We start from the raw sequence: 57,671 nt of genomic DNA, 5'->3' as shown, positions 1-57,671 counted from the left end.
GATTCGCGCTGCTACAGGCTTCGCAACAACAAGCTCGAGCAGCTCACGCGCGACCATTCGCTGCGCCAGCAGCAACTCGACGCGGGCGCAATCACCGCCGAGGAGGCGCTGCATTCGCCGCACCGCAACCTCGTGACCCGGGCCGTGGGTGTAGAGGCGCAGGTGGTGCTCGAAATGCATGAGCACACCGCAAGGCCCGACGACCTGTATATGCTGTGCTCCGACGGACTCAGCGAGATGATTTCGGATGCGCAGCTTTTCACGCTTTTGAACCACGATGTCGGACTTCAGCAGAAAGCATCACTTTTGGTTGCAATTGCAAACGACAATGGCGGACGGGATAACATTTCCGTTGTCCTGGCAAAAGCGCGCGTCGGCGATGCGCCTGCTGCCGCCTAGCCCCAGGCCCGAGCGACCGCCCGTTGTTCCGCCTGCCACCAACCAATTTCTGTAAATCGGGGAGTCGGCAATGCCGAAAATGATCATTTCGATCGATGGCGTTGTCATCGAACAAGTGGCGCTCGCCAAGGACCGCACCACGCTGGGACGGCGCGCCTACAACGACATCGTCATCGACAACCTGGCGGTGAGCGGCGAGCATGCCGTGCTGCACATGCGCGGCGGCGAAGTCGAAATTGAAGACCTCAACAGCACCAACGGCACCTACGTCAATGCGCTCGTCGTCCAGAAGCAGGTGCTCAAGGACAACGACGTCATCGAGCTCGGCGGCTGCCGCATTCACTTTCGCGCCCGCAACAACCTGGAGCCCGGCGCGGGCTCGGTGCACAACGTGTCGGACGATTTTTCGTCCCCCATTCCCCTCTCGTCCGCACCGACCGAAGCCGGCGCGCTGGTCGAACTGGGCGTTCCGGTGCTGCGTGAACTCTCGGACACCGGCGGCGGCCAGGACCTGCCGCTGCAGAAGGTCGTCACCACCATCGGCAAGCCCGGCGTGGCCGTGGCAGTTGTCACGCGCCGGCGCCAAGGCTATGTGGCGGCCAGCGTCATGGGCGAGGTCAGGCTCAACGGCAATCCCCTTGGTACCGACGCCGTCGGCTTGCAGGAACGCGACGTGCTGGAACTCGGCGGCGCCACGCGCATGCAGTTCGTGCGGGTCTGAGCTCAGGGCCCGCGTAGCGCCGACGCCATGAATGCGCTCCGGCGGCATTGGCCACGCATCGTCATTACCCTGCTGCCGGTTTTGCTGGCCTTGGCGCATGCCACCGGCGCCTGGCGCCTGAGCGTGCTCGACCACCTCGACCACCTGATCTACGACACCCGCCTGCGCGCCACCATGCCGGGCACGCTCGACCCCCGCATCGTGATCGTGGACGTCGACGACGCCAGCCTGGCGCGGCAAGGGCAATGGCCCTGGGCGCGCGACAAGCTGGCCCGGCTGACCAGGGAACTCACGGGGCGCCAGCAAGTGGCGGTGCTGGGCTTCGACGTGATGTTCGTCGAGCCGGACCGAAGCTCCGGCCTCGACAAGCTGCGGCAGATTGCGCGCGGCCCGCTTCGCGACATGCCGGGGCTTGCCGGTGAAATCGAACGCGTGGCGCCATCGCTCGACAACGACGCCATCTTTGCCAGGGCACTGGACGGCCAGCGCGTGGCCCTGGGCTATTACTTCACGCGGACCGAAAAGCCCGGCGCCAAGGGGCAGCTGCCGGCAACGCCGCTGTTGCTGCCCGAAGCCTTTCCGGCGGGCCATGGTTACGCCACCGAGTGGAACGGCTTCGGCGCCAACCTTCCGGTGCTGGCGGCCGCCGCGCCCGCATCGGGTTTTCTCAACACGCTGGTTACCTCGAGCGACGAGGGCATCATTCGCACCGTGCCGCTCATTGCCCGCTATGAGGGCGACAGCGGCCGGCCGGGGTATTACGAATCGCTGGGCCTGGCCGTCTACCGGCTCGCCAATGGCATGCCCCCCGTGCTGCCGGCCTTTGCATCGGGCGGTGCCGTGCCCCGGCTGCAATCGCTCATCGTGGGCGGTCTGCGCGTGCCGGTCGACGCCACGGCCAGCATGCAGGTGCCGTTTCGCGGCCTGGGTGGGGCGAACGGCGGCTCGTTCCGCTACGTGCCGGCCAGCGACGTGCTCGAGGGCCGCCTCGCGCCGGGCGAACTGAAGGGCCGCATCGTGCTTGTGGGCGCCACCGCGCCGGGCCTGCAAGACCTGCGCGCGACGCCCGTGGGTGCCGCTTTCCCTGGGGTCGAGGTGCATGCCAACGTGGTGTCGGCCATGCTCGACCGCCGCCTGCTCGCGGTGCCCGACTACGCGCCCGGCTACGAGGTGCTGAACGTGCTGGCCGCGGGCCTCGTGCTGGCGCTGGGCCTCACGCTGCTGCCGGCGCCGCGGGCCGTCGTGCTGGGCATCGTCACAGCTGCCGTGCTGGTCGGCGTGAACGCCTGGCTCTACCAGAACCACAGCCTCGTGCTTCCACTGGCGTCGGCGATGGCCATGGCGGCGCTGGCTTTCGTTTTCAACATGGGTTGGGGCTACTTCATCGAGGCCCGCGCGCGCCGCGGGCTGGCGCGGCTTTTCGGCACCTACGTGCCGCCCGAACTCGTCGACGAAATGCTCGTGACCCCCGGCCGCTACAGCATGCGCGCCGAGAGCAAGAACATGACCGTCATGTTCTGCGACATGCGCGAGTTCACCCGCCTTTCGGAGCAGATGACCCCGGCCGAGCTGCAGGCCTTTCTCAACACCCTGTTCAACCGGCTCACCAGCGTGATCAGCGCGCACCGCGGCACCGTCGACAAATACATGGGCGACTGCGTCATGGCCTTCTGGGGCGCGCCCATCGACACCCCCGACCACGCCACCCTTGCCGTGCGCGCCGCGCTCGAAATGGCCGAAGCCGTGCGCGACATCAACAAGCTTCACGTTGCCGACGGGCGCCCGCAGATCAGCGTGGGCATCGGCATCAACAGCGGCGTAATGAGCGTCGGCGACATGGGCTCCGCGGCGCGGCGCAGCTACACCGTCGTGGGCGATGCGGTCAACCTCGCGTCCCGGCTCGAGGGCCTCAGCGCGCACTACGGCGTGGAGATCGTCGCCAGCGGCGCCACCCGCGAACTCGCGCCCGGCTTTCTCTGGCAGGAGCTCGACAGCGTACTTGTCAAAGGCAAGGCCCAGGCCATTACCGTGTTCACTCCTCTCGCGCCCGACGCCGCGCCCCAAACCGCCGCCGCACAACAGCAAGCCGAGCAACTGCACCGCTGGGCCGGCGTTCTGGACGCCTACCGCCGCCAGGACTGGGCTGCCGGCCGAAACTTGCTGGACCCGCTGCTCGCCGCGGATGCCAAAAAAGTCCTTTACCAGCTCTACGCGCAGCGATTAGCCTCCATGGCATTGCGGCCTTACGACCCTGAATGGGACGGCGCAACCCGGTTCGAAACCAAATGACGACAGGCACAAGCAGGGGGTCTTTCACAATGCAGGTTCGCGTGCTGGGTTGCTCGGGCGCCATCGCCAAGGACTGCCGGACCACATCGTTCCTGGTCGACACCGACCTGCTCGTCGATGCCGGCACCGGCGTGGGCGACCTCACGCTCGACGAAATGGCAGGCATCGACGACGTAGTGCTTACTCACTGCCATCTCGACCACATCGCGGCGCTCCCCCTCATGCTCGACGCCGTCGGCGCCCGCCGTACCCGCCCCGTGCGCGTACACGCCCTGCGCTCCACCATCGAAGCGCTGCGCGCCCATGTGTTCAACAACGTCATCTGGCCCGACTTTGAAACCATTCCAAGCCCGCAGGCGCCCTTCGTAAGCTTTCACGACATAACAGTCGGCCAAGTCCTGCAGCTTGGCAGCGCAAGCCCCAAGCGCATCGAGGTTCTCCCCGCCGTTCACACCGTGCCCGCCTGCGGCTTTGCCGTGTGCCGCGCCGAGGGCGGCGCCAACTGGGTTTTTACCGGCGACACCGAACGCAACGCTCCCTTCTGGGACCGCGTCAACGCGCTGGACGTGGCGATGCTGGTCATCGAAACGGCCTTCAGCAATCGCGAGCAGGCGCTGGCGGAACGCAGCCTGCACCTGTCGCCCCGCGTGCTGGCCGACGAGCTGGCGCTTATCGACCCCGGCAAGCACTACCCGATCTACATCACCCATACCAAGCCGGCTGAAACTGAAGAAATCATGAGCCAGATCCAGCTGCTGGCCGGGCATCAGGTGCCGGGGTTGGCGCAGCGGGATATCCGGTGGTTGAAGGCGAATGGGGTGCTGACTTTTTGAGCCCTAGGCAGGCTGGCATGACAAATTTGTCACGTTTTGGGGCGTTTGCAAACGGTTTGTGTCACTCGATGTAACTTGTGTACGTATGAAGTGACCGGTTTCGTCGGCCAAACGCTCGAAACGGGGTGGCACAGATGCTGCGGTAGGTACTGCGCTCCGGGCTTGGTTCCCGGGCTGTACAAACCAACCTGGAGTTTTTCAAATGAACCGTCGTTCCATCGCACGCAACGTGCAAAAGGGTTTCACCCTTATCGAATTGATGATCGTTGTGGCGATCATTGGTATCTTGGCTGCTGTGGCTCTGCCGGCGTATCAGGACTACACCATTCGCAGCCGTGTGGCAGAAGGTCTGTCGCTGGCTTCGGAAGCGAAGGTCACGGTGGCCGACAACGCCGCGAATGGCTCGCCCGACGCAAATGGCGGTTTGGCTGCAGGAATGCGTACGGGCGCTGCAACGACTTGCGTCGCAGCGGGTACTTGCGTCAACCCAATCGGCTCCACGAACGTGACCAGCGTTACGGTCACCACGGCGACTGGCCAGATTGACGTCCTTTACACTGCGCGCGTTGCGCCTGCTGCGACCGCAACCATTTCGCTCGTTCCCCAATCGGGTGCCGCCGCAATTGCCGCGGGCACGCCGCCCACCGCTCCAATCACTTGGACCTGCTTTGCTGCAGGCAAGACGGGCGCACCGGCTGCTGCGACTCTCCTCGGCAAGTACGCTCCTGCAGAATGCCGTGCATAAGCACGATGCTGCTGAACTAGTCAGTTTCTGACTCTTTCAAAAAAACGACGTGCTTGCACGTCGTTTTTTTTTGACAATTGGTTTCCCGGAGAGAGCGGCAAGGATTTGCCGGCTACGTTGGGTTCTATTTAGTAATTTTTGAGCGAAGTTGAAGTTCGTCTCATATATCATGATTTCCAAGTTGCGTGCATCTTTGGTCCATCTTTGTGGATCGATCTTATTGGCACTTTTCGCGGTTGGATTGGTCTACCTGCTTTGGTATCCTCCTCCCATGGCTTCGGCTTTGGGGGTGAGCGGTATTTTTTTAATTGTGCTGGCCGTTGATGTCATAGTAGGTCCCATCCTGACTTTTATTGTCTATAAAGTTGGGAAAAAAACACTGCGACTTGATTTGACTGTCATCATTGCTTTGCAGTTGAGCGCGTTTTGCTATGGATTGGGGACAATCGCTATTGCCCGACCAGCATGGCTGGTATTCAATGTTGATCGATTCGACGTCGCTCAAGCGCATGAGCTCGATACTCGTTTCGCAGTTGAGACTCGCCCTGAATTCCGCCAGCCGCCCTGGACAGGTCCCCGGTGGGTGGCGTCCCGTAGGCCCAGTGATCCAAAGAGACATAACCAGCTTGTGATGGAGTCGGCCATTGGGGGACCCGATCTACCTCAACGCCCGGACTTATACCTGCCACTCGTGGACGAAGTCGGCAGCATTAAAAACAAAGCCCACCCGTTGAACGAGCTGGCTCAGTTCAATCATAAGATAGAAATAGATACTATTCTTGCGAAATGGCCCGAGGCAAACGCTTGGCTTCCCATGATGGCTAAAGCTAGGCCAATGACAGTTTTGCTGAATAAAAATAGTGGAAAAATTGTCGCAGTTGTTGATCTCCGGCCATGGAACTGAGCCGAGTTCCTAGAGCTAACCTTCGAGTCGCTCTGCCGAGGTGCTAGCTATCGCGGAATGAAGCGCCGATTGGCGTCTTTGGTTCAAGGCTTCAATAGGTGTTGGTCAAGAATTTCTAGATCGGGCCACACTGCAGCTACCTTCGGGCGGACGAGAGGGTGAACTGCAAGAAGTGCTAGATCGATCTTTCCATCAAGTCGAGCAACTGCGCAGTCGCGCATGAATCCGGCTACACCGTTGGCGCTACCAGCGTGGCTCCAGTTTGATTGCGCACGAACGGAATACGCGTGCGTGGTCATTTGGCGGCTACTTGCGCGCCGCCCCCGGACTGCGCGCCGTTGAACTGCGTCTCCTACCGTTCGTTCTCTCGCGCGACGCATGCGAAGCACCTGCCATCAAAAGCACACACGTTTGACAGCCAAGAGCCTGCAATTCCGGACAAACGGTCATTCCGACGCGGCGAGCGGTCCGATGTTCAGGTAACAATTCGACGGACAAACGTTACCATCAGAAACGTTATCAATCCACCTTTGACACCTAGGTCAACGACCGGGCGCGCAATGAAAAACTCAACTTTGTCACCGCAGGCGCAAAAGGGCTTCACCTTGATAGAGGTGATGACTGTCGTCGCAGTGGTGGCTATTTTGGCGGCGATAGCGGCACCGTCGTTCACGACGATGATCGCGAATCAAAGGGTGACATCCGCAGCCCAGGAACTCCAGACCCTCTTCGAGTTCGCCCGCGCCGAGAGCGTTTACAAGCGCACTGAAAGCACCGTTACCGCGATGGGCCAGAAGTGGCAGGTCAAGGTAGGGAATCAAGTGCTGCGCGAGGCCACACTGTCTGATGTGGTCAGCGTCGAGCCCGACTCCGCTGGGGGGGTGGCCTTCGAGGTCTCGGGCCAGGCCCGACCTGCTTCCGGTAGTGCTCCGTACACGCTGTCCTTTTCCACGACCAATGCAACGCGCGTGCAGTGTCTCAGCGTAACCGGCCCGGGCTTGGTGCGCGTGCAACGCTTGGCAGCCGGCGAGGCTTGCCCATGAGGCCCGGAGGTCTTGTCAGAGTTTCTTCCATGAAATTCTCTCGTTCTTTTTCTTCGCCATCCCGGCAGGCGGGCCTGAGCCTCATCGAGGTTCTCATGGCTGTTCTGCTGGTGAGCATCGGCCTGCTCGGCGCCGCGGGCATGCATGTGCGCGCCATCGGATTCACCACCGACACCGAGCGGCGCCAGATGGCCTCCATGGTGGCCTCCGAACTGATGGAGACGATGCGCGGCGACACGCTCACCGCTCTGGATGCGAACGGCGCGCCCAAGGTGGATCTGGGCGGCTATGCGAAAGCGGCGGGCGCAGAACTGGCGACTGTTGCTGCGAACGATTGCAAGCCGTTGGCCGCCGAGCCGGCCAAGCGGCTGGGTTGCTGGGGCGCACGGGCCAAACAGCTCATGCCTGAACTGCCGGATGCTCTTCTCACGAGCAACTTCATCGTCGGCCTCGATGCAGGCACCGGCGTCATCTCGGTCACCGTCGCCTGGCCGGTCAAGAAGGGCCAATGTCTGGATGGATCAGAGAATGATTTTTGCTCTTACACGTTGCGATCGAGGCTCTGAGTCCATGCAGCGTACATATCAGCAGTTGACGCACGGTTGCAGCATCGAGCGCTTTCGCGCGGCCGAGCGAGGTATTTCGCTGGTGGAACTCATGGTGGCGGTGGCCGTAGGCCTCTTCGTCATCCTGATCGCCACCACGATATACATGGAAGGATTGCGCAACTTCGGTTTTCGCACCAGCCAAAGCGAGAACCTCGGCAACAGCCGTTACGCTTTGGGAGCCCTGGACAACGAGTTCACGAAGGCCGGTTACCGGCGCGACCCGACGCAGGCGATGGACCAGGCATTTCCAGCGGACGAAGCTGCGCATCCCAATGGTTGCAAGTTCGCGGTGGGCCAGGCGATGTACGCGGTCAACGCCAGCACTTTGTGCATCCGCTACCAGGCGCGCGACAACGACGAGAAAGACTGTGCGGGATCGGCGGCGGGCATCGCCGGGCTGAAGGCGTATGAAGCACCACCCGCGCCGGCCCTGGGCGCCGGCATGTTCGTCGAAAAGTATTTCCTCAGTGGGGAATCGCTGGCCTGCCAAGCCGGCAGCCAGGCCGACCCCAACAAGCAGGAAGTGGCTGCCGGCGTTCGCGGCGTGCATTTCGAATTTGGCGTCGGCAAAGGCAGCGACTCGTTCGCCGAGCGTCGCGTCGAGCAATTCAAGACGGCCACTCCTACGGGCGACGACGTCATCCGTTCGTTGCGTTATGCCGTGCTGCTGGCGAGTACGACCGAGAGAGTCACTGGAGGCATCGACTCGTCGGTGTGCGCCCGATGGGCAGGCGCAGGCGGCGCCGCTGCCAGTTGCGACACCAGTAAAGGCCAGCTCTACCAGCTTGCCAGCGGCTCCCTCACGTTAAGAAACCTGATGCCATGAGCGCGCCACACCACTCCTTGTCTACTTCCCCGCGCGCACGACAGCGCGGAGCCGCGTTGTTCGTCGCGATGATCATGATGCTGCTGGTACTGGTACTGGCGGTGGTTGGAATGCGCAGCGTCACGCTGGAGGCGCGCATCGCGGGCAACATGCTCGAAAGCCAGAAACTTCAAGAGACGGCGGACGGCGCGCTGCGCGAAGGCGAACGCACTATCCAGAAGTACGGCATATCGCTTGCCAAGTGTGCGGATGGTGCGACCAGCCCCTTTGACGGCGTCAAGCCCTGCTACGTTTCCGAAGCCCGTACTGATGTCCTCGGACTGAACACGTCGTTTACCGCTCATGCCGCTGCCGCGGGGTTTGCGGCGCCCTACGCCTCCTGGTATCCGCGCTACATCTCCACCGTCTGTCCCAAGGGGTCGAGCGCCACATCGGCGCTCGAGGCCGCAAATGCCGGCTGCATGGAGTTCTACGAGCTCAACGCCCAGGCCACTGCCGACGACGACGTCCAAACCTGCGGACCTCAGGCGTTTTGCCTGCGCTCCACGGTCAATCTGTTCATCAAATAATCGAGGAGGGCTGAAATGGCTCGTTCCACCGGTTCAAACCGCTCACCCTTTCGCATCTTTCATACGGTAGGCCTGCTCGCAGCCGCAGCGGCTTTGCTGTTCGGCCAGCACCTGGCTACCGCACAGGACAGCGGAGACACGGGCCTGGCACAGACGCCGCTGTTTGTGAGCGAAAGCAACCCGCCGCTGAACATGCTGGTGATGGGGCGCGACCACAAGCTCTACTACGAGGCCTACAACGATGCCTCCGATCTGAACGGTGACGGCGTGATCGACGTGGGCTACAAGCCCGACCAGATCGACTACTACGGCTACTTCAACAACAACGCCTGCTACGAATACAGCAACGACAAGTTCACGCCGGTCGCTGCTGCAACGGGTGCCAAGAAGAAGATATGTGCCGGTGGAACTCGTTGGAGCGGCGACTTCCTGAACTATCTGTCCACATCGCGCATGGATGCCATCCGCCGGGTTCTCTACGGCGGAACGCGTGTGACCGACACCACCACCAGCACCGTTCTGCAGGCCGCCTATCTGCCTCGTGACGCGCATTCCTGGGGCAAGGCCTACGACCCGGCCCGCGACGGCACCGTCTACAACATCAGCGACTACGCGCCGCTGACCCAGCCGGTGAGCGGCACCCGCCATCTCTTTGCCGTGACCACACTGGGTGAAAGCGGCGACAACGCGATCCCTCGCCTGCGGGTGCTCAACGACTCCAAGTTCCAGATCTGGGACTGGGTATCCAAAGAAGGAACTGCGGGGCAAGAGCTTTGCCTGGGCGGGGTGGCATGCGCAACCAACGGCACTTCGGCATTCGAGATATTGCCGAGCAGCGCGTATCGCAATCTGACCATCATGACGTGGAAGAAGACCAACACTTCGGCGACACCGACGAGCGCGTCGCAAATGAAGAAGTTCTTCTCCGACAACGGTATCAACGCCAACAGGTGTGGTACGGGCCCGATCGGTCTGATTGATACCTCCGGCGGAGAGAACAACCCGTTCAGCGGCACCAATGGCTGCACCCACGACAACTATCTGACCCAGATCGAAGGCGAGATCTACATTCCCACGGCTGGAGCCTACACCTTCGCAGTTGATGGAGACGACGCCGTAGAGGCCACCATCGACGGCACCGACTGGGGCTGGTACGGCGGCCACGGCGGAGACCGCAGCCAAACCGGCTTAGAAAGTCATTCGAGGAACTTCAACTTCACCACGGCAGGCTGGAAAAAGGTGATCTTTCGCCATGTCGAAGGAGGGGGCGGCGACAACTGGGGGCTGGCGATGAAGATCACGCGGGCCGCCAGCGTCATCACGACTCACAAGATTCGGGTGGAAACCTGCTCCAGCAACGACTCGGCCTTACGTGAAGCCAGCTGCAAGTCCTATCCGAACAGCGGCGGCACGCCCGTCCACAAGCCAACAGGCTTGCTGCACGATTTCGGTGAAAACAACAAGATGTACTTCGGCCTACTTTCTGGCTCATACCAGAAGAACATCGCGGGGGGCATCCTGCGGCGCAACATCAGCAGCTTTGCCGACGAAGTCAACCCGCAAACGGGCGTATTCCAGACCGGCGTTGCCGGCGTGGTTGCCAACATGGACCGCCTTCGCCTGATCGGCTTCAACGGCAGCCAGTACAACGATTGCGGCTGGATCGCCGACGGTCCCATCAGCGGCAAGACCGATCCGTCGATATGTTCGATGTGGGGCAATCCCGTCGGCGAGATGATGTTCGAGACGCTGCGCTATTTTGGTGGCGCCACCGGTCCGCACAGTCAGTACGACTATGGCAGCGGGGCGAAGGACAGCGTAGATCCTCTGAATCTTTCCAAGCCTGACTGGGTGTCGCCTTACGCGGCAAAACCGAACGGCGGCGGCTATCAGCATTGCGCGCGTCCGGTAATGACGGTGGTCAGCGACATCAATCCCTCGTATGACACGAAGATGCCGGGTAGCCGCTTCCAGTCCATCGCGCTCAATGCGGACGCGCTGACTGGCTTCAACGTAGCCAACGAGGTCCAGGCCATTGGTACGGCCGAGGGCATCAATGGCAAGAACTTCTTCATCGGCCAGTCGACGTCGACCAATGCGAACGGCGCACCGTCTGTGAAGACGGTCGACGATCTCTCATGGGTGCGCGGACTCTCGCCCCAAGAGCCCAGTAAGGAAGGCAGCTATTACTCCGCGGGGGTCTCGCGTTTTGGTGCCAACAACGCTGTTTTTGGCAATGCCCGGGGCAAGAACCGGCTGATGACTTATTCGGTAGCCATTGCTTCCCCGTTGCCCGAGATACGGTTTCCGGTAGGCAATAGCCGATTCGTGACGATCTCCCCTTTTGCCAAGTCTGTTACCGGCTACAACATCGATCCCACGCGTTTCGCGCCGACCAACCAGATCGTGGATTACTACGTCGACCGCATCGCCAACACCGGCGCAGCCGACCAGAATGCCAACATCAACGGTGGGCGGCCCTATGCAGAGTTCCGTATCAACTACGAGGACGTGGAGCAGGGCGCCGACCACGACATGGACGCCATCTCGCGTTACACCGTTGCGCTGCAGGCAGATGGCAGCGTGAAGGTCGACATGCTGTCCGAGTACGCTGCGGGCGGCATCGGGCAGCACATGGGTTATGTGATTTCCGGTACCAATCAGGACGGCATGTACCTGGAGGTGCGGGACAAGGACACCGGCTCGGTGTACTACGCACTGAACACGCCTCCCAACCGTGCGCCCGGTTATTGCGTGGGGAAATCCAACGATTCGGAGTGTGCCAACCTGCCGCTCACGGCCAGTCGGACCTTCACCCCGAGCACCACGGGCTCTTCGGGTAGCTTCCTCAAAGGCCCTCTGTGGTATGCCGCCAAATACGGCATGCCAGGGCGTGATCCCGCCTCGGTCGCGGGCGACCCGGACAACTATTTCCTGGTCACCAACGCCACCACGCTGAAGGCGCAGATGACCAAGGCGTTCAACGACATTTTGCAGAACACCAACTCCGTGACGGCGGTGTCGGTGGACGTGCCCGGCGGCACGATCGCTTCGGGCGCGGATATCTACCGCACCCGCTTCGAGGCCGAAGGCTGGGTCGGTGACGTAATCCGCGACAGGCTCACGGAAAACGCCACCACCGGCTTGAACTACGTGCGTCAGTGGAGCGCAGCAGAGCAGCTGGCCGCGCGCACAACGCCCCGGAATATTCTTTATGCAGGTGCAGGCGCCACCACGCCCACCTTGCGACCCTTCACCTTTGCGGGCATTGGTGGGCAGACGGCCGATGCGGCCTGGCTCACTGCGCTCAACAGGAACCCTGCCACCAACCAGGCAGATGCCAGGGCCGAACAGCGCATCAGCTTCCTGCGCGGCGAAAACGAAACGTTCCGCGCCCGCAAGGCCCTGCCCAGCGGCAAGCCCAATCTGCTCGGTGATATCGTCAATTCGTCGCCGCTGCGCGTAAAGGGCGCGCTCTACCGGACAACAGCTGCAGATGCATTGGAAGGCACCGGCAGCAACTACGCCGACTTTGTCACCGGTCAGGCAAGCAAGCCGGAGATGATCTATGTGGGCGCCAACGACGGCATGCTCCACGCCTTCCGTGCCGAGAACGGCGTGGAGGAGTTCGCATTTATCCCCACCGCATTGCGCAACAGCTTGAACACGCTCACCGCGCCCGACTACGGCAAGAAAGACGGTACATCGCACCGCTACTACGTCGACGGCTCACCGGTTGCCTCGGACGTGTATTTCGGCGGAGCGTGGCACAAGGTGATGATCGGCAGCCTGGGCGCGGGTGGCAGGCAAGTGTTTGCGCTGGACATAACCGACCCCACATCGCCCCAACTGCTGTGGGAGTTTGGGTCCGATCAGAACGCCAACATGGGCAACTCCCTGCCGCAGCCGACCATCGCACGACTCAATGATCCGGCGACCGGCAAAGGCAAGTGGGTTGCCCTGGTACCCGGCGGTTATCAAGGAGGCAACAGCACGGCGGGTGGCGGCGGTGCCAGCCTGTTCGTCCTGGATATTTCCAATGGCGCGGTGCTCCGGCAATTCAATCTGGATGGTGGCATGTCGGCTGCCGAGCTGACGGCTTCGCTGCCCCTGGGCAACGGACTCTCGCGTGCAACCGCCGTGGACAACACCCGCGATGGCAAGGTGGACCTGGCCTACGCGGGCGACTTGGCGGGCAACGTGTGGCGCTTCGACATGAGCAGCGGCGACGTCTCGGCCTGGACGGTGCAGAAGTTCTTCACCGCCAAGGACGCAGACGGCAAGCGCCAGGCGATCACGGCGGCTCCTTATGTGGTGCCGCACCCCACAGGCAAGGGCGACCTGGTGATCATTGGCACCGGCCGCCTGCTGACCGCCAGCGACAAGAGCAGCACGCAGAGGCAGACCGTGTATGGCGTTTGGGAGCGTTACAACGAAAAGGGTGTGGCGGCGCCCACACCATTGCCGACGGTGGCCAAAGGACGCGCCGACATGCAGAGCCAGTCGTTCGCGGAACTGGACACCGGCTCAGGCAACTTCTCGCTCACGAACAACACAGTGCAGTGGTACAAGACCGGCACGACCGCCAAGCGGGATATCGATGTCGAAAAGTGGGGCTGGGTCGTGGACCTGCCACGCAACGGCGAGAAGGTGGTCTATGACATGACGCTGTACGGCAGGGGACTGTTCCTCTCGTCGGTGCGGACTTCAGACGACCCTTGTGCGGCGGGCATGAGCGGCACGATCTACGGCATCGATCCGAACGGCGGTGGCCGAACAGAGTACGTCGTGTTCGACATGAACGGCGATGGATTTTTCAACGGCGCAGATGCAATGGCCGGCGGTCAGGTCACCGGTACTGGAACAGGTGCGGGCAGGCAGACCATTCGCGGAGAGCGGGTGTTCGACCCCGAGGCAAATGCCGAACGACGCGTCAATCACGGCTTGCAGTTTGGCCGCCAAAGCTGGCGCAAGCAGCCGCCGAATCCGAGCTGATGTTTTTTGAAGGAGAAACCAGTGCGCAATGCTGAAAAGGGCTTCACCCTGATCGAGCTGATGATCACAGTGGCCATCGTCGGCATTCTTGCGGCGATCGCTTACCCGTCATACACGGAGTACGTGATGCGGTCCCGGCGCGTGGAAGGGCAGAACCTGCTCAATGACGCGGCCGCCCGGCAAGAGCGATACAGGGCGCAGAACGGCGTGTACGCCGGCGCCGGCGAGTTAGACAAACTGAAGCTGCCAACAGGCGTCGCATCGCAAAACGGTTACTACACATTGACCCTGAGTGTGGTCGCCGACGACGGTGGCTTCACATTGAAGGCGACCCGCGCCGGGGCGCAGGTTGCGGATGGCAAGTGTGGCGACTTCACTTTGAATGCCAAGGGAACCAAGGGAATGGCAGCCGATAGTCCGGGAACAGCGGCGACTTGCTGGCGCTAGGAGGGAGCCCCCTTCACACCGAACGTGTAGAAGACGGGGACGAAAGCGGTTGGCACAATCGAGCAGATGACGCTTCGAGCTGTGCCCTTCGAGGCACCCGCACCCGCCTCCGCTGCAAAAATCGGCCACGTTGTGCGTGCGGGGCTGATCGCGTTCCCCTTCCTCTGCCCACTCGTCGGTGGGCCATCGGTCAATGTCTGGCAACTGATGGCAACTTGGGCGTGCGTTGCGGGACTACTTGCGTTCGGACCAGCCGTACGCCCTAAACGCGAAATAGGGATATGGCTGGCGCTGGGCGCCATTGCCGTGGTGCTGTCAGCGCGTGAGGAGCCGATTTCTTATTGGTTGCCGGTTTGCGCAACCCTGGCCGGTATGGCCGCCGCGGCCTGTGTGGGCGCTGGAATCACCCGGGGCGGCCCCTCCGCCGCCGGGGTACTGGCGACCGGCATCCTCGCGGCCGGCCTCGTCAGCGCCGTCCTCGGCCTGCTCCAGTACTACGGGCTGGCCGAACCGCTGGTGCCCTGGACCACTACGCCCGCGCTCGGCCAGGCATACGGCAACCTGCGCCAGCGCAATCAGTTCGCCACGCTGGTCAGCATGGCGCTGGTGGCGGCGCTCTGGAGCCACGCCGCGCAGCCGTCGGTGCAGGTCAGGCGTTGGCTGGTGGCGGCTGCTTTGCTGCTGTTGGTGGCCGCGGCAGCGTCAACGTCGCGCACCGGACTGCTTCAGCTACTGTCGATCGTCGGCATCGCAACGCTGATCGCGTGGCGCGAGCGCCGCACTGCGCCTGAAAGCGACAGGAAGCATTTCAGCCTGCCGCCGCCACTCATGCTGCTCGCGATGGTCCCGATCTATTTCGCCATCGCATGGGTGCTGCCCCAACTCACCGCCAGCGAGGTCGAAGGCATGATGCGCCGCCTGCAGGAAGGCGCCCCAGGCGACCACACGCGGATGATTCTCTGGCGCAATGTGCTCACGCTGATCGCCGAGCATCCCTGGACGGGGTGGGGCTGGGGCGAACTGGCCTTTGCGCACTACAGCACGCTGTATGAGGGGTCGCGGTTCCCGGAGATCCTGGACAACGCGCACAACCTGCCGCTGCATCTGGCCGTGGAGCTGGGCATTCCGGCATCGGCGCTCATCTGCGGCGGTTTCATCTGGATGGTGCTGGCGGCGCGGCCCTGGCGCGAGCGCGATCCGGCGCGGCTCATGGCGTGGGGCATGCTGGGTGCGATCGTGCTGCACAGCCTGCTGGAATATCCGCTCTGGTATGGGCCGTTCCAGCTGGTGTTCGGGCTGTGCCTGGGAATGCTGTGGCCGGCGCGAGTTGCTTCGTCGCGGCAACGGCTCAAAGCCAGGTGGCTGAACACGGCCGTGTTGCCCGCCGCGGCGGCCAGCGCGCTGGCGGCGGTGGTCGGCTACGCCACCTGGGACTACATCCGCATCAGCCAGATCTACCTGCCGCGCGACGAGCGTCTGCCGGCCTATGAAGACGACACATTGGCCAAGGCAAAGAAGTCCTGGCTCTTTGCACGGCAGGTGGATTTTGCCGAGCTGACGCTCACGCGGGTGACCGCCGCCAACGCCGCCCAGATGCATTCACTGGCCGCGCGCACCCTGCATTTCTCGCCCGAGCCCCGCGTGATCGTCAAGCTGATCGAAAGCGCTGAACTGACGGGGCGAGATCAGGAGGCGTGGCAACAGGCGGAGCGATTCCGCATCGCCTTTCCTGTGGAATACGAGCGGTGGCTGAGGGGCCAGCCAGTCGACGCTCGGTCGCCCTAGATGTACCTGGCCGGCGAGCTAGCCGGCGACGTAGCTCCCCGACTTTCCGCCGTGCTTTTCCAGCACATGCACGTCGGTGATCCGCATGCCGCGGTCCACCGCCTTGCACATGTCGTAGATCGTGAGCAACGCCACCTGCACGGCGGTCAGCGCTTCCATTTCGACGCCTGTCGGCCCCACGGTTTCGACGGTTGCCGTGCACACCACCTGCGGCGCGTTGCCTTCTTCGGCCAACGCAAACGCCAGCGCCACGCGCGTGAGCGCCAGCGGGTGGCACAGCGGAATGAGGTCGCTGGTTTTCTTGGCGGCCTGGATGCCGGCAATGCGGGCGATGCCGAGCACGTCGCCCTTCTTCGCGGTGCCCGATTCGATCAGCTTCAGCGTCGCGGGCTGCATCTCGATGCGGCCAGTGGCCACGGCTACGCGGTGCGTGGCAGGCTTGGCCGCGACGTCGACCATGTGGGCTTGGCCCTGGGCGTCGAAATGGGTGAGGGAGCTCATGTGTGAACGTTCGGTGTGGAGGTGCATCATACGAGCCCGAGCCATGGACGAGGAATGCCGCGCTTGACTCCTTTTGCCAAGAAAAAAAGTTCTGCCGCACCCGCTTTGCGGTCGTTGTGCGCTACCGTTTTAATAGCTTGCCAGGTATTGTTGCTGGTGCCTGCCCGAGCGCAGCTGCAGGTGCTGCCGGGGCTGGGCGACGGCGGCGAAATGACGGCCAGCGCCGAGCGCCAGCTGGGCGACCAGATCGCGCGCGAGCTCTACCGTGACACCGACTACATCGACGACCCGGTGGTCGGCGCCCATGTGCAGGAAATCTGGCAGCGCCTGATGACTGCCGCACGCGAGCGCGGCGAGCTCACGCCCGAGCTCGACGAGCGCTTTGCCTGGGTCGTTCTGCTGGGCCGCGACCGCAACATCAACGCCTTTGCGCTGCCGGGCGGCTACCTGGGGCTGAACATGGGCTTGATTGCCACCGTGGGCAGCCGCGACGAGCTGGCAACGGTGCTCGGGCATGAGCTCTCGCACGTCACGCAACGCCACATCTCGCGCATCATGAGCCGGCAGGGCAAGCAGATGCCGCTGATGCTGGCGGGTTTGATCCTCGGCATGATCGCGGCCAGCAAGAGCCGCAACGCCGATGCGGGCCAGGCCGTGATCATGGGCAGCCAGGCGCTCTTCATGCAGAACCAGCTGAGCTTCTCGCGCGACATGGAGCGCGAGGCCGACCGTGTCGGTTTTGGCGTGATGACCCAGGCGGGCTTTGCACCGCAGGGCGCGGCGACGATGTTCGAGAAGCTGCAGTACGCCGCGCGCCTCAACGACAACGGCTCGTACCCCTATCTGCGCAGCCACCCGCTCACGTCGGAGCGCATCTCCGACATGCAGGGGCGCTTCCAGTTCCGCATGGACACGGCCCCGGCCATGCCGCTGGTGATGGACCACGCGATGATCGCGGCGCGCGCGCGGGTGCTCACGCGGCCGGGTGTCGATGTGCTGCGGCTTTGGGTCGACGCCGCCTCGAGCGGCGAGTTCGCCAGGAGCAGCCCGGCCCAGCAGGCCGGCACGCTCTACGCGGCGGCGCTGTCAGCCAAGGAGCTGCGCGATTTCAGATCGGCGCGCGCGCTGGCCGAGCGATTGACCGCGCGCACCGCCGAAGACGCATCCGCCGCCAAGCTGGCGCGATGGCTCAACGCCGAGATCGAACTCGCCGGCGGCGGCGCTTCCAAGGCCGCCACTTTGCTCGATGTGAAATCCAAAGAGCGGCCGGAGATGCTGCTCGCGGCCGAGGCCGCCGTGGCCACCCGCCAGCCCGCGCCCATGGTGCCTGTGCTGCGCGACTGGGTGGCCACGCATCCGCGCGACGCCACCGCCTGGCGCGCGCTGGCCAATCTTTACGGCGCGCAGAACGACACCCTGCGCGCCGTGCGCGCCGATGCCGAAGCCAACGTCGCCATCCTCGACTACCCCGCTGCGCGTGACCGCTTCAAGGCCGCGCAGGAGCTGGTGCGCAAGCCCGGTGCGCCCATCGACCACTACGAGGCGTCGATCATCGACACCCGTGCGCGGGCCGTGGAAGCGATGGTGAAACGGCAGGCTGAAGAGCCGCCGCTGCGCTGAGCCGGGTCGGGTGACGCGAGCGGGAGCTCTCGCTCAGCGCTTGGAAAGAAGCCCGCCCAGCGCGGCTTCGATCACCAGCCCCAGCAGCGAATAGATCAGCGAGCCGATCAGCGCCGCCACGAAGCCGCTGACCTGAAAGCCGCCCAGCAGGCCCGATGCGGCCCAGAACAGCAGCGCATTGATCACGAACAAAAACAGCCCCAGCGTGACGATGGTGACCGGCAGCGTCAGCACCACCAGCACCGGCCGGACGATCATGTTGAGCAGGCCGATAACCGCGGCGGCAATCAATGCGGAGCCGAAGCTGTTGACCTGGACGCCGCTGTAGAGATAGGCCACCGCCAGCAGCGCGACGGCGCTGAGCAGCCATTTGATGATGATTCGCATGCGCCGCAGGATACCCCAGCGGCTCCAAAACAACGAGCCCCGGGCGTTGCCGCACCGGGGCTCGTCAGGGGACGTTTCGCAGCGTTGAACCGGCGGCTTATTCGGCCAGTTCGTTCGCAAGCACCAGCAGCGCACCCATGCCCATCACGGCACCGGGAAACGCCCAGCCCGACTGGCGCGGCGGCGTCTGCTCGTGCGTGACCGGCTCCAGGTCGACACCGATCTTGGGGCGGCGCGCATCGACCACGTGCGTGGCCGCATGTTCGCGCTTGAGCTGCTGCGTCAGTTCGGTCAGCGGGCCCTTGGCAAGCACCGCCGTCACCTGCCCGCCATTGCGCTCCAGCATGGGCAACAGCTGCGCCTGCACCTTGCTGAACCACTTGGCGCGCCAGTTTTCGCGCGCGCTGTGGCTCACCCACTTGCTGATGCGGTGCGTCATGCGCGGAGCGCAGGCCACCAGTACCCAATGGCGCGCCACGACGCTGCCGGCGTCCGGTGCGAGTTCTGCGAACTGCTCGGCGGCATAGCCAGCGTCGTCGACATAGAGAATGATCTTTTCCATGAGGCGCTCCTTCAAGTAGTTAGAGTGGCAGAGACTGTTCCATAGAGGAAGAGCATTTTCTCCGATGGCGGCTGCGGGCGATCAGCTCGTGGTCGCGGCTTCTTCGGCGTGCTTCGGGCGGCGCATGGCCACCAGCTTGCCGATGACCAGCACCAGCAGCGCACCGGCAACACCGGCGGCGTACCTGACCGTATCGCTCTGCGGCACCTTCGGCACCCAGGTCCAGGCCGCGGTGTTCGACAGCGCGGGATCGGACACCGCCATGGTGCCGGCAATCCAGCCCAGCAGCATGCCGCCGATCGTGATGATGATCGGGAAGCGGTCCATCAGCTTGATGACCAGCTGGCTGCCCCAGACGATGATCGGAATGCTCACCAGCAGGCCGAAGATCACGAGCGGCATCTGGTGGCCTTGGCCGGCACCTTGAGCGGCGCCGGCAATGGCGATCACGTTGTCCACGCTCATGACCAGGTCGGCCACGATGACGGTCTTCACGGCGGCCCACAGCTTGTCGCTGCCCTGGATGTTGCCGTGCGCATCGTCATGGTCGGGGGCCAGCAGCTTGACGCCGATCCACACCAGCAGCGCGGCGCCGACCAGCTTGAGGAACGGAATCGCCAGCAGCGTGAGCGCGAAGAAGATCAATATCACGCGCAGCACGATGGCACCGGCGGTGCCCCAGAGAATGCCCTTGGTGCGCTGCGCAGGCGGAAGCTTGCGGCAAGCCAGGGCGATGACGACGGCGTTGTCGCCACCGAGAAGAATGTCGATCATGATGATCTGACCGACCGCGACCCAGAATTCCGGGGCCATGAACTGTTCCATAGGTTCCTCTTGTCTTCGCGCGCCATTCGGCCATCCATCCTAAGAGGAATGGCGGCAGTTTGGCGCATTCGTTCGTTTCGATTCATCCCGTGCGGGCTGTTCGAAGCATGACGAAGACCGGTGGTGGAACCGGGAATTCAGGAACGCTTCGATCAAACCTGCACAGGTTCAAATCGAAGGTCTTGCTCGACAGCGCATACCGGCAGGCACGCGTTGCCCGACAGGCCGGAAGTGTTGTGCTTCGTATTGACGACCTGGCGTTTTCCGCCGTCGTGGACGGCAGTCGGGAGCTACTCCCCTTCGTGGGGGGATTAGATCATCGAGCCCCCCGCCCTGGCAACCAAAAGTTTTCTGCGCGTTGGGGATGACGCGCCAAAACGCGCGCGAACAGGGGCGCCGGCGCTCCATTTTTGGTAGCGCACATAACCTTCGGCGGCTGCGGGGCATTGCCGGACTATGATCGCCGCTCGCTGTTTTTTCTCTCCCATGGCCGCCATTCACATCACAGACATCGAGGCCGCCATCAACCATTGGCGCGAGAAGAGTCCCTCGCCCGACGGCATCACGCTGGCGCCCGAATTGCGCGCGCTCGCGGAGGTTTATGCGCTCATGGTGTTCCACCATGAAGACGAGGTCGACGAGCAGGGCTTCCCTGAAAAAGCCTGGGCCGCCTGGCTCGACTGGTACCACAGCACGCCCGACACGCCGTGCATTGCCATCTGCTCCACGAGCCAGGGCGACGACCAATGCAAGGGCTGCGGCCGCAGCTTCGACGAGGTGCAGCACTGGCCGGCCATGTCGCCGGCCGAAAAGCGCGTCACGTGGCGCCGCATCACCATGGAAGACACGGCCTGGCGCTTCAACAAATACGCCGAGCGGGCGCGCGAAGCCGAGCCGCCGCAATGGCCGGACGAAGATCCCGCCGAGCCCCTCGGCCCCGACGACACGCCCTAAAAGAGGCCCACGCATGCGCCGCCTCGCCCAAGCGCCGAACCTCGCAATCGCGACCTTGTGGGTGCATGCGCTGCGCGAGGAGGGCGTCGAGGCAACCGTTCAGCGTGAATTTCTCGGCGCGGTGATGGGCCAACTGCCGCCCGACCAGTGCCTGCCGGAAATCTGGATCGACGACGAAACCCAGTTCGAGCGCGCGCAGCAGGTGCTGCATGCGGCGCAGCACCGGCCGCAGCGCAAGTGGCAGTGCGCCTGCGGCGAGCGGATCGAAGGCGGCTTTGAGCAGTGCTGGCACTGCGGCGCGATGATGCCGGCGGCCTAGCGCCTGTTGAATGCTTACTTCCAGCGCAGCAGTTCGACGTCGATGCTGTGGGTGCCGTCGCCCAGCGTCAGCGTGTTTTCCTGGATGGTCGCCTGCAGCTGCATGCTGCGTTGCGCCAGCGCGGCCAGCGCCTGCGAGGCCTCCGTCGGCACCCGGTAGACGGACAGGTTCTGCGGCCGCGTGAGCTTGTTCTCGATGCCGCGCCACCAGATCTCGGCGGCATGGTTGAAGCAATAGACGATCACTTCGTCCGACTTGCCGCAGGCCTTGATGATGGGCTTGTCCTCGGGCTGGCCGACCTCGATCCACAGCTTGGTCTCGCCCGTGAAATCGCGCAGCCACACATCGGGCTCGTCCACGTTCGACAAGCCCGCGCCAGAGGCCAGCGTGCCGTCGCCCTGGCACACGTCCTGCAGCTTGTAGGCATTGAGCGCCAGCGCGACGAGCCGGATCATCATCCGCTCGTCGGTCTCGCTCGGGTGGCGAGCCAGGGTCAGCGCATGGTCGGCGTAGTAGCCGTGGTCGATGTCGGCCACCGCGAGGGCGGCCTTGAAGATGGTGGATTTGAGGGCCATGGGTGCGCGAGTGTATGCGCCCCCACGGGCGCCGTCAGAACGCCACCGAGGCCTGCAGGTACAGCGTGCGCGGCTGGCCCACGTACTTGCCGCCGTTGTTGTCGACCGAGCGGTTGTAGTAGCGGCGGTCGAACAGGTTCTTGACGCCCACGGCCAGCTTCAGGTTGCTCATCGAGGGGCCGAAGTCGTAGCCCGCGCGCAGGTTCATGGTGGCGTAGCCTGGAATGTTGCCGAGCCGGCCTGTCGAATCTTCCTCCGTGATGTACCGCGCACCGTCGTCGGGCGATCCCGGCGAACGCTGCTTCGATTGCGCGTACACGTCGGCGTTGAAGGTCCACGGCCCGCGCTCGTAGCGTGCGCCGAGCGTTGCCACCTGGCGCGAGTAGAACGGCAGGTCGCGGCCCGCAAAGGCGCCCGCCTTGGAGGTGGCCTGCGTGTACGTGTAGGTGGCCGACAGCGACAGGCCCTTGAGCGAATCGCTCAGGCTGCCCATGTCGTAGCGCAGCGCCGACTCCAGGCCGCGGTGCCGAGTGGCGCCCAGGTCGGTCCACTGCCCGACGTCGCCGGTGATGGAGCGGGCCAGCTGCAGTTCCTTGTCGAAATTGATGTTGAACAGCGTCAGCTCGCCGCTCCAGGTCTCGCCCTTGTAGTGCGTGCCGACTTCGTAGGTCTTGGCTTTTTCGGGATGCAGGCCGGTGGTGGACTGCGCAAGCTGGGCGTACTGCTGCGGGCCGAACGACACGCCGGCGTTCGCAAACACCGACCAGCGCTCGCTCATGCGGTAGAGCACCGACAGCGTCGGCAGCACTTCGTTGGAATCGATCTTCGGATAGATCGCGCCGGTCACGCGGTTGTTTGCCACGGTGAAGACATCGTTGTGCGAGCGGATCGATTCGTAGCGCACGCCGGGCGTGATCGTCCAGTTGCCGAAATCGATGCGGTCGTCGATGTAGAAGGCATGCGCGGTCGTGCCGCCCTTGCTCGTCTGGTATGCCGGCTGGGCGCGCGTGTAGGCGTTGTAGCCGGGCGTGGGCGTGTAGTAGCTGCTGCGTGTTGCCACCTCGGAGGCTTCTTCCTTCAGGTAGCGCACGCCCACGCTCACTTCCTGCACCACGCTGCCCGAATCGATCAGGCGCGAGTAGCGGGGCTCGATGGCAAAGGTCTTGTAGTCGCGCGGAGCCGTGGTGAGCCGGCGCCGGCCGGTGTTGGCGCCGGTGCCTTCCTGCTCGAGGTAGCTGCTGCGGTACGAGTCCGTGTAGTAGGTCAGCATCTCGAACTTGTTCACGCCGTCGTTGTGCGTGTACTTGATCGAGCCGTCGGTGCGGCGTCCGGAAAATTCGTCGAAAGGGCGGTCCGACTGGAACGGGTTGACGGCAAATTGCGCCGTCGTCAGGCCGCCGGGCATGCGGCCCTTGCCTTCGAAATGGTGCACCGAGACGGCAATGTCGTCGGTCTTCGAGATGCGATACGCGCCCTTCAGCATCAGGTCGTTGATGCTGGTGTGGTCGTTGCTCTGCCGAAAGCCGTCGCCGTGCGTGCCCGAATACAGCAGCGCAAGACCCAGGCCGTTCTCGTTGGTGCCGCCCATGAACAGCGTGGGCGTGGTCTTGACGCCGCCCCCATGGCTGGCGCTTTCGACACCCACGCCGATTTCGCCTGCAAACTGCTTCGGAATCGCCCGCGTCACGAAGTTGATGATGCCGCCCACGTTCTGGGGGCCGTAGCGCACCGAGCCCGCGCCGCGCACCACGTCGACCGCCTCCAGGCTGCCAAGGGAAAGGGGTGCCAGCGACAACTGCGGCTGGCCGTAAGGCGCATAGGCCAGCGGTACGCCATCCAGCAGGATGGTCGAGCGCGGCGACAGCCGCGAGGTGAGCCCGCGCACGCCTACGTTGAGCGAAATGTCGCTGCCGCCCGTGCCGTTGCTCTCCTGCACCTGCACGCCGGGCACCCTGGCGCAGCACGTCGCGCACGCTGCTCGATCCGCTTTCCTGGATCTGCTTGCGCTCGATGATGCTGCGTGCGCCCGGATGCTCGAGCACCTTCGTCTCACTGGGCGAGCCGAGCCAGTCGCCCGTAACGGTCACCGCCTCCAGCGATTTAGCGCCCGATGCGGCATCAGCAGGCTCCGCGTCGGCCGCAAAACTCTGGAAGCTGATGGGAAACAGCGCCATGACCAGCGCGGCGCACTTTTTCTGCTTGAACAAGGTTTCTCCTCGGATATCTCAATAAATCGAAAGCTGCTGCGGCGTCCCGCTCAAGACGTGGTGCGGGTGCTGCCGGAAAGTGCCCGGTCGCGGGCCGCCGCCGCGGCGACGGCGCGGCGCCGCCACCAGAGCCAGACGCCGCTCACGCCCAGGCCGCAAAGGGCAAGGCCGAGCAGCACGGTGACCGCCTGGTGCGCCAGCCCGCCCAACTCGCCGGTGTGCAGCGGGTAAATCACCACCACCGCGCCGTTGCCCACGTCAAGGTCCTGCCAGCGGCGCACCGCCAGCACCTCGCCCGTCAGCGGATGCAGCCAGGCCGAACCGATGCCGTTCGGATGCGGGTCGTCGGGCAGCCGGAAGCGCACGCGCAGCGACCGGTCGGGCTTGGCCGGCACCTGGACGTAGCCGATCGGCTGGCCCGGAAACACCTGCTGGGCGCGGGCGACGAGCTCGTCGAGCGAAAGCCGGGGGCCTGACGCGGGGCCCTTGGGCACCACGGGCGGCTTGACCTGCTGCTGCCCGACCGCGGCTGAAATGAAGTTGCCGAGCGGGCGCCAGGCCATGTAGGCGCCTGTGAAGATCGACACCGCGATCAGCAGCCCGAGCACCGCGCCGCCGGTGCGGTGCAAATCGAACAAGCCGCGCAACAGCCCGCGGTTCAGCACGATGCGCAGCGAGGGCGGCCAGCGCGTGGGCCACCAGAGCACCACGCCCGTGACCAGCAGGAAGAGGTAGGCCAGCGCCACAAAAGCCAGGATGCCCTTGCCCGTGTCTTCCAGCAGCAGGCTGCTGTGCAGCTCGAACATCAGGTTGTAGGCGCCTTCGTGCGACCCGCGTCGGCCTTGCTCAGCGCCGGTTGCCGGGTCGAGGTAAAGGGTGCCCTCCCACGGCCCACGCACATACACCCAGAGCGTTTCGCCGGGCTTGCGCGGCGGCCGCAGCGTGAAGTTGGTGGTGGGGCCGAACTCGGCCAGGATGCGCTGGCGCAGCGGCTCGAGCTGCAATGCGGACGCGGCGGCCGTTCCTGTTCCCGCATCAGCCGCGCTTCGTGCGACGAAGAACGCGGGGTGCGCGTAGCGATCGATCGGCAAGGCCACCACCAGCACGGCGCCAAGCAGCGCCGTGAGGGCGAGTACCGGTCCGAGCGAAAGGCCGATCCAGCGGTGAATCTTGAGCCAGAGGCGTCTCAGGGGGGCGCGCATGAACAACGGGGACTTCGAGGCGCCCGTCACGGTTGTTGGCTGGCGCGCCGGTCACGGCGCGTTGGCTGGAAATTTCGGCAAAAGGCGAAAGCGCCAAGCGAACAGCCGCCCTCGGGCGGCTGGTGCATCGGTGCGGGAAGCCTCAGATTCTACTGGCGAGCTCCGCGGCCTTGCCCACGTAGCTGGCCGGCGTCATGGCCAGGAGCCGCTCTTTTTCGGATTCCGGAATCTCGAGCGAGCGGATCAGGCCGTGCAGCGCCTCGGCCGTGACCGTCTTGCCGCGCGTCACTTCCTTCAGCTGCTCGTAGGCGCCCTGTACCCCGTAGCGGCGCATCACCGTCTGGATGGGCTCGGCCAGCACTTCCCACGAGGCGTCGAGGTCTTCGGCCAGCGCTTCCTCGTTGAGCTCCAGCTTGCCGAGGCCCGTGGCCAGGCTCGCATAGGCCAGCGTGGCGTAGCCGAAGGCCACGCCGATGTTGCGCAGCACCGTGCTGTCGGTCAGGTCGCGCTGCCAGCGGCTGATCGGCAGCTTCTCGCTCAGGTGGCGCAGCACCGCATTGGCCAGGCCCAGGTTGCCCTCGGCGTTTTCAAAGTCGATCGGGTTGACCTTGTGCGGCATCGTCGAAGAGCCGATTTCGCCTTTCTTGAGCCGCTGCTTGAAGTAGCCCAGGCTCACATAGCCCCAGATGTCGCGCGAGAAGTCGATCAGGATGGTGTTGGCGCGCGCCACCGCGTCGAACAGCTCGGCCATGTAGTCGTGCGGCTCGATCTGGATGCTGTACGGCTGGAAGCTCAGGCCCAGGCCTAGCGGTGCCGGCGTTTCGATCACCTTGCGGCTGAACGCCTCCCAGTCGAAGTCTGGCCAGGCGGCGAGGTGGGCGTTGTAGTTGCCCACCGCGCCGTTCATCTTGCCGAGCAGCTGCACCGCCGCAATCTGCGCGCGGGCCTTCGAGAGGCGCACCGCGACGTTCGCAATTTCCTTGCCCACGGTGGTGGGGCTCGCGGTCTGGCCGTGCGTGCGCGACAGCATCGAGACGCCGGCGAACTGGTGCGCCATTTCGCGCAGCTTGGCAATCAGCCCGTCGATGGCCGGCAGCACCACTTTCTCGCGGGCGGCCTGGATCTGCAGCGCATGGCTGGTGTTGTTGATGTCTTCGCTGGTGCAGGCAAAGTGCACGAACTCGGCGGCGGCCAGCAGTTCCGGCCGGGCTTCGAACTTGGACTTGATCCAGTACTCGACCGCCTTCACGTCGTGGTTGGTGGTCTTTTCGATTTCCTTGATGGCCAGCGCGTCGGCCTCCGAGAAATGGGCGACCAGGCCCAACAGGTACTTGCGGGCGCCGCCCGTGAGTGGCTTGAATTCAGCGAAGCCGCAGTCGGACAGCGCAATGAACCACGCCACCTCGACCTGCACGCGCCGGTGCATGTAGCCCTGTTCGCTCATCAGCGGGCGCAATGCCGCGAGTTTGGCCGCATAGCGGCCGTCCAGTGGGGAGAGGGCGGAAACGGTGGAGAAGCTCATGCCCGAATTTTAGGCGGCCCGCGCCGAGGCCCGTTTGCGACAGTTCGAAGCTGCCTTTTTCAGCGTTCCCCTAAAATAGCCACGAACAATCGTTATCAAAGCAAAGGGAGAGAGCCTTCATGAAACTGATCGGATCGGCCGCCAGCCCTTATGTGCGCAAGGTGCGCGTGGTGCTGGCCGAGAAACGGCTCGACTACCAGTTCGTGATCGAAGATGTCTGGTCCGCCGACACCACCATCGCCCACTCCAACCCGCTCGGGAAGGTGCCTTGCCTCATCATGGAAGGCGGCGAGGCGATGTTCGACTCGCGCGTGATCGTCGAATACCTGGACACGCTGTCCCCCGTGGGCAAGCTCATTCCGCAGCAGGGCCGCGAGCGTGCCGAGGTCAAGACCTGGGAAGCGCTGGCCGATGGCGTCATGGACGCCGGCGTGCTCTGGCGCCTGGAAGCCACCTGGAGCGGCCGCGGCGACGGCGAGCGCAGCGCCACCTGGATCGAGCGCCAGCGCGCCAAGGTCGAGGGCGGCATTGCCGCCATGGCCAAGGGCCTGGGCGACAAGCCTTTTTGCAGCGGCATTCACCTGAGCCTGTCGGACATCGCGGTCGGCTGCGCGCTGGGCTGGGTGGGGTTTCGCTTTCCCGAGATCGACTGGCGCGGCGAGCACCCGAACCTCGGAAAGTTGTACGACAAGCTGATGCTGCGGCCCAGCTTCATCGACACGCAACCATGACATGAAAAAGGCGCCCCGGGCGCCTTTTTCAATTCCGGGGCACCGTGTGCGGCGCCCCCTTTCGTGGGAATACAAAAATGCTGCGAGGCGCCCCGACGCGAAGGAGGGAGGGAGGGAGGAGGAGAAGAATCACCTCGGGATTTCGACCAGACGAGAAACGCCTGGAAGACCTCGCAACATGAAAACCGGAGGACATTTGCTGTCCACGTCTTTTATGAGGACAGTGTGCCAGCGCGGTTCCCGGTTCAGTGGTAAACGTTTGTGACGATCAGTTCACGCGTACTACAAGACTCCGATGCGAGAAGGAGCAGGTCGGGGCTCTCGGTCAATTGGCGGCGAGCTGGCTCTCCACCACCTTCACGAAAGCGGCCTCGTCGGGCGCGGTCATGCTCGACCACGCCTGAACCACCTTGCCGTCGCGCCCGATCAGGTATTTGTAGAAGTTCCACTTCGGGGTGGTGCCGGAGGCCAGCGCCAGCTGCTTGAACAGCGGGTTGGCATTCGGGCCGCGGACCGAGGATTTCGCAAACATCGGAAACTTCACGCCGAAAGTGCTTTCACAAAAATCGGCAATTTCCTTGTTGGAGCCCGACTCCTGGGAGAAATCGTTCGACGGAAAGCCCAGCACCACCAGACCGCGCGAGCGATATTTGCTGTCCAGCGCCTCCAACCCCTTGTATTGCGGGGTAAAGCCGCAGAAGCTCGCGGTGTTGACCACCAGCACCACTTTGCCGGAGTACTGGCACAAAGATTGGGGTTTTTCGTCCTGCAGCCTCGGGAAGGTGTGTTGCAGAGTGGCCGGGCAGGCCGCGTCGGCGGGTGCGGTGGCCGGAGCCGTAGATGGCCCGGCAGAGGGGGCCTGGGCACCCGCCGTACCGGCGGCAAGCAGGCAAGCCGCGAGCGCGGCGGCCTGTGCAAGGCGCATCGGCACGGGCGATCGGGTGGGGGTTGGCATAGGGGCTCCTGGTACAAAAATGGGGGTATGCATCCATGCCGTCAGGGGGCGCATGGCCGCATCATCGCGCGTCTGTCACGAGCGCGCCAAGCAGGCCGACTAAAATCGGCGGCCTTAGAAAGATTTTGATGCTTTATCCGGAACTCTTCAGACAACTCGAATCTGTCCGCTGGGACATGGACAAGGACATTCCCTGGCAGTCGTTCGATGCTTCGCTGCTGTCCGAAGAACAGGCGCAAACCATCAAGATGAACGCCATTACCGAGTGGGCGGCGCTGCCGGCCACCGAAATGTTCTTGCGCGACAACCGCCACGATAGCGATTTTTCCGCTTTCATGTCGATCTGGTTCTTCGAGGAGCAGAAGCACTCGCTGGTGCTCATGGAGTACCTCAAGCGCTTCAGCCCCCAGCATGCGCCCACCGAGCAGGAGCTGCACGAAGTGCGCTTCGACTTCGACCCAGCGCCTCCGCTCGAGACCCTCATGCTGCACTTCTGCGGCGAGATCCGCCTCAACCACTGGTACCGCCGCGCGGCCCAGTGGCACACCGAGCCGGTCATCAAGCACATCTACACCACGCTGAGCCAGGACGAAGCCCGCCACGGCGGCGCCTACCTGCGCTACATGAAGCGCGCGCTCGAAAAGTTCGGCGACGAAGCCCGCGCCGCCTTCACCAAGGTTGGCGTGCTGATGGCCAGCGCGCGCCGCACCGCGCAGGCGCTGCACCCCACCAACCTGCACGTCAACAAGGCGCTGTTCCCCAACGACACCATCCAGAGCCGCATGCCCGACCCGGATTGGCTCGAGCACTGGCTGGACAAGCAGATCAAGTTCGATGCCGTCTGGGAGGGCAAGGTCGGCGAGCGCATCCTGCACAACCTGAGCCTGCTCATGAACCGCAGCTTCAAGACCGTGCAGGAGCTCAACCGCTACCGCAGGGAAGTCTCCGCCAACCTCGGGCCGAAGGCCGAGTACCAGGGCGCTTGAAGGAATAAAGGGGCGCGTCCCGCGAAATGGCCTGTCACAAACCAGGCCGCTCGCCCGTCTTGTGACCATGGACGACGCCACCCTTACCTTCGACAGCCACCGCCGCCGCCTTCAGGGCATTGCCTACCGCATGCTCGGCACCGTTGCCGAGGCCGAAGAGGTGGTGCAAGACGCCTGGCTGCGCTGGCACGAGGCCGACAAGACCGGTTTCGACAGCGCCGAGGCCTGGCTGGTCACCGTCGTCACACGGCTTTCCATCGACCGGCTGCGCGCCGCCAAGGTCCAGCGCGAGCATTACATCGGCGCCTGGATGCCCGAGCCCACGCTCACCGATGCCCCCGCCACGCCGGAGCAGCTGCTCGAGCGCGCCGACAACGTGTCGGTGGCTTTCCTTGCCGTGCTGGAGCGCCTGGCGCCCGAGGCGCGCGCCGCCTTCCTGCTGCGCGAAGTGTTCGACGCCGACTACGAAGAAGTCGCCCGCACCCTCGGCAAGAGCGAGGCCGCCTGCCGCCAGCTGGTGCACCGCGCCAAGGCGCAGGTGCAGGAGGCGCGCCCGCGATTCCAGGTTTCGCGTGAAACCCACCAGCGCCTGCTTCAGGCCTTTGCCGATGCGGCCGCGCGCGGCAGCCTGCACGACCTGAAGGCACTGATGGCGGAAGACGTTGAGCTCATCGGCGACGGCGGCGGCAAGGTGCAGACCTTCAGCAAGGTCCTGCGCGGCAGCCAGCGGCTGGCGCAGCTTTACTTTGCGCTCTGGCGCCGCATGGGCCCCGCGGTGCGCATGGAACTGGTGGACATCAACGGCGAGCCGGGGCTGCTGCGGTTTCTAGACGGGCAGCTCGAATCGGCGCAGACCTTCGAGATTGAAGGCGAGCGCATCGTGCGTATCCGCGCCCAGCGCAATCCCGACAAGCTGACGCGCATCGCCCGGCTTTTTTCTTCGAAATAGTTCGTCTGGCGTGTCACAGGGCCGGAAGCGAGCCCGTCTTCAGTGGGTAGGAAGCAGATCTTTCAAACCCAAACCACTGGAGCATTTTCATGAACACGACCCCGCGCCTGAACTGGTTCAAGACTATCCCCAAGACCTTCGAAGCCATCCTGGCGGTCAGTGCCAGCATCGATTCGAGCACCGTCGGCAAGACGGTGCTCGATCTGGTGTTCGCGCGCGTCTCGCAGATCAATGGCTGCGCCTACTGCCTCGACATGCACGTGCGCGACCTGCGCAAGCAGGGCGAGGGATGGCAGCGCATCAACAGCCTGGCGACCTGGCGCGAAGTGAGCTTTTTCAACGATCGCGAACGCGCGGCGCTGGCGTGGGCCGAATCGCTCACGCGTTTGGCCGATCATCACGACGAGCGCGAAGCCGAGTTCGCAGCCTTGAAGGCGCAGTTCAGCGATGTCGAGATTGCCGAGCTCACCGTGGCTGTCGCGCAGATCAACACCTGGAACCGCATCAACGTGGGCATGCGCATGCCCGTCGCCGCCAAGGCGCTGGACTGAGCTTCTTTCTTCAGCGGCGCTCGACGACCATCGGCGCAATGCGCAGGCTGTCGCGCAACTGCGTGACAGCCTCGCCGGCTTCATTGCGCGACGCAAAGGGTCCGGCCTGCAGCCGATGCGTGCCGGCCTCGCTGAAAACGCGCAGTTGCGGCGCCAGTGAAGGCAGGCCGCGCGCCGCCTGGCTGCGCAGGCTTTCCGCGCCATCGCGCTCTCGGAAGGCGCCGAGCTGCACCCAGAAGCCCGCGACCGCGGCGGATGATGGTGCGGCGGCCGGCGCGGCCGCTGCCGGTGCCGTTGGCGCAGACAGGGGGGCCATTGGCGCAAGGTCGGTGACTACCATCGGCTGGCGCGGCGGCGGCGCGGCATCGGCCTCGAGCGTTGCCGGTGCCGCTTGCGCGATAGTTTCTGTCTGCGGCATCGGGGCCATTGGTACCACCGGCGTTTGCGGCACGACCGGCATCGTCGAGGCCTCCGGCGCATTCATCGCCACCGGCGCCACCCAGGCCGAAGGCACGGCCACCGACGCAGCCGCCGCGCGCCGCGATGGTGCTGACGCAGGGGCCGCGGCATACGCGGTTCCCGAGTCCCGCCGCCAGGCGCCGGTGCGGATGTCTTCGTTCGTGATGCGCTCGATCTCCACCGGCGCCACGCCGCGCAGCAGGTCGAGCTTGAGCGCCGCCGTGTAGCTCAGGTCGATGATCCGGCCGTCGACGAAGGGGCCGCGGTCGTTCACCCGCACGATCACCTCGCGCCCGTTGGCCGGGTTGCGCACCCGCACGTAGCTCGGCAGCGGCAGGGTCTTGTGCGCGGCCGTCATGGCGTACATGTCGTAGGGCTCGCCGCTCGCGGTCGACGCGCTGTGGAACTTGCGGCCGTACCACGAGGCGATGCCCGATTCGCGGAACGGCCGGTCGTCGGTGATCGGCTGGTACGCCCGGCCCAGCACCGTATAGGGCTTGCTGGTGCCGCCGCTGCTGCGGATGGCTTCGATGCGGGGCTCTGCATCGGGCACCCGGTCGAGGTCCGACGGAATGTTCGTGCCCGGGCCGTCGCGGCCGCTCAGCGCGCCGCCGCCGCTGCGGGTGCCGCTCGCGCAACCCGCAAGAAGAACAGCGACGGCCACCGCGCACGCAGCCAGCGCGGTGGGGGCGGGAGAAACAGCTCGCTCAGCCAAATACAGCCTTCCACAAGGCCAGCATGGCATCGCGCTCGGCGGCCAGTGCAGGCGGGGTGACCTGGGTCGGTTCTTCATTGAGGCGTGCGCGATGCTGCACACGGCGCAGTTCGCGGTACGCCGCCGCAGCCTTGCGGCCGACGCCGGCGGGCAGCAAGCCGGCTTCTTCGGCGCGCACCAGCAGCGCGATGTTGCCGACATTGGGAATCAGCTCCGGGTGCTCGCCCGAGGCCGACAGCACCAGAAACTGCACCGCAAACTCGGCGTCCACCATGCCGCCGGGGCTGTGCTTCACGTCGAAGCGGTCGGCCTTCACCGGCCGTGCGCCGCGCACCTTGTCGCGCATGGCAATGATCTCGGCCTTCAGCGCCTCGCGATTGCGCGGCGACACGATCACGGCCTGGCGCACGTCGTCGAAGCGCGCGCCCAGTTCGGCGCTGCCCAGCACAAAACGCGCGCGCGTCATGGCCTGGTGCTCCCAGGTCCATGCCGTATTGCTGCCGCGGCCAAGCTGGTACTTCTCGTAGGCTTCGAAGCTGGTCGTCAGCAGGCCCGAATTACCGTTCGGCCGAAGGGCGGTGTCGATCTCGAACAGGTCGCCCTCGCGCGTCTTCACCGTGAGCCAGTTGATCAGCTTGCGCACATAGGCCGCATACACCTCGCCGGCGCGCTCGTCGTCATCGTCATAGACGAAAACGATGTCCAGGTCGCTGCCGTAGCCCAGTTCTTTTCCGCCCAGCTTGCCGTAGCCGATGATGGCGAACTGCGGCGCTTCGCGGTGGCGGTTGCGCACGTGCGGCCAGCACCAGCGGGCGGTCACGCGCAGCGTGGTGTCGGCCAAGGCACTCAGGTCGTCGGCCACCTGCTCCACGGTAATGCGGCCGTCCACGTCGCGTGCCAGCGTGCGGAACACCTCGGCGTGGTGGGCGTGGCGCAGCAGGTTCAGCAGCCGCTCTTCGTCCGCTTCGCCGGTGCGGCTGAGCGAGGCGTGGCGTGCTTCCAGTTCGCGTTCGAACTCGGCCGCCACGAAGCGGCCCGAGAGCATTTCGTCGCTCGCGAGTTCGTCGATCACGCCCGGGTGCTGCATCAGGTAGCGCGCCGGCCACTTCGCGGCGCCCAGCAGCCGCAGCAGCCGCTCCTGCACCGCGGGGCGCTCGACCAGCAGCGCCAGGTAGCTCTCGCGCCGAAGCAGCGGTTCGATCCAGTCGGCCCAGCGCAATGCGGCGTCCGCATGGCGCGGCGTCTGCCCCGGGCCGTCGCCGTCGGGCTCTTTCAGCCACTGTCCGGTGCGCTGCACCAGCTGGCGCAGCCGGGCCCGGGTCTCTTCGCGCAGGGCAAGCACGCGGGACTGTTCGCACCAGTTGCGGATGCGCTCGGCAAACGCCGGCGGCAAGTCGTCGAGCAGATCGGCCAGGTCGGCAGGCGCGGCGGCCTTCTTGCCGCTGCACTTGCCGTTGCAGGGCTTCTCACCGCCCAGCAGCTTGTCGAACTCCTGCGCCACCAGTTCGCGGTGCGTGTCGAGCTGCTCGAGAAACGGGCAGCAGTTGGCATAGCCCATGGTCTGGGCAATCCAGCGCAGGTCGTCGTCGCCCACCGGCAGCATGTGGGTCTGCTGGTCGTCCAGGTACTGGATGCGGTGCTCCACGCGGCGCAGGAATTCGTAGGCCGAGGCCAGCGCATCGGCGGTTTCCTGCGGCATCAACCCGGCGCGCGCCAGGCGCTGCAAGGCATCGAGCGTGGGCCGGGTGCGCAGCTCGGGAAACTGCCCGCCCCGCACCACCTGCAGCAGCTGCACGGTGAATTCGATCTCGCGGATGCCCCCGCGCGACAGCTTCACATCGTTCGCGCGTTCGGGCCGTCCCGCGCTGCGCCGTGCCGATTGTTCGCGAATCTGCCGATGCAGCGTGCGCAGCGAATCGAACACGCTGTAGTCCAGGTAACGGCGGAACACGAAGGGCAGCACCGTGGCGCGCAGGCCTTGCGCATGGCCTTCGGACACGATGTCGCGTGGCGCCACCACCCGGCTCTTCATCCAGGCAAAGCGCTCCCACTCGCGGCCCTGCACCTGAAAATATTCTTCCAGGGCGTCGAGCGAGACCACGCTCGGCCCGGAATTGCCATTGGGCCGCAGCGCCAGGTCGACGCGAAACACGAAGCCGTGCTCGGTGGTGTCGCCCACCAGCGCGTAGATGCGCTTCACGGCGCGCGAAAAATACTCCTGGTTCGACAGCCGGCCGCGGCCGTCGGCGTCGCCGCGGGTTTCGCCGTCCAGGTCGTACAGGTAGATCAGGTCGATGTCGCTCGACACGTTGAGCTCGCGCGCGCCGAGCTTGCCCATGCCCACCACCCAGAGCTGCGCGCGCTGGCCTTCGGGGCCGAGCGGCGCGCCATGCAGCGCGTCGAGTTCGTGGCAGGCGTCGCGGCAGGCGATGTCGAGCGCGAATTCCGCGAGCTCGGTCACGGCGGTGGTCACCACGGCCAGCGGCGCCTGGGCATCGCAATCGAGCGTTACAAGCCGTTCCATCACGAGCTGCCGCACAATGCGCAGCGCATCGCCGACGCTGTCGCCGCGTGCGCGCAATGCCTCATAGGCCGTGGATATCGACTCGCGCAGCGGCGCGCCGGGAGGAAGCAATGCAAGTTCGGCCGCGTACCTGCGGCGCAGGCGCTGCACGAAGCGCGAATAGGAAGAAAACGCGAGCTCGATCGCGATAGGTGGCGTGGGCGTGGTTGGCAACTGGTTCACACTGATATTGGTTTCCGTGGAACCCCTCTGATGGCTGGCGGTCATAATTCCCGACACAGCGCGATCCTCAATGAACGACACGGCGTCTCCCCCTTCACGTCTGCTCAAGATCACCGCTGCGACGGCGCGCTGGCTGCTGGGTTTACTGATCGCTGCATGGCTTCTGCTTGCACTGTCAGTGGTTGTCCTACACGCGTGGATTGTGCCGCGAATCGGCGATTACCGTGGTGCCCTGGAGGCACAAGCCAGCAAGGCCATCGGGGTACCTGTGCGCATCGGGTCGATCACCGCCCGTTCGGATAGTCTGTTTCCTGCCTTCGAGCTGCGCGACGTGGTGCTGCATGATGCCAGCCAACGCGAAGCCCTGCGCCTTGTGCGGGTGGTGGCGAGCGTGTCGCCGCGCTCCTTGTGGCGCCTCAATTTCGAGCAGCTCTACGTCGAGGGGCCGCAAGTCGACGTGCGCCGCGACGTGCTGGGCAAGCTGCACGTGGCCGGCCTGCACATGTCCAACGACACCACCGGAGAGACCCGCGCCGCCGACTGGTTTTTCGCCCAGCGCGAACTGGTGGTCGAAGGCGGCACCGTCCGCTGGACCGACGAGCAGCGCCAGGCCGAGCCCCTGTTGCTGACCGATGTGCGTTTTGTGGCCCGTAACGGTGGCCGCCGCCACGGGCTGCGGCTCGACGCCACCCCTCCGGCCGGCTGGGGCGAGCGCTTCACCCTGCGCGGCCAGTTCCGCCAGCCCCTGTTGTCGGTGCGCTCCGGCCGCTGGCAGACCTGGGACGGCCAGCTTTACGCCGACCTGCCTTATATGGACGTGACCCGCCTCGGCCGCTACGTCTCCATCGACGCGCGCATCCGCGAAGGCAGCGGCGCGCTGCGCGTCTGGGCCGACGTGAAGGACGGGCAGATCGTGGGCGGCGCCGCCGACCTGGGGCTCAACCGCGTCGATGCCTCGCTGGGACGGGGATTGCAGCCGCTGGTGCTGCTCTCGGTCACCGGCCGGCTTGCCGGTCAACTCAATGAAGAGAACTTCGAATTCTCGACCGCCGCGCTGCAGTTCGACACCGCCGACGGCATGCGCTGGCCCGGCGGCAACCTGTGGATGCAGCACTCGCCCGCGCGCGGCCGCACGCCGGAGCACGGCGCCTTGCGCGCCGACCGGCTCGACCTGGCGGCGCTGGCCCTCATTGCCGACCGCCTGCCGCTGGGCGAGGCCACGCACCGTGCGCTCGATGCCTATGCGCCGCGTGGGCTGGTCGAGCGCATCGACCTGAACTGGCAGGGTTCTTTGGGTGCGCCCGAGCGCTACCAGGCCAAGGGGCGCGTCAGCGGCCTGCGGGTCGCGTCGCAACCCGCCCCGCCCGTGGTTTCCGCAGCTCCCAAGGCCGGCGCCCCGGCCACTCCCCACGCGCACGCCGGCTCGCCCGGCCTGAGCGGCGCCACCATCGATTTCGACGCCACCCACAACGGCGGCACCGCCGCACTGTCCATGGCGCAGGGCACGCTCGAGTTTCCGGGCGTTTTCGAGGAGCCCGTCATTCCCATCGACCGGCTGGCGGCCCAGCTCCAGTGGAAGCTCGACAAGGGCCATGCGCAGTTGCAGGTGTCCAAGCTGCGCTTCGCCAACGCCGATGCCGAGGGCGAGGCCGAAGCCAGCTGGCGCACCAGTGATCCCGCCATTTCCGCCGGCCAGTCGCTCTACCCCGGTGTGCTCGACCTGCAGGGCAAGCTGACCCGCGCCGACGGCACGCGCGTGTTCCGCTACCTGCCGCTCGACATTCCCCAGCACACGCGCGACTACGTGCGCCAGGCGGTCACCAAGGGCACGGCCAGCAGCGTCGACTTCCGCGTGCGCGGCGACCTGCACGACATGCCCTTCATGGACCCGAAGCGGGGCGAGTTCCGCATCGTGGCCAAGGTGGCCGATGTCAACTACGCCTACGTGCCCCCGGCCTCCGCCACCGCGGCGTCCACCGCCTCCAGGGCCGCCGCCTCGGCACGGCCCGGCACGCCCGCGGCGGTCTGGCCCGCCCTGACCGGCGTCTCGGGCGAGCTGGTGTTCGAGCGCGCGGGCATGCTGGTGCGCAACGCGCGCGGCCGGCTGGCTGGAGCGACCGGCATCGAGGTCACCAAGGCCGAGGCGCAGATTGCCGACATGTCGCACGACGCCTCGTTGCTGCGCGTCGACGCCCAGGCCAAGGGGCCGCTCGGCGAACTGCTGCGCGTGGGCGCTCCGCTGGCCGGCGAAACCGGCGAGGTGCTGTCGCGTGCGCGCGCCACCGGCACGGCCGACTACCGGCTGCACCTCGAGCTGCCGCTCGAGGACATGGACGCGGCCAAGGTCCAGGCCAGCATTGCGCTGTCGGACAACGAGCTGCAGCTGGCGCCCGAGGCGCCGTCGTTCACGCACGCAAAGGGCGTCGTCGGCTTTACCGAAACCAACTTTTCGCTGGCCGGCCTCAACGCCAGGCTGCTGGGCGGCGACGTCCGCATCGAGGGCCGCGGCCGCTTTGCCGGCGCCAACCGCGAAGTAACACTCAAAGCGCAGGGCACCGCAACCGCCGAAGGCCTTCGCAGTGCGCGCGAGGCCGAGTGGCTGACCCGCATCGCGGCCAAGGCTACGGGCAGCACGCCTTACGCGGTCACTTTCTCGATGCGAGACGGCGCGCCGGAGTTCCTGCTCACCAGCACCTTGCAGGGCCTCGCCCTGCAATTGCCCGCCCCGCTCGTGAAGACGGCGGACGAGCAGATGCCGCTGCGCATCGAAAAGAAAGTGCTTCAGCGCGAAACCCGCGGGGCCGCCGGCATTGCGGTGCAAGACCAGCTTTCGTTGGAGCTCGGCCGCATCGGCAGCGCCCAATATGTGCGCGACATCTCGGGCGCCGACGCGCGCGTGCTGCGCGGAAGCATCGGCATTGGCCTGGCGCCGGGCGAAACGGCCAGCGTGCCCGACAGGGGCGTGCTCGCCAACGTGAACGTCGCCAAGCTCGATATGCCTGCGTGGAAAGCCCTGGTCGGCGACACCGCAACCAATGCGGCTGAAGCGGGTGGCGCCGAGCGGCCCGAAGACGCGGCCATGGGCTACCTCCCCACGCGCATTGCCGTGCGCGCGCAGGAGCTCGGCATTGCAGGCCGCACGCTGCACAACGTGGTGCTGGGCGGCACGCGCGACGGCTCGCTCTGGCGCGCCAACATCGACGCCACCGAGCTCAGCGGCTATGCCGAGTACAGCCACTCGCAGGCCGGGCGGCTCCATGCGCGGCTCGCGCGGCTCAAGATCGCGCCAACCGAGGCGACGCAGGTCGAGACGCTGCTCGACGAACAGCCCGGCACGTTGCCCGCGCTCGATATCGTCATCGACGACTTCGAGTTGCTCGGCAAGCGGCTCGGCCGCGCCGAAATCGATGCCGTCAACCGCGGCGGCGCCGGCCGCGAATGGCTGCTCAACAAGCTGAGCTTCACCATGCCGGAGGCGAGCTTCGCGGCCAAGGGCACCTGGGCTGCCGTGCCGGGCGGCAGGGCCGGACGCGTCGAGCAGCGCCGCACCGCCATGACCTTCAGGCTCGACATTGCCGATGCCGGCGACCTGCTTGCGCGCTTCGGCATGCCCGGCGTGCTGCGGCGCGGAAGCGGGCGGCTCGAGGGCGACGTCAACTGGCGCGGTTCGCCGTTCTCGCTCGACTACCCCAGCCTGGGCGGGCAGCTGCAGGTCAACGTGGGATCGGGCCAGTTCCTCAAGGCCGACCCCGGCCTTGCCAAGCTGCTTGGCGTGCTGAGCCTGCAGGCGTTGCCGCGCCGGCTCACGCTCGACTTCCGCGATGTGTTCAGCCAGGGCTTCGCCTTCGACTTCATCCGCGGCGACGCGAAGATCACGAACGGCATTGCGAGCACCAACAACCTGCAGATGAAGGGCGTCAACGCCGCCGCGCTCATGGACGGCTCGGCGGACATCGTGCGCGAAACCCAGGACCTGCGCGTGGTGGTGGTGCCCGAAATCAATGCCGGCACGGCCGCGCTGGTGGCCACCGCCATCAACCCCGCCATCGGGCTGGGCACCTTCCTGGCCCAATGGGTGCTGAGCAAGCCGCTCGCAGCCGCCGCCACGCAGGAGTTTCACATCGAAGGCACCTGGGCCGACCCCAAGATAGCCAAGGTGCCGCGGTCCATCCTGCCCAATCCCCTGAATCTTCCCGCGCCGGCGCCCGCCGCCGAAGGCCGGAAAACGGAGACCACGCAATGAAAGTCGCAGCCATCCAGATGGTGTCGGCCATCGCCCGCGAAGCGAACCTCGCACGCGCCCACGACCTGCTCGCGCAAGCCGCGGCGGACGGCGCCGAGCTGGCGGTGCTGCCCGAGTATTTCTGCATGATGGGCGCGCGAGACACTGACAAGCTGGGCCTGCGCGAAACCGCCGGCGCCGGCACGGTGCAGGGCTTTCTTGCCGATGCGGCGCGCGAGTTCGGCCTGTGGATCGTCGGCGGCACGCTGCCCATCGAAAGCAACGATGCGGAGCACGTGTTCAACAGCTCGCTGTGCTACTCGCCTGATGGCCAGTGCGTGGCGCGCTACGACAAGATCCACCTGTTCTACTTCGACAACGGCACCGAGCGCTACGACGAGCGCCGCGTCATCGCACCGGGCGCCAAGCCCGTGGTGTTCGACCTACCGTCCCGCGATGGTCACCGCTGGCGCGTGGGCATGAGCGTTTGCTACGACCTGCGCTTTCCGGAGCTGTACCGCGCGCTTGCCAAGCAGGGCGCCGACCTGTTGCTGGTGCCCAGCGCCTTCACCCGCACCACCGGTGCCGCGCATTGGGAGGTGCTGCTGCGCGCGCGCGCCATCGAAAACCTGGCCTGGGTGGTCGCGCCTGCGCAGGGCGGCACGCACGAGAACGGCCGCCATACGTGGGGCCAATCGATGGTGGTCGACCCGTGGGGCACCGTGGTTGCGCAGCAGGCCCTCGAAGAAGGCGTGGTGCTGGTCGACATCGATGCCGGGCAGACCGGGCGCATGCGCGCGCAGCTGCCGGTGCTCTCGCACTGCGTGCTCTAGATGCAGGATGTGCTGACCGCCGCGTCGCCACGGTGGGCGCTGTTGGCGTTCGCGCGCCTGCGCTCGCTGTGGAAGCGCTGGTTTCTTTGGCTCATTCTGGCCGTGCTGGTGTCCGCACTGCTCGTTACCGTGGTGTGGCTCGCGGGGCGGCATGAAGTGGAGCAGGTGCAGGCGGCGCTCGACCGCGACACGGCCGATGCGGTGTCCGACCTTCGCATCGGCTTGCAGCGCAATGCGCAGAGCCTGCGCGCCACGCAGGCTTCGGGCCTGGACCGCACGCATTGGCCCGAGGCCGCGGCCACCTTGCTGAGGGAGCATCGCGAGTGGCTTCGCCTCGAGTGGCGCGACGCCGCGCTGCGTCCGCTGGAGTCGGCCAACACGCCCTACCGCATGCGCCTTATCGACGAGGAAAGCCGCGGCGCCGACCAGACCGACGTGGCGCTGGCCTGCACCGCCGCGCGCAAGCTCGGTGCGCCCGCCTATTCGCCGAGCCACTTCGTACCGGTGCTCGGCGGAGGCGGCGTCGAGGTGATGGAGCTCTGCGTGCCCATCGACGCGGGCGGTTTCCTGGTCGCGAGCTACTCGCTGCGCGACACGCTCATCGAACTGGTCGGCCCCACGCTCACGCGCGGGCAGGAAGTGGCGTTTACCGAAACCGACGGCACGCGGCTGGTGGCGCTCGGCACGTCGCGCCGCACCGGCACGCGCGTCTTCACCTCGCAGCAGCTCATCGATCTGCCAGGAGCCGCGCTGATGCTGCGCGTCGACGGCTGGCGCGCGGCGCCCGATCTTTTTCCGAACGTGCTCACGGCGCTGGTCACCGGCATATCGATTGCGCTGGTGTCGGTGCTGGTGCTGCTGGCGCGCGACACGCGCCGCCGGCTGCGCGCAGAGCGCGACCTGGCCGATGCGCTGGCCTTTCGCAAGGCGATGGAAGACTCGGTCATCACCGGCTTGCGCGCGCGGGACCTGCAGGGCCGCATCACCTACGTCAACCCGGCGTTCTGCGAGATGGTCGGCTTCAGCCCCGAAGAGCTGATGGCCGGCAGCGGCGAATCGACCGAGGTGCCCTACTGGCCCACCGAGCTGGCGCACGAATACCAGCAGCGGCAAGCCAGGCGCCTGGCCGGCGGCATGCCGCCGCGCGAGGGCTTCGAGTCGGTCTTCATGCGCAAGGACGGCACGCGCTTTCCGGTGCTCATCTTCGAAGCCCCGCTCATCAACGCGCAGCGCGTGCAGACCGGCTGGATGAGCGCGTTCATCGACATCAGCGAGCAACGCCGCATCGAAGAACTCTCGCGCGCGAGCCAGGAGCGCCTGCAGGCCAGCGCACGGCTTGCCACGGTGGGCGAAATGGCATCGCTGTTGAGCCATGAGCTCACGCAGCCGCTGGCCGCGATTGCCAGCTATGCCACCGGCTCGCTCAACATGCTCGGCCCCCATGCCAAGGGCGAGCAGGCCGAAGTGGCCATGGCTGTGCGGCGCATTGCCGAGCAGGCCGACCGCGCCGGCCAGGTGATTCGCAGCGTGCACGACTTCGTGCGCCGGCGCGACCGCACGCGCGAGGCCGTGGCGCCCCAGGCACTTGTCGATGCGGTGCTGCCGCTGGTGCGGCTGCAGGCGCGCAAGCTCGGCGTGATCATCGAGGTGCTGCTCGAAGACCGCCTGCCGCAGGCCATGTGCGACCGCACACTGGTCGAGCAGGTGCTGCTCAACCTGGCGCGCAACGCCATGCAGGCCATGGACACGCCGGACAATGCCGGAGAACGGGTGCTGCGGCTGCGCGTGGCGCGCGCCGTGGCGGTAGGCGGCACGGGCGTGGAAGACGCGCGCCGCTGGCTCGAGTTTTCGGTGGCCGACCTCGGCAGCGGCATCAGCGAAGAGGTGGCGAGCCGCCTCTTCACACCCTTCTTCACCACGCGCGCCGACGGCATGGGGCTTGGTCTCAGCCTGTGCCGCACCGTGGTGGAGCAGCACGGCGGCGTGTTGATGTTCGAGCCCAACCAGCCCCGGGGCACGGTGTTCCGCTTTACCCTGCCGGCGGCATGACCCTTGCAGGTTTGCCGCGGCCACATTCTTGAAAACGACTGATATGCAACCGCTGATCGACGGCCTCATCTTCATCGTGGACGACGACGCCAGCGTGCGCGAGGCATTGGCCTGGCTGCTGCGCTCGCGCCGACTGGAGAGCGAGCACTTTGCAAGCGCCGAGGCCTTCGAGCAGCGCCTGGCCGAAGGGCCGCTGCCTCAGCAGCCGCTGTGCCTGCTGCTGGATGTGCGCATGCCCGGCACCAGCGGGCTGGTGCTGTTCGACCGGCTTGCGGAGCGCGGCCTGCTTGATGCCATGCCCGTGATCTTTTTGACCGGCCACGCCGATGTGCCGACCGCGGTCGACGCGGTGAAGCGCGGTGCATTCGATTTTTGCGAGAAGCCGTTCTCGGACAACGCGCTGGTCGACCGCATCGAGCAGGCGCTGGGTGCTTCGCTTCGGGCGCTCGAGGTGCAGCGCGTGCGGCGCAGCCTGGCCGGCCGCATTGCCGAACTCACCGAGCGCGAGCGCGACGTGATGCGGCTCGTGGTCGAAGGCCTGCCGAACAAGCTGATTGCCGACCAGCTCGCGATCAGCGTGCGCACGGTGGAGGTCCACCGCGCGCGCGTGTTCGAAAAGATGGAAGTGAAGTCAGCGGTTGAGCTGGCCAACCGCTTGAGAGATCTCTAAGAGATCAGCTTTTTTCCGCGACGAAGATTTCGACGCGGCGATTCTGCGCACGGCCGGTGGCGGTGCCGTTGTCGGCCAGGGGCTCGCGCGAGCCGCGGCCATCGGTGGTGATGGCGGTGGTCGAAACGCCGCGCGCCACCAAGTGGTTGCGCACGCTGTCGGCGCGGCTCACGGAGAGGCGCTCGTTGCCTTCTTCGCTGCCGGTGTTGTCGGTGTGGCCCACCACGCGCACGCTGGCTGCGGTGGCGCTGCGCAGGCCTTCGGCGACCTTGTCGAGCACCTGGGCGAGGTTGCGCTTCACGTTGGAGCGGCCCACGTCGAACGAAAGCTCGTTGGGAACCACAAGGTGCAGCTGGTTGTCCGCGGTCTGCTCGATCACCACGCCCGTGCCCTTGGTGGAATTTTCCAGCTCGGTCTTGAGCGACGCCAGGCGCGCGGTCCAGCTGTTGGACGGCGCGGCCGACTGGGCATCCGGTGCGGTTGCAGCACCCGGCGCAGGCGATTGCGAAGCGCAGCCCGCAATGAACAATGCGGCCGCAGCCGCACCCGAAACAACAAACTTCCTCATGAGTTTTCCCTCTGGATTGACATTGAAACGATAACGATGGGCGCCGGCCGCTCCCGCCCGGCCGGCTTTTTTCTTCTTGTCTGGCTTACTTACTTATTTTTCTATCTACTGGCGAGTTCAGCCTCGCGGTGCGCGCTCGCCCACAAAGATTTCGACGCGGCGGTTCTGGGCCCGGCCGGCATCGCTGTTGTTGTCGGCAATCGGCTCACGCGAGCCGTGGCCTTCGATGCGGAAGGCCGCGGCACTCACGCCGCGTGCCACCAGGTAGTCGCGCGTGCTGGCGGCACGGTCGACCGACAGCGGGTTGTTGATGGCGTCCGAGCCGGTGTTGTCGGTGTGGCCGATGATGCGCACCTCGGCGTTCGGGTTGTTGCGCAGGCCGCTTGCGAACTGGTCGAGCACGGGCGCGAAGTTCGACTTGATGTTGGAGCGGCCCACGTCGAACGACACATCGCTCGGAATCTGGAGCTTGAGCTCGTTGTTCGGGGTTTGCGTGACCGCAATACCGGTGCCTTGCGTGGCGGCTTCCATCTGGCGCTTCTGGTTTTCCATGCGCTGCGACCACAGGTAGCCGCCAAGCGCGCCGGCTGCGGCACCGACAACAGCACCGGTGCCGATGGCACCGCGGTTGCCACCGGTGGCGGAGCCGATGGCCGCACCGCCCAAGGCGCCGATGCCGGCACCGATGCCGGTGTTGCGTTGGGTGTCGGTCATGCCGCCGGCACAGCCGGACAGGACGAGGGCGGCGGCGGAGGTGGCGAGAACGAATTTTTTCATGGCTTTCCCTTTCAAGGATGAATCAGGCGGGCCACAGCTTAGCTTCGGCAAGCATGCGATGGTACGGCCTTAGCGATCCGCCGAAAACAGGAAAACCTTTCGCCGCGTCCGATGAATGCTAGGACGGTTGCTACTAAAGTAATAGCTAATGGGTTCTTCTCCGACATTTCCCTGCGACTTGCGGCTACGCAAGAAATTCACGCTTCTGGAGGGCGGCCCTGCTTGGCGGACTCGTTGTCATCGACGGTCTCATCTTCTTCGTGCAGCTCACCCTTCTTTCGACCGGAAAACATGGTCCACCAGACGATCAATATGAGCACGAGCCCTGCCCCGAGGGCTTCAAGCAAAATCAATCCCATGAGAAATGGACTCCAGTGGCTGGTAGGGCTCGCGATCGTAGCAACGATGGCGGGCTGCTCGCTCAGCCCGCGCGCACCGGAAACCCCGGCGCGCCCCACCGTAACGCCCCCGCGCGACCTCGGCCCCCTGACCGGCTCGCTGGCGCATCCCAAGAGCCGATGGGTGCCCGTCGGCTGGTCGGAGCTTCCGGGTTTCAGCGACGATCCGCTGCACGAAGCCTGGATTGCGTTGCTTGCCAACTGCGCGCGCCCCAATGCCGCCTTTGCACCGCTGTGCCGCGACGTGCGCCAGCTGGCCATTGCGACGCCCGAAGAGCAGCGCCAGTGGATAACCGACCGGCTGCAGCCCTACCGGGTCGAGTCGCTCGCGGGCTCCAGCGAAGGCAAGCTCACGAGCTACTACGAGCCGGTGTACGACGCCTCGCGCGTGCCCACCGCCACCTTCAACGTTCCGATCTACCAGGCGCCGGAAGGCCTGGTGCCGCGCCGCCCCTGGTACACCCGGCAAGAGATCGAAACCCTGCCCGAGGCTCAGGCGGCGCTGCGCGGCCGCGAGATCGCGTGGATGGCCGACCCGATCGACGCGCTCATGCTGCACATCCAGGGCTCGGGGCGCCTTCGCATCACCGAAGCCAACGGCGTGCAGCGCACCGTGCGCGTGGCGTTTGCGGCCACCAACGAGCAGCCTTACAAGAGCGTGCAGCAATGGCTGATGTCGCAAGGCGTGTCGAAGGTCGGCAAATGGCCTGACGACACCAAGGCATGGGCCGCGCAGAACCCGCAGCGCGTGTCGCAATTGCTGTGGAGCAATCCGCGCTATGTGTTCTTCCGCGAAGAGACGATGAGCGAGCTGGACGCTTCGTTCGGCCCGCGCGGCGCGCAGGGCGTGCCGCTCACGGCGGGGCGCTCCATCGCCGTCGACCGCGAAAGCATTCCGTACGGCACGCCGGTGTGGCTCGCCTCGAGCGGCCCCGCCGCGCAGCTGCAGAAGCTCGTGGTCGCGCAGGACACCGGCAGCGCCATCGTCGGCGCCGTGCGCGCCGACTACTTTGCCGGCACCGGTGCGGACGCCGGCCGGCTGGCTGCCAGCATGAACCAGCCGCTGCGCCTGTGGGCGCTGTGGCCAAAGCAGTAAGACATAGGACGTAAGCGAGCTGTCATTTCGGATTCACGGCGATGTCACGGGGGCTTCCTAGCATGGGGTGTTTTTCTCCACCACCCCACGAATTCCTCCAATGTCAGACCGCATCGACTTCAACGACGAAGACTCCAATCGTTCCGCCAACCCCACCTTCGACAGCGTACTGGCCAACCGGCTCAACCGCCGTGGCCTGCTGCTGGGCGGCGTTAGCGCTGCCGTACTGACCGCCTGCGGCGGCGGTAGCGGGGGCGGTGGCGTGGGGTTTCCGATTCTTCCTCCGGCACCCGCACCGGCCCCGGCACCCGCGCCAGCTCCCGGCCCGGCCCCTGGCCCGGTCGAAAAGCTGCTGGGCTTCGGCGCCGTGGCGAAGAGCCTGGCCGACAGCGTCGTCATTCCCGTCGGCTACAGCGCCAGCGTCATCTACGCCCTCGGCGATCCGTTGTCCGGCACCACGCCGGCCTATGCGAACGACGGCACCGATACCGACTTTGAAAACCGCGGCGGCGACCACCACGACGGCATGGAGTGGTTTGGCCTGGGCGCCGACGGCAAGCGCTCCGACTCGAGCATCGACCGCGGCCTGCTCGCGGTGAACCATGAGGCGACGACCGACGAAACGCTGGCCTCGTTCTTCCTGCACGCCAACGGAGGCACCACCACGCTGCCCCGCCCGGCCGCGGAAGTGGACAAGGAAGTCGCCGTCCACGGCATCGCAGTGCTCGAGGTGCGCAAGGACGGCGCCGGCAAGTGGAGCTACGTCCAGGATTCGGCATTCAACCACCGCGTGACGCCGCTGACCGAGATCGACATCGCAGGCCCCGCCAAGGGCGACGCGCTGATGAAGACGAAGTACTCGCCCACCGGCGTCAAGACGCGCGGCACGCTCAACAACTGCGGCACCGGCAAGACGCCGTGGGGCACCTTCCTCACCGGCGAAGAAAACTGGGTGAACTACTTCACCCGCGCAGCGGGCGATGACACCGCACGCGGCAACGACAAGAGCGTGACCTCGCTCAAGCGCTATGGCCGCACCGCAGGCACCGCGAGCCGCCACGGCTGGGAATCCGCCGGCGCGGACGACAAGTACCAGCGCTGGAACATCAGCAAGACCGGCGCTTCCACCGACGGTACCGACGACTACCGCAACGAGATGAACGGCATGGGCTTCGTCGTCGAGTTCGACCCGTACAACAAGTCGAAGCTCGGCGTGAAGCGCACCGCCCTGGGCCGCTACGCACACGAGAGCATTGCGTTCAGCAAGCCGGTCGTGGGCCAGAAGGTGGCCTGCTACATGGGCGACGACGCGCGCAACGAATACTTCTACAAGTTCGTTTCCGATGCGGTCTGGTCAGAGGCCGATGCCAACCCGGTCGATCCGCTCGCCACCGGTGCCAAGTACCTCGACCAGGGCACGCTCTACGTGGCGCGCTTCGATGCCGACGGTGCGGGCACCTGGCAGGAGCTGTCGCTCTCGAACCCCGCGGTGGCAGGCTTTGCCGGCTATTCGTTTGCCAACCTGGCCGATGTGGTGGTCAACGCGCGCCTTGCGGCCGATGCCGTCGGCGCCACCAAGATGGACCGCCCCGAGTGGTGCGCCACCAACCCGGCCAACGGCGAGGTGTACCTCACGCTGACCAACAACAGCAACCGCCGCATCGAGCCGGCCTCGTCGTCGCAGCTGGCTCCCGATCCGGCCAACCCGCGCGTCTACACCGACATGAAGGGCGCGACCGCGCAGTCCGGCAACCCGAACGGCCACATCCTGCGCATGGCCGATGCCGGCGGCAATCCGGCGAGCACCAGCTTCCGTTGGGACGTGTACGCCTTCGGTGCCGAGTCGGGCGCCAATGCCGATACGGTGAACCTCTCGAAGCTCACCGGCGACCAGGACTTCTCCAGCCCCGACGGCCTGGTGTTCAGCCGTTCGACCGGTATCTGCTGGATCCAGACCGATGACGGCGCCTACACCGACGTGACCAACTGCATGATGTTGGCCGCCCTGCCGGGCCAGGTCGGCGACGGCGCCAAGAAGACCCTGACCTACCAGCGCGCGGACAGCACGCAGTACACGGTCGACACCATGATCGGCAAGCAACCGACGGCGGACACGCTCAAGCGCTTCCTGGTCGGCCCTTCGGGCTGCGAGCTCACCGGCCTGTGCGAAACGCCGGACGGCAAGGCGATCTTCGTCAACATCCAGCACCCCGGCGAAAGCACCAAGCAAGCCAACCTGGCGGACCCGTCGAAGTACACCAGCCAGTGGCCTTCCAACGCAGGCTACGGTGCAGGCAAGCGCCCGCGTTCGGCAACCATCGTCATCACCAAGGACGACGGCGGACGCGTCGGCAGCTGAGGACGGCCGGCCGTGAGCCAGCCACCCATGCGGGTGGGTGGCTTACCCTTTGAACTTAAGCGGCGCTACCGGCAACGGCAGCGCCGTTTTGTATCTGACCTGCTTGAGCGCAAAGCTCGAGCGGATCTTTTCGATGCCCGGAATCGGCGTGAGCTGTTCCAGGATGAATTTCTCCAGCGCCGCCATGTCCGCCACTGCGATGCGGATCAGGTAGTCGCTGTCGCCCGTCATCAGGTAGCACTCCATCACTTCGTCGTGCTCCGCAATGCGCTGCTCGAAGTCGGCGAGCGACTGCTTGCTTTGCGTGGTGAGGCTGATCGAGATGAACACATTGAGCCCGAGGCCCAGCGCCTTCGCATTCGCGAGCGCCACATAACGGTCGATCACACCGCCGGCTTCCAGCGCCTTCACGCGCGCGAGGCAAGGCGAGGGCGACAGCTGAACGCGGCGCGCGAGCTCCACGTTCGACAAGCCGCCGTCGCGTTGCAGCTCGTCGAGGATGCGTAGGTCAATGTTGTCGAGTTGCACGAAATGCGGCGTTTGGTTGGTTTTCAGGAATTTTATGCTGCGCTGGTGCCGTGGGTATGCCCAGGCCGGTAGCTAATTCTTGCCGTTGCGGCCTAAAGTGCCGGCATGAACGCCCCGATTTCATCCGACCAGATGCGCGCGCTGCTGCTCAACACGCCGCTCTCACACGACCCCGACCCAGCGGAGACCGCCGAATGGCGCGACGCCTTCCTGGCGCTGGCGCAAACGCATGGTCCGCAGCGTGCGCGGCAGATGCTGGTGGAGCTTGCCCGGCTTGCGCGGCAGCAACGCATCGGATGGCAGCCCGAACTCGCAACGCCCTACGTCAACACCATTGCGGTGGAAGACCAGCCGCCGTTTCCGGGCGACCTCGCCGTCGAGGAGCGCCTGGCTTCGCTCATGCGTTGGAACGCGCTCGCGATGGTGGCGAAGGCCAACCAGGCGTACGGCGAACTGGGCGGCCACATTGCCAGCTATGCCAGTGCGGCCGATTTGTTCGAGACCGGCTTCAACCACTTCTTTCATGCGCGCGATGAAAATCATCGAGGCGACCTGGTGTTCTTCCAGCCGCACAGCGCACCCGGCGTTTATGCACGCGCGTACCTCGAAGGCCGCCTCAGCGAAGAGGACCTGAAGCACTATCGCCAGGAACTGACTGCGCCCGCCTTCACCCAGGGCAGCGGCGCACGCGGCCTCAGCAGCTACCCGCATCCCTATCTGATGCCGGATTTCTGGCAGTTTCCGACTGGCTCGATGGGCATCGGCCCGATCAGCTCGATCTATCACGCACGCTTCATGCGCTACCTCACGCACCGCAACCTGCTCGACTGCGAGGGCCGCAAAGTGTGGGGCGTGTTCGGCGACGGCGAAATGGACGAGCCCGAATCGATGAGCGCATTGACGCTTGCCGCGCGCGAGAAGCTCGACAACCTCGTGTGGGTCGTCAACTGCAACCTGCAGCGCCTGGACGGCCCGGTGCGCGGCAATGGCCGCATCATCGACGAGCTCGAGAAGCTCTTTGCCGGCGCAGGCTGGAACGTCGTCAAGCTCGTGTGGGGCAGCGACTGGGACGGCCTCTTCGCGCAGGATGTGAGCGGCGCGCTCGCGCGCGTGTTCGCCAACACCGTCGACGGCCAGATGCAGACCTTTGCGGCCAAGGACGGCCGCTTCAACCGCGACAACTTCTTCGGCCAGAACCCCGAGCTCGCGCGCCTGGCCGAAGGCATGACCGACGAGCAGATCGACCGCCTGAAGCGCGGCGGCCATGACTTGGTGAAGATATACGCCGCCTATGCCGCCGCGGCCGCGCACAAGGGCCAGCCCACCGTGATCCTCGCCCACACCAAGAAGGGCTACGGCATGGGCAGCGCCGCGCAGGGCAAGATGACCACGCACTCGCACAAGAAGATGGGCGACGTCGACCTCATCGAATTTCGCGACCGCTTCAACCTGCCGCTCACCGACGCGCAGGCCATTGCGCTGGACTTCTATCGCCCGCCCGAAGACAGCGCCGAGATGCAGTACCTGCGCAGCCACCGCGCCGCGCTCGGCGGTGCCATGCCCCGCCGCGAGACCGCATGCGACGTCGTGCCCAAGCCCGACATCGCAAGCTACGCGCAGTTCGCGACAGCGGCGGCCGGCAAGGAAATGAGCACCACCATGGCCTTCGTGCGCATGCTCGGCAACCTGCTGAAGGACAAGGCCTTGGGCCCGCGCATCGTGCCCATCGTGGCCGACGAGGCGCGCACCTTCGGCATGGCCAACCTCTTCAAGCAGGTCGGCATCTATTCGAGCGTGGGCCAGCGCTATGCGCCCGAAGACATCGGCTCCGTGCTGAGCTACCGCGAAGCCACCGACGGCCAGATCCTTGAAGAAGGCATCAGCGAAGCCGGCGCCATTGCCAGCTGGACGGCAGCCGCCACCAGCTACAGCGTGCACGGCCTGGCCATGCTGCCCTTCTACATCTACTACTCGATGTTCGGCTTTCAGCGCGTGGGCGACGCCATCTGGGCCGCCGCCGACCAGCGTGCGCGCGGCTTTTTGCTGGGCGCCACCTCGGGCCGTACCACCCTCGGCGGCGAAGGCCTGCAACACCAGGACGGCAGCAGCCACCTCGTGGCCGCGACCATTCCGAACTGCAAGGCCTACGACCCCGCATTTGCAGGCGAGATGGCGGTCATCGTCGATGCGGGCATCCGCGAAATGATGGTCGAGCAGAAGGACGTGTTCTATTACGTCACGCTCATGAACGAGAACTACGCGCAGCCCGATGTGCCCGAGGGTGCAGAGGCGGACATCCTGCGCGGCTGCTATCGATTCGGCGTGTATGCGCCGGCTGCTTCAGGCAAGGCGAAAACGAAGAAGGTCGTCACGCTCATGGGCTCGGGCGCCATCCTCACCGAAGTCGTCAAGGCTGCGCAGCTGTTGGCCGATGAAGGTATCGAGGCTGAGGTGTTCAGTGTGACGAGCTGGAGCGAACTTGCGCGCGATGGCCTGGCTTGCGAGCAGCGCGCGATTGCGGGTGAGAAAGAGGCCGGTGTGCCGTTCATCGCGCAGCAGCTCGGTGCCGGAAAGGGCCCGATCATCGCCGCCACCGACTACGTGCGTGCCGTGCCCGAGAGCGTGCGCGCCTATTTGCCCGAAGGCCGCCGCTATCTCACCCTGGGAACGGATGGATTCGGCCGCAGCGACACGCGCGCGGCGCTGCGGGAGTTCTTTGGGGTGGATGCGGGGAGCATTGCGCGGGCGGCGCGGTATGCGTTGGGGTGAACCCAGGCCCGTCCTGCCGCCCGCCCCCTCTTATTTGTCGGCTTTGAGGATGGTGCCGAGTTGCAGCTGCTTGACTTGGTACTTGCCTTGAACCTCATCAATCTTGCTCACGCTGTTGCGCGCCATGACGATGCCCATCGAGGGTTCTTGCTGGATGTAGATGACGTCGCCGCTGTTGGCTGTGATCTGAGTGTCGGCCCAGTTCTCCGCCTTGGAATAGATCTTGTGGGTGCCAGGCGTCACATTGAAATAGATGTACTGGCTCGAGCGGGTGTACCCCATCTCTGATGCGGCTTCCTGGTCGTCGACAAAAACATTGAAGCGAACCAAACCACCCACGCCGGAAGGCCGAACCACGTACACGATCGCCTTGCCCGCATCTGGCAACTTGGGGAGCTGGAAGGACGCGGTCTCTGCCTTCATGACTTCCGGCGACGGCAGGCTGGCACAGCCAGAGAGAACGGCAAATGCTGCTGCGAGAACAAGAGACGAGATCGAAGATTTGATTTTCATGAATAAGGGAAAAATTGAAATGTGATACCGGGCAATAGAGTTGAGGGCTGCTCCAGTGGCCGGGCGACGATTTCGAAATAGGTCAAAGTCATGCCGCTCCTCCGATTCCACTGTGCTGTTTGGTGCCTGTTGGTATTGCCAGTCCGTCACAGGCACATGAGTTCAGATCTTCTCGGTAAGAGTCATTAACAGGTGTCAAAATAGATAAACACGTAGAGATTTAGCTAGAAAACATCGATTTTTCACATGTCCCAGGAGCGTCATGACAACACTCGTCAGTGGCGTGCAGTCCTTAAATTTCAAGGGTGTTCAGCGCAGGGCCCTGCGTTAGAGTCGCAGCCCACCGCCCCACGCGTTCATGACCGCACGATTTCAATCCGTCGCCCCTACCGTTCGCCTCGCCGACCAGGTGGCCGATGCGCTGGCGGCCGAGGTGCGCAGCGGGCGCTTGTCGGCAGGCGACCGTCTGCCGACCGAGGCTGCGCTGGCCGAGCAGTTCGGCGTGAGCCGCACGGTGGTGCGCGAAGCGGTTTCGCGGCTCAAGTCGCTGGGGCTGCTCGATTCGCGCCAGGGCAGCGGCGTTTATGTGCGCGCGGCCGGCGTGGAGCCGCTGCGCTTCGAGATGCCGCATGTGGCCTCGCGTGAAGCGGTGATCCAGATGGTTGAACTGCGCCGCGCGCTCGAGGCCGAAGTGGCCGCGCTTGCCGCTGAACGGCGCACGCCCGAAGACGTGGAGCGCATCCGTGAAGCCATCGAGGCGCTGCATGCCGCGGTGGCGGCGGGGCGCAACGGGGCCGACGAAGACGTGCGTTTTCATCGCGCCATTGCCGAGGCGGCGCGCAACCCCTTCTTGATCGGCACGCTGCAGTACCTGCGGCAGTTTCTTCATGGCGCCACGCGTGTCACGCGCGCCAACGAGGCGCGCCGGGCCGACTTTGCGCGCGAGGTGGCGCAGGAGCATGCGCGGATCGTGGAAGCCATCGAGGCGGGGGACCCGCTGCGCGCGCGAGAAGCCGCCAAGTCCCACATGGACAACGCCATTCGCCGCATCGAGCAGGCCGACCCTGCCTTCTGGCAGCAGGAGGGCGCGCAACTCGCCCGGCCGCTGGTCGAAGGCTGGCCCGCGGGCCAGTAGAAGAAAAGGAAACGAGGTGTAGCTTGCGGGTTTACCCGAAGCAGATCGCCTGTTTCAGATTTGTATGATGACCTGACAAATAAGGGCGGCGCGCCGCATGCACCGCCCAAGCGAGACCCGGTTCATCATCCAAACGACTTCCTCCAATGACTTCAACACTCCACGCGCCGCTGGCTGCCACTGCGGACACGCCGGCCGATGTCGCGCTCGAGAAGCGTGCCTACACCAAGGTGTTCTGGCGCCTCGTTCCCTTTCTGATGCTCTGCTATGTGGTCGCGTATCTCGACCGCGTGAACGTGGGCTTTGCCAAGCTGCAGATGGGACAAGACCTGGGCTTCAGCGAAACGGTGTTCGGCCTGGGCGCCGGCATCTTCTTTCTGGGCTACTTCCTGTTCGAGGTGCCGAGCAACCTGCTGCTCAACCGGGTGGGCGCGCGAATCTGGATTGCGCGAATCATGATCACCTGGGGCGTGCTTTCGGCGTGCTTCGTGTTTGTGGAAACGCCGACCAGCTTCTACATCCTGCGTTTTCTGCTCGGCGTGGCTGAGGCGGGCTTCTACCCCGGCGTGATCCTGTATCTCACCCATTGGTACCCGGCGCATCGGCGCGCGCGCATCATCGCGGTCTTCATGTCGGCCATTCCGGTGGCGGGCATCTTCGGCAATCCGCTCTCGGGCTGGATCATGGATGCCTTCCACGGTGTGTCGTCGATGGAGGGCTGGCAGTGGATGTTCATCATCGAAGCGATTCCGGCCGTGATCGTCGGCGTGATGGTGCTGGTCTACCTGGACAACGGCATCCAGCATGCGCGCTGGCTCGACCCGGACGAAAAGCGCCTGCTGCAGCGCGAGGTCGAGCGCGACCAGGCGCACGGCGCCAAGGGGCCGCACTCGGTGGGCGCCATGTTCCGCGATGCGCGCGTGTGGTGGATGGCGCTGATCTACTTCGCCTTCGTCATGGGCCAATACGCGCTGACCTTCTGGCTGCCCACGCTTGTCAAGGCGACGGGCGTGAAGGGCAACTTGCACATCGGCTTGTTGAGCGCCATTCCGTTCATTTGCGCCATCGTCGCGATGAACCTTTTCGGCCGCAGCGCCGACCGCCGGCAGGAGCGCCGCTGGCACCTGATCGTGCCCGCACTGATGGGCGCGATCGGCTTCACGGTCGCGGCCTCGTACACGCAGAATACGGTCGTGTCGCTCGCGTTTCTTTCGCTCGCTGCAGCCGGCGTTCTCACCTGCGCGCCGCTGTTCTGGTCGCTGCCTACCGCCTTCTTGTCGGGCACGGCCGCGGCTGCCGGCATTGCAGTCATCAACTCGGTGGGCAACCTCGCGGGCTTCGTCAGTCCCTATCTCATCGGCTACCTGAAAGACCTCACCGGCAGCACGCAGATCGGCATGTACGTGCTGGCCGGCGCGCTGGTGCTCGGGGCCATCGGCGTGTGGCTCACGCCCAAGCAACTTGTGAATCGCTGATCGAAAGAACCCCTGACATGACTTCAAACACCAACAACACACCGGTCGTCGGCCTGGTGGGCCTTGGCGCCATGGGCAGCGGCATGGCCCAATCGCTGCGCCGCGCGGGCTACGAGCCGCACGTGTTCGACGTGCGCCTGGACGTGGCCCACGCCTTTGCGCGCGACGGCGGTGTGGCCTGCGACACGCTGGCCGCGCTCGGTGCGCAGTGCGACATCGTGGTTTCCGTAGTCGTCAATGCGGCGCAGACCGAGTCGGTGCTGTTCGGCGATGGCACCACGCCCGGCTGCGCGGCGTCGATGAAGCCCGGCAGCTTGTTCGTGATGTGCTCCACGGTCGATCCGAACTGGTCGGTCGCGCTCGAGTCGCGCCTGGCCGCGCAGGGCATCCTGTACCTCGACGCGCCGATTTCCGGCGGCGCCGCCAAGGCCGCGAGCGGACAGATGACCATGATGACCGCCGGCACGCCCGCGGCCTATGAAAAGGCCGGCGCCGTGCTCGACGCCATGGCGGCCAAGGTTTATCGTCTTGGAGACCGCGCAGGGGCGGGCAGCAAGGTCAAGGTCATCAACCAGTTGCTGGCCGGCGTGCACATTGCCGCGGCGGCCGAGGCCATGGCGCTAGGCCTGCGCGAAGGCGTGGACCCGGCCGCGCTGTACGAGGTCATCACGCACAGCGCGGGCAACAGCTGGATGTTCGAGAACCGCATGGCGCACGTGCTGGCAGGCGACTACACACCGCTCTCGGCCGTCGACATCTTCGTGAAGGATCTGGGCCTGGTGCTCGACGTGGCGCGTGCCAGCAAGTTTCCGTTGCCGCTCTCGTCCACCGCGCACCAGATGTTCATGCAGGCGTCTACCGCGGGTTTTGCGCGCGAGGACGACAGCGCGGTCATCAAGATATTTCCCGGCATCGAACTGCCGGCTGCCGACAAGAAAGCCTGAACAAGGAAGACAAGATCATGAATATTCTCATCACCGGAGGTTGCGGTTTTGTGGGTGCGCGGCTCGCGCGCACGTTGCTCGCGGGCGGCCCGCTGGCACTGGCCGGCGGCGTGGTCCAGCCCGTCGCGCGCATCACGCTGGCCGACCGCGTGCCGCCACCCGCAGACCTGCAAGCCGATGGCCGCGTGCACTTTGTGCAGGGCGACCTGTACGAGCAGGCAGTGAGCGGCGTGTTGCCGCTGGCCGACACGCATGCCGTGTTCCACCTTGCCGCCGCGGTGAGCCGCGAATGCGAAGCCGATTTCGACCTGGGCATGCGTAGCAACCTGGACACCACGCGCGCGCTGCTCGAAGCCTGCCGCCGCGCGGGCCATGCGCCGGTGTTCGTGTTCTCCAGCTCGGTCGCGGTCTTCGGCGATTCGCCCGAGCAGCGCCTGCCCGAGGTGATCGAAGACACCACGCTGCCGACACCGCAGAACAGCTACGGCATCCAGAAGTTCATCGGCGAGCAGCTCGTGGCCGACTTCACGCGCAAGGGCTTCGTGCAGGGGCGCAACGTGCGGCTCATGACGGTGTCGGTGCGGCCGGGCCGGCCCAATGGCGCGGCCTCCAGCTTCCTGAGCGGCATGCTGCGCGAGCCGCTGGCTGGTGAGCGCGCGCGCTGCCCCGTGGCGCCCGAGACAGCCGTTGCCCTTGCATCGCCCGGCAACACCGTCGCGGGCATCATCCGCGCGGCCACGGCCAGCGCTGCCGAGTGGGGTGCGCGCACCGCGGTCAACCTGCCCGCGTTGACGACCACCGTGCGCGAAATGGCAGATGCGCTCGAGCGCATCGCCGGCAAAGAGGCCACGTCGCTGATCGACTGGGAGCCCGATGCGAACATCGCCAAGATCGTGACCAGCTGGCCCAGCCGCATTCGTGCGGCGCGCGCCGAGGCGCTGGGCTTGAAGGCCGATGCGAGCTTCGACGCCATCTTGCGCGACTATGTGCGCGAGAACCCGCAGGCGGTAAAGCTGGCCGTGGCAGCAAAGGACTGAGCAATGCCCAAGCTGCTGCTCGGCTGCATTGCCGACGACTTCACCGGTGCCACCGACCTGGCCAACAACCTCGTGCGCGCCGGCATGCGCGTGGTGCAGGCCATCGGCGTGCCCGCCACGCCACTCGACGCTGAAGTCGATGCCGTGGTGGTCGCACTCAAGTCGCGCACCATCGCACCGGCCGAGGCCATCGAGCAGTCGCTGGCCGCACTGCGCTGGCTGCAGGCGCAGGGCGCGCAGCAGATCTACTTCAAGTACTGCTCCACCTTCGACAGCACGCCGCAGGGCAACATCGGCCCGGTGACCGAAGCGCTCATGGACGCGCTGCAATGCGACTTCACCATTGCCACGCCAGCCTTCCCCGACAACAAGCGAACCGTGTTCAAGGGCTACCTGTTCGCGGGCGACGTGCTGCTCAACGAGAGCGGCATGCAGAACCATCCGCTCACGCCCATGACCGACCCGAACCTCGTGCGCGTGCTGCAGGCGCAGTGCAAGCGCAAGGTGGGGCTCGTGGACCATGCGGTAGTCGCGCGAGGTGCGGCGGCCATTACAGAGCGCATCGAACAGCTGAAAGGCGAGGGCGTGTCGATCGCCATCGTCGACGCGGTGTCGAACGACGACCTGCTGCGATTCGGCCCGGCCATTGCGAAGATGCCGCTGGTCACCGCCGGCTCGGGCGTGGCCATCGGCTTGCCTGCCAACTTCGGCCTTGCGCCATCGTCGCAAGCAAGCGCACTGCCAGCCGCGGCCGGCTTGCGCGCCGTGGTGTCGGGCAGTTGTTCATTGGCCACCAACCGCCAGGTGCTCGATTTCATCCAGGGCGGCGGCGCGGCTCTGGCCATCGATCCGCTGCGCATCGCCGCGGGAATCGACGTGGCTGCGGAGACCCTCGAGTGGGCAACACCTCTCGTCGATAAGCAACCAGTGCTCGTCTACTCCACAGCCGAGGCGGGCGCCGTCAAGTCGGTGCAGGGCCGGCTCGGCGTCGAAGAGGCCGGTGCCATGGTCGAGCGCACCATCGCTGCCATTGCGCGCGGCCTGGTCGAACGCGGTGTGCGCCAGCTCGTAGTGGCGGGCGGCGAAACCTCGGGCGCATGCGTGCAGGCGTTGGGAATTGCACAGATGCAGATCGGTCCGCAGATCGACCCCGGCGTGCCGTGGTGCCATGCCCGCACCGATGTGGCGGAAGGCACGTCGGTGCACATTGCGCTCAAGTCTGGCAACTTTGGGGGGGATGATTTTTTCACCAAGGCATTTACAGTGCTGGGATGAATTGCATGCCGGGTACTTGTTCAGGGCGCGCACCCGCCGACGGGGTACCTTTCTCCGCGAATGTCCCCCGGCCTGCGGCCTCCTCCTTTATTT

Annotated in this window: 47 protein-coding genes and 1 pseudogene (1 of these 48 running past the window's edge); 32 read left to right on the top strand and 16 right to left on the bottom strand. The window is 65.5% G+C overall.

Translation table 11 applies throughout. The annotated features are described in order from the left end of the window. The 13 genes from V9L20_RS15370 to V9L20_RS15310 form a co-directional block, all read left to right on the top strand. Positions 1–399, top strand: partial view of a Stp1/IreP family PP2C-type Ser/Thr phosphatase gene (locus V9L20_RS15370; RefSeq protein WP_337297252.1) — the final stretch only. It extends 408 nt beyond the left edge of the window; 399 of the gene's 807 nt are visible here — the last part of the coding sequence; its start codon lies off the left edge, out of view; it ends in the stop codon at positions 397–399. 70 nt (positions 400–469) lie between these two features. Further along, positions 470–1,120 (top strand): FHA domain-containing protein, encoded by a 651-nt coding sequence (locus tag V9L20_RS15365; RefSeq protein ID WP_258503006.1) that lies wholly within the window; start codon positions 470–472, stop codon positions 1,118–1,120. Between the two features lie 27 nt (positions 1,121–1,147). Next, entirely contained in the window at positions 1,148–3,409 is a 2,262-nt protein-coding gene (locus V9L20_RS15360; protein ID WP_337297251.1) for a CHASE2 domain-containing protein, read from the top strand. A 29-nt stretch (positions 3,410–3,438) separates the two neighbouring features. Next, complete coding sequence (locus V9L20_RS15355; RefSeq protein ID WP_337297250.1) at positions 3,439–4,242, top strand: 3',5'-cyclic-nucleotide phosphodiesterase; 804 nt, start codon at positions 3,439–3,441, stop codon at positions 4,240–4,242. A 202-nt stretch (positions 4,243–4,444) separates the two neighbouring features. Further along, entirely contained in the window at positions 4,445–4,987 is a 543-nt protein-coding gene (locus V9L20_RS15350; RefSeq protein WP_337297249.1) for a pilin, read from the top strand. Between the two features lie 169 nt (positions 4,988–5,156). Further along, positions 5,157–5,891: a TfpX/TfpZ family type IV pilin accessory protein gene (tfpZ, locus tag V9L20_RS15345; protein WP_337297248.1), complete on the top strand. Its 735-nt coding sequence runs from the start codon at positions 5,157–5,159 to the stop codon at positions 5,889–5,891. Positions 5,892–6,451: 560 nt separating this feature from the next. Beyond that, entirely contained in the window at positions 6,452–6,934 is a 483-nt protein-coding gene (locus V9L20_RS15340) for a GspH/FimT family pseudopilin (RefSeq protein ID WP_337297247.1), read from the top strand. Continuing rightward, positions 6,931–7,500, top strand: a complete 570-nt coding sequence (gene pilV, locus V9L20_RS15335) for a type IV pilus modification protein PilV (protein WP_337297246.1) — start codon at positions 6,931–6,933, stop codon at positions 7,498–7,500. The genes V9L20_RS15340 and pilV overlap by 4 nt, the downstream gene beginning before the upstream one ends. A gap of 4 nt (positions 7,501–7,504) precedes the next feature. Next, a complete protein-coding gene (locus tag V9L20_RS15330; protein ID WP_337297245.1) occupies positions 7,505–8,368 on the top strand; it encodes a PilW family protein in 864 nt (287 codons plus the stop codon). Continuing rightward, a complete protein-coding gene (locus V9L20_RS15325) occupies positions 8,365–8,937 on the top strand; it encodes a pilus assembly PilX family protein (protein WP_337297244.1) in 573 nt (190 codons plus the stop codon). The genes V9L20_RS15330 and V9L20_RS15325 overlap by 4 nt, the downstream gene beginning before the upstream one ends. 15 nt (positions 8,938–8,952) lie before the next feature. Further along, positions 8,953–13,932 (top strand): PilC/PilY family type IV pilus protein, encoded by a 4,980-nt coding sequence (locus tag V9L20_RS15320; protein ID WP_337297243.1) that lies wholly within the window; start codon positions 8,953–8,955, stop codon positions 13,930–13,932. Positions 13,933–13,953: 21 nt separating this feature from the next. Then, positions 13,954–14,379: a type IV pilin protein gene (locus tag V9L20_RS15315; protein WP_337297242.1), complete on the top strand. Its 426-nt coding sequence runs from the start codon at positions 13,954–13,956 to the stop codon at positions 14,377–14,379. 66 nt (positions 14,380–14,445) lie between these two features. Next, positions 14,446–16,164, top strand: a complete 1,719-nt coding sequence (locus tag V9L20_RS15310) for a PglL family O-oligosaccharyltransferase (protein ID WP_337297241.1) — start codon at positions 14,446–14,448, stop codon at positions 16,162–16,164. 18 nt (positions 16,165–16,182) lie between these two features. Here the strand turns inward: V9L20_RS15310 and moaC are convergent, their stop codons facing one another. Then, positions 16,183–16,665: a cyclic pyranopterin monophosphate synthase MoaC gene (gene moaC / locus V9L20_RS15305; RefSeq protein ID WP_337297240.1), complete on the bottom strand. Its 483-nt coding sequence runs from the start codon at positions 16,663–16,665 to the stop codon at positions 16,183–16,185. Between the two features lie 54 nt (positions 16,666–16,719). Between moaC and V9L20_RS15300 the strand changes: the two genes are divergently transcribed. Further along, on the top strand, positions 16,720–18,285 hold the full coding sequence (locus tag V9L20_RS15300) for a M48 family metalloprotease (protein WP_337297239.1): 1,566 nt from the start codon (positions 16,720–16,722) through the stop codon (positions 18,283–18,285). A 33-nt stretch (positions 18,286–18,318) separates the two neighbouring features. Here V9L20_RS15300 and V9L20_RS15295 read toward each other — a convergent pair whose 3' ends face one another. From V9L20_RS15295 to V9L20_RS15285, 3 genes are all read right to left on the bottom strand, one after another. Continuing rightward, a complete protein-coding gene (locus V9L20_RS15295) occupies positions 18,319–18,672 on the bottom strand; it encodes a phage holin family protein (protein WP_126749591.1) in 354 nt (117 codons plus the stop codon). 97 nt (positions 18,673–18,769) lie between these two features. Continuing rightward, entirely contained in the window at positions 18,770–19,234 is a 465-nt protein-coding gene (locus tag V9L20_RS15290) for a hypothetical protein (RefSeq protein ID WP_126749590.1), read from the bottom strand. Between the two features lie 81 nt (positions 19,235–19,315). Beyond that, positions 19,316–20,059: a TerC family protein gene (locus V9L20_RS15285; protein WP_337297238.1), complete on the bottom strand. Its 744-nt coding sequence runs from the start codon at positions 20,057–20,059 to the stop codon at positions 19,316–19,318. A 486-nt stretch (positions 20,060–20,545) separates the two neighbouring features. Here V9L20_RS15285 and V9L20_RS15280 point away from each other — a divergent pair, with 486 nt between their 5' ends. Continuing rightward, complete coding sequence (locus V9L20_RS15280; protein ID WP_157616416.1) at positions 20,546–21,013, top strand: DUF3717 domain-containing protein; 468 nt, start codon at positions 20,546–20,548, stop codon at positions 21,011–21,013. Positions 21,014–21,026: 13 nt separating this feature from the next. Beyond that, positions 21,027–21,332, top strand: coding sequence for a putative signal transducing protein (locus tag V9L20_RS15275; RefSeq protein ID WP_337297237.1), 306 nt, complete (start codon positions 21,027–21,029; stop codon positions 21,330–21,332). A gap of 14 nt (positions 21,333–21,346) precedes the next feature. Here the strand turns inward: V9L20_RS15275 and V9L20_RS15270 are convergent, their stop codons facing one another. The 4 genes and pseudogenes from V9L20_RS15270 to purB form a co-directional block, all read right to left on the bottom strand. Continuing rightward, a complete protein-coding gene (locus V9L20_RS15270; protein WP_337297236.1) occupies positions 21,347–21,907 on the bottom strand; it encodes a YaeQ family protein in 561 nt (186 codons plus the stop codon). A 34-nt stretch (positions 21,908–21,941) separates the two neighbouring features. After that, positions 21,942–24,081: pseudogene (locus V9L20_RS15265) on the bottom strand (TonB-dependent receptor family protein). An 83-nt stretch (positions 24,082–24,164) separates the two neighbouring features. After that, positions 24,165–25,316, bottom strand: a complete 1,152-nt coding sequence (locus V9L20_RS15260; protein ID WP_337297235.1) for a PepSY-associated TM helix domain-containing protein — start codon at positions 25,314–25,316, stop codon at positions 24,165–24,167. A gap of 142 nt (positions 25,317–25,458) precedes the next feature. Then, positions 25,459–26,838 (bottom strand): adenylosuccinate lyase, encoded by a 1,380-nt coding sequence (gene purB, locus V9L20_RS15255; RefSeq protein ID WP_258502983.1) that lies wholly within the window; start codon positions 26,836–26,838, stop codon positions 25,459–25,461. Between the two features lie 119 nt (positions 26,839–26,957). On the opposite strand from purB, the gene V9L20_RS15250 reads away from it, so the two are divergent. Continuing rightward, positions 26,958–27,569: a glutathione S-transferase N-terminal domain-containing protein gene (locus V9L20_RS15250; protein ID WP_126749582.1), complete on the top strand. Its 612-nt coding sequence runs from the start codon at positions 26,958–26,960 to the stop codon at positions 27,567–27,569. A 325-nt stretch (positions 27,570–27,894) separates the two neighbouring features. Here the strand turns inward: V9L20_RS15250 and V9L20_RS15245 are convergent, their stop codons facing one another. After that, positions 27,895–28,494, bottom strand: a complete 600-nt coding sequence (locus V9L20_RS15245) for a glutathione peroxidase (RefSeq protein ID WP_258508178.1) — start codon at positions 28,492–28,494, stop codon at positions 27,895–27,897. A 158-nt stretch (positions 28,495–28,652) separates the two neighbouring features. Between V9L20_RS15245 and V9L20_RS15240 the strand changes: the two genes are divergently transcribed. The 3 genes from V9L20_RS15240 to V9L20_RS15230 all read left to right on the top strand — a co-directional run bounded on the left by V9L20_RS15240 (position 28,653) and on the right by V9L20_RS15230 (position 31,010). Next, positions 28,653–29,510, top strand: a complete 858-nt coding sequence (locus tag V9L20_RS15240; RefSeq protein ID WP_337297234.1) for a ferritin-like domain-containing protein — start codon at positions 28,653–28,655, stop codon at positions 29,508–29,510. A 67-nt stretch (positions 29,511–29,577) separates the two neighbouring features. After that, positions 29,578–30,459, top strand: coding sequence for an RNA polymerase sigma-70 factor (locus V9L20_RS15235; protein ID WP_337297233.1), 882 nt, complete (start codon positions 29,578–29,580; stop codon positions 30,457–30,459). Between the two features lie 89 nt (positions 30,460–30,548). Beyond that, a complete protein-coding gene (locus tag V9L20_RS15230) occupies positions 30,549–31,010 on the top strand; it encodes a carboxymuconolactone decarboxylase family protein (protein ID WP_337297232.1) in 462 nt (153 codons plus the stop codon). A 10-nt stretch (positions 31,011–31,020) separates the two neighbouring features. On the opposite strand, the gene V9L20_RS15225 is transcribed toward V9L20_RS15230, so the two are convergent. Both V9L20_RS15225 and glnE read right to left on the bottom strand, forming a co-directional pair. Beyond that, a complete protein-coding gene (locus V9L20_RS15225; RefSeq protein WP_337297231.1) occupies positions 31,021–32,184 on the bottom strand; it encodes a septal ring lytic transglycosylase RlpA family protein in 1,164 nt (387 codons plus the stop codon). Then, a complete protein-coding gene (glnE, locus tag V9L20_RS15220; RefSeq protein WP_337297230.1) occupies positions 32,177–34,975 on the bottom strand; it encodes a bifunctional [glutamate--ammonia ligase]-adenylyl-L-tyrosine phosphorylase/[glutamate--ammonia-ligase] adenylyltransferase in 2,799 nt (932 codons plus the stop codon). The genes V9L20_RS15225 and glnE overlap by 8 nt, the downstream gene beginning before the upstream one ends. Before the next feature lie 25 nt (positions 34,976–35,000). On the opposite strand from glnE, the gene V9L20_RS15215 reads away from it, so the two are divergent. Genes V9L20_RS15215 through V9L20_RS15200 form a run of 4 tightly spaced genes read left to right on the top strand, consistent with a single transcriptional unit; the run spans position 35,001 to position 42,704 of the window. Next, positions 35,001–39,173 (top strand): YhdP family protein, encoded by a 4,173-nt coding sequence (locus tag V9L20_RS15215; RefSeq protein ID WP_337297229.1) that lies wholly within the window; start codon positions 35,001–35,003, stop codon positions 39,171–39,173. Beyond that, positions 39,170–39,985: a carbon-nitrogen hydrolase family protein gene (locus V9L20_RS15210; RefSeq protein ID WP_337297228.1), complete on the top strand. Its 816-nt coding sequence runs from the start codon at positions 39,170–39,172 to the stop codon at positions 39,983–39,985. The genes V9L20_RS15215 and V9L20_RS15210 overlap by 4 nt, the downstream gene beginning before the upstream one ends. Continuing rightward, entirely contained in the window at positions 39,986–42,034 is a 2,049-nt protein-coding gene (locus V9L20_RS15205; protein WP_258502971.1) for a two-component system sensor histidine kinase NtrB, read from the top strand. 43 nt (positions 42,035–42,077) lie between these two features. Further along, the gene (locus V9L20_RS15200) at positions 42,078–42,704 is read left to right on the top strand and encodes a response regulator transcription factor (protein WP_157616401.1); all 627 of its coding nucleotides are present in this window, start codon (positions 42,078–42,080) and stop codon (positions 42,702–42,704) included. A gap of 4 nt (positions 42,705–42,708) precedes the next feature. Here V9L20_RS15200 and V9L20_RS15195 read toward each other — a convergent pair whose 3' ends face one another. The 3 genes from V9L20_RS15195 to V9L20_RS15185 all read right to left on the bottom strand — a co-directional run bounded on the left by V9L20_RS15195 (position 42,709) and on the right by V9L20_RS15185 (position 44,408). Next, positions 42,709–43,272, bottom strand: coding sequence for an OmpA family protein (locus V9L20_RS15195; RefSeq protein WP_337297227.1), 564 nt, complete (start codon positions 43,270–43,272; stop codon positions 42,709–42,711). A 117-nt stretch (positions 43,273–43,389) separates the two neighbouring features. Continuing rightward, positions 43,390–44,049: an OmpA family protein gene (locus V9L20_RS15190; protein WP_337297226.1), complete on the bottom strand. Its 660-nt coding sequence runs from the start codon at positions 44,047–44,049 to the stop codon at positions 43,390–43,392. Between the two features lie 197 nt (positions 44,050–44,246). Continuing rightward, the gene (locus tag V9L20_RS15185) at positions 44,247–44,408 is read right to left on the bottom strand and encodes a hypothetical protein (protein ID WP_337297225.1); all 162 of its coding nucleotides are present in this window, start codon (positions 44,406–44,408) and stop codon (positions 44,247–44,249) included. Here V9L20_RS15185 and mltA point away from each other — a divergent pair. Together mltA and V9L20_RS15175 are read left to right on the top strand one after the other, a co-directional pair. Next, positions 44,407–45,543 (top strand): murein transglycosylase A, encoded by a 1,137-nt coding sequence (mltA, locus tag V9L20_RS15180; protein WP_337297224.1) that lies wholly within the window; start codon positions 44,407–44,409, stop codon positions 45,541–45,543. The two genes, V9L20_RS15185 and mltA, sit on opposite strands and share 2 nt — an antisense overlap. A gap of 100 nt (positions 45,544–45,643) precedes the next feature. Continuing rightward, positions 45,644–47,902: a PhoX family protein gene (locus tag V9L20_RS15175; protein ID WP_337297223.1), complete on the top strand. Its 2,259-nt coding sequence runs from the start codon at positions 45,644–45,646 to the stop codon at positions 47,900–47,902. A 42-nt stretch (positions 47,903–47,944) separates the two neighbouring features. On the opposite strand, the gene V9L20_RS15170 is transcribed toward V9L20_RS15175, so the two are convergent. Then, complete coding sequence (locus tag V9L20_RS15170; protein ID WP_337297222.1) at positions 47,945–48,430, bottom strand: Lrp/AsnC family transcriptional regulator; 486 nt, start codon at positions 48,428–48,430, stop codon at positions 47,945–47,947. Between the two features lie 105 nt (positions 48,431–48,535). Here V9L20_RS15170 and mdeB point away from each other — a divergent pair, with 105 nt between their 5' ends. Continuing rightward, entirely contained in the window at positions 48,536–51,199 is a 2,664-nt protein-coding gene (gene mdeB, locus V9L20_RS15165; RefSeq protein WP_337297221.1) for an alpha-ketoglutarate dehydrogenase, read from the top strand. 30 nt (positions 51,200–51,229) lie between these two features. Here mdeB and V9L20_RS15160 read toward each other — a convergent pair whose 3' ends face one another. Next, entirely contained in the window at positions 51,230–51,712 is a 483-nt protein-coding gene (locus V9L20_RS15160; RefSeq protein ID WP_337297220.1) for a DUF2846 domain-containing protein, read from the bottom strand. Positions 51,713–52,070: 358 nt separating this feature from the next. Between V9L20_RS15160 and V9L20_RS15155 the strand changes: the two genes are divergently transcribed. The 5 genes from V9L20_RS15155 to otnK all read left to right on the top strand — a co-directional run bounded on the left by V9L20_RS15155 (position 52,071) and on the right by otnK (position 57,578). Further along, a complete protein-coding gene (locus V9L20_RS15155) occupies positions 52,071–52,847 on the top strand; it encodes a FadR/GntR family transcriptional regulator (RefSeq protein ID WP_337297219.1) in 777 nt (258 codons plus the stop codon). A 146-nt stretch (positions 52,848–52,993) separates the two neighbouring features. Then, positions 52,994–54,322, top strand: a complete 1,329-nt coding sequence (locus V9L20_RS15150) for an MFS transporter (protein ID WP_337297218.1) — start codon at positions 52,994–52,996, stop codon at positions 54,320–54,322. 17 nt (positions 54,323–54,339) lie between these two features. Then, positions 54,340–55,266: an L-threonate dehydrogenase gene (gene ltnD / locus V9L20_RS15145; RefSeq protein ID WP_258502953.1), complete on the top strand. Its 927-nt coding sequence runs from the start codon at positions 54,340–54,342 to the stop codon at positions 55,264–55,266. Positions 55,267–55,283: 17 nt separating this feature from the next. Beyond that, the gene (gene denD, locus V9L20_RS15140) at positions 55,284–56,303 is read left to right on the top strand and encodes a D-erythronate dehydrogenase (protein ID WP_337297217.1); all 1,020 of its coding nucleotides are present in this window, start codon (positions 55,284–55,286) and stop codon (positions 56,301–56,303) included. 3 nt (positions 56,304–56,306) lie between these two features. Further along, positions 56,307–57,578: a 3-oxo-tetronate kinase gene (otnK, locus tag V9L20_RS15135; RefSeq protein WP_337297216.1), complete on the top strand. Its 1,272-nt coding sequence runs from the start codon at positions 56,307–56,309 to the stop codon at positions 57,576–57,578. Positions 57,579–57,671: the final 93 nt, after the last annotated feature.

This window comes from Variovorax sp. CCNWLW225, assembly GCF_037204045.1.
In the GTDB taxonomy this organism is placed as follows: Bacteria; Pseudomonadota; Gammaproteobacteria; order Burkholderiales; family Burkholderiaceae_C; genus Variovorax.
The sequence above is the reverse complement of the archived record's forward strand: the minus strand, read 5'-3'. Positions and strand labels throughout refer to the sequence as shown.

Excerpts from the sequence above, each read along its gene's own strand:
- V9L20_RS15365 (WP_258503006.1), top strand. The coding sequence starts at position 470 with ATGCCGAAAATGATCATTTCGATCGATGGCGTTGTCATCGAACAAGTG.
- V9L20_RS15360 (WP_337297251.1), top strand. The coding sequence starts at position 1,148 with ATGAATGCGCTCCGGCGGCATTGGCCACGCATCGTCATTACCCTGCTG.
- V9L20_RS15355 (WP_337297250.1), top strand. The coding sequence starts at position 3,439 with ATGCAGGTTCGCGTGCTGGGTTGCTCGGGCGCCATCGCCAAGGACTGC.
- V9L20_RS15350 (WP_337297249.1), top strand. The coding sequence starts at position 4,445 with ATGAACCGTCGTTCCATCGCACGCAACGTGCAAAAGGGTTTCACCCTT.
- tfpZ (WP_337297248.1), top strand. The coding sequence starts at position 5,157 with ATGATTTCCAAGTTGCGTGCATCTTTGGTCCATCTTTGTGGATCGATC.
- V9L20_RS15340 (WP_337297247.1), top strand. The coding sequence starts at position 6,452 with ATGAAAAACTCAACTTTGTCACCGCAGGCGCAAAAGGGCTTCACCTTG.
- pilV (WP_337297246.1), top strand. The coding sequence starts at position 6,931 with ATGAGGCCCGGAGGTCTTGTCAGAGTTTCTTCCATGAAATTCTCTCGT.
- V9L20_RS15330 (WP_337297245.1), top strand. The coding sequence starts at position 7,505 with ATGCAGCGTACATATCAGCAGTTGACGCACGGTTGCAGCATCGAGCGC.
- V9L20_RS15325 (WP_337297244.1), top strand. The coding sequence starts at position 8,365 with ATGAGCGCGCCACACCACTCCTTGTCTACTTCCCCGCGCGCACGACAG.
- V9L20_RS15320 (WP_337297243.1), top strand. The coding sequence starts at position 8,953 with ATGGCTCGTTCCACCGGTTCAAACCGCTCACCCTTTCGCATCTTTCAT.
- V9L20_RS15310 (WP_337297241.1), top strand. The coding sequence starts at position 14,446 with ATGACGCTTCGAGCTGTGCCCTTCGAGGCACCCGCACCCGCCTCCGCT.
- moaC (WP_337297240.1), bottom strand. The coding sequence starts at position 16,665 with ATGAGCTCCCTCACCCATTTCGACGCCCAGGGCCAAGCCCACATGGTC.
- V9L20_RS15300 (WP_337297239.1), top strand. The coding sequence starts at position 16,720 with ATGCCGCGCTTGACTCCTTTTGCCAAGAAAAAAAGTTCTGCCGCACCC.
- V9L20_RS15295 (WP_126749591.1), bottom strand. The coding sequence starts at position 18,672 with ATGCGAATCATCATCAAATGGCTGCTCAGCGCCGTCGCGCTGCTGGCG.
- V9L20_RS15290 (WP_126749590.1), bottom strand. The coding sequence starts at position 19,234 with ATGGAAAAGATCATTCTCTATGTCGACGACGCTGGCTATGCCGCCGAG.
- V9L20_RS15285 (WP_337297238.1), bottom strand. The coding sequence starts at position 20,059 with ATGGAACAGTTCATGGCCCCGGAATTCTGGGTCGCGGTCGGTCAGATC.
- V9L20_RS15280 (WP_157616416.1), top strand. The coding sequence starts at position 20,546 with ATGGCCGCCATTCACATCACAGACATCGAGGCCGCCATCAACCATTGG.
- V9L20_RS15275 (WP_337297237.1), top strand. The coding sequence starts at position 21,027 with ATGCGCCGCCTCGCCCAAGCGCCGAACCTCGCAATCGCGACCTTGTGG.
- V9L20_RS15270 (WP_337297236.1), bottom strand. The coding sequence starts at position 21,907 with ATGGCCCTCAAATCCACCATCTTCAAGGCCGCCCTCGCGGTGGCCGAC.
- V9L20_RS15260 (WP_337297235.1), bottom strand. The coding sequence starts at position 25,316 with ATGCGCGCCCCCCTGAGACGCCTCTGGCTCAAGATTCACCGCTGGATC.
- purB (WP_258502983.1), bottom strand. The coding sequence starts at position 26,838 with ATGAGCTTCTCCACCGTTTCCGCCCTCTCCCCACTGGACGGCCGCTAT.
- V9L20_RS15250 (WP_126749582.1), top strand. The coding sequence starts at position 26,958 with ATGAAACTGATCGGATCGGCCGCCAGCCCTTATGTGCGCAAGGTGCGC.
- V9L20_RS15245 (WP_258508178.1), bottom strand. The coding sequence starts at position 28,494 with ATGCGCCTTGCACAGGCCGCCGCGCTCGCGGCTTGCCTGCTTGCCGCC.
- V9L20_RS15240 (WP_337297234.1), top strand. The coding sequence starts at position 28,653 with ATGCTTTATCCGGAACTCTTCAGACAACTCGAATCTGTCCGCTGGGAC.
- V9L20_RS15235 (WP_337297233.1), top strand. The coding sequence starts at position 29,578 with ATGGACGACGCCACCCTTACCTTCGACAGCCACCGCCGCCGCCTTCAG.
- V9L20_RS15230 (WP_337297232.1), top strand. The coding sequence starts at position 30,549 with ATGAACACGACCCCGCGCCTGAACTGGTTCAAGACTATCCCCAAGACC.
- glnE (WP_337297230.1), bottom strand. The coding sequence starts at position 34,975 with ATGACCGCCAGCCATCAGAGGGGTTCCACGGAAACCAATATCAGTGTG.
- V9L20_RS15215 (WP_337297229.1), top strand. The coding sequence starts at position 35,001 with ATGAACGACACGGCGTCTCCCCCTTCACGTCTGCTCAAGATCACCGCT.
- V9L20_RS15210 (WP_337297228.1), top strand. The coding sequence starts at position 39,170 with ATGAAAGTCGCAGCCATCCAGATGGTGTCGGCCATCGCCCGCGAAGCG.
- V9L20_RS15205 (WP_258502971.1), top strand. The coding sequence starts at position 39,986 with ATGCAGGATGTGCTGACCGCCGCGTCGCCACGGTGGGCGCTGTTGGCG.
- V9L20_RS15200 (WP_157616401.1), top strand. The coding sequence starts at position 42,078 with ATGCAACCGCTGATCGACGGCCTCATCTTCATCGTGGACGACGACGCC.
- V9L20_RS15195 (WP_337297227.1), bottom strand. The coding sequence starts at position 43,272 with ATGAGGAAGTTTGTTGTTTCGGGTGCGGCTGCGGCCGCATTGTTCATT.
- V9L20_RS15190 (WP_337297226.1), bottom strand. The coding sequence starts at position 44,049 with ATGAAAAAATTCGTTCTCGCCACCTCCGCCGCCGCCCTCGTCCTGTCC.
- mltA (WP_337297224.1), top strand. The coding sequence starts at position 44,407 with ATGAGAAATGGACTCCAGTGGCTGGTAGGGCTCGCGATCGTAGCAACG.
- V9L20_RS15185 (WP_337297225.1), bottom strand. The coding sequence starts at position 44,408 with ATGGGATTGATTTTGCTTGAAGCCCTCGGGGCAGGGCTCGTGCTCATA.
- V9L20_RS15175 (WP_337297223.1), top strand. The coding sequence starts at position 45,644 with ATGTCAGACCGCATCGACTTCAACGACGAAGACTCCAATCGTTCCGCC.
- mdeB (WP_337297221.1), top strand. The coding sequence starts at position 48,536 with ATGAACGCCCCGATTTCATCCGACCAGATGCGCGCGCTGCTGCTCAAC.
- V9L20_RS15160 (WP_337297220.1), bottom strand. The coding sequence starts at position 51,712 with ATGAAAATCAAATCTTCGATCTCGTCTCTTGTTCTCGCAGCAGCATTT.
- V9L20_RS15155 (WP_337297219.1), top strand. The coding sequence starts at position 52,071 with ATGACCGCACGATTTCAATCCGTCGCCCCTACCGTTCGCCTCGCCGAC.
- V9L20_RS15150 (WP_337297218.1), top strand. The coding sequence starts at position 52,994 with ATGACTTCAACACTCCACGCGCCGCTGGCTGCCACTGCGGACACGCCG.
- ltnD (WP_258502953.1), top strand. The coding sequence starts at position 54,340 with ATGACTTCAAACACCAACAACACACCGGTCGTCGGCCTGGTGGGCCTT.
- denD (WP_337297217.1), top strand. The coding sequence starts at position 55,284 with ATGAATATTCTCATCACCGGAGGTTGCGGTTTTGTGGGTGCGCGGCTC.
- otnK (WP_337297216.1), top strand. The coding sequence starts at position 56,307 with ATGCCCAAGCTGCTGCTCGGCTGCATTGCCGACGACTTCACCGGTGCC.